The sequence below is a fragment of the Aeromicrobium sp. Root472D3 genome, from assembly GCF_001426485.1.
GTDB lineage: Bacteria > Actinomycetota > Actinomycetes > Propionibacteriales > Nocardioidaceae > Aeromicrobium.
In genome coordinates, this window is sequence record NZ_LMET01000002.1 from 280,548 (window position 1) to 333,140 (window position 52,593).

Genomic DNA, 52,593 nt, shown 5'->3' on the forward strand with positions numbered 1-52,593 from the left:
GGCGCTCGGCCTGGGCATCGTGGCCGATCCGTCGGACGACCCCGCGGCTCCCGCGGGCTGGCGTCGCATGACCGGCCGGGTGGGCCTGGTCGACCTCGACGGGCCCGTGCCCGCCGGCACCGAGCTGATCGGCATGCGGGTCTTCGCGGGGTACGCCGGCTGGGGTCCGGGGCAGCTGGCCGACGAGCTCGACGAGGGCGCGTGGATGGTCGTCGACGCACGTGACAAGGACCTCATCTCGCCCCAGCCCGAGCTGCTGTGGCGCGAGGTGCTGCGACGCCAGGAGGGCGACGTCCGGTTCTGGGCGACATTCCCGGACGACCCGTCGACCAACTAGGTCATCGACTAGGACGTGCCGGTCGAGGTCGTTAGACTCCTCGCGTGGCTTTCTTCCAGCGTGGTTCGCAGACGGCTCTCGACGAGCGCACCGACGAGCGCGTCGACCAGCGCACCGAGGAGGGCGATCACGAGAAGTTCTCGCACTACGTCCCCAAGGCCGAGCTGACCGAGGCGATGGTCATGGGCACCCCGGTGATCGCGCTGTGCGGCAAGGTCTGGACGCCGAGTCGCGACCCGCAGCGCTTCCCGGTCTGCCCCGAGTGCAAGGACATCTGGGAGAGCATGGACAAGGGCGACGAGGGGGACGGCTCGGGTGACGCGTAGCCAGCACCTCCGGGTCTGGCAGCGAGAGGCGTTCGACCTCTACCAGCGCACGCAACCGAGCGACTTCCTGACCGTCGCGACGCCCGGCGCCGGCAAGACGACGTTCGCGCTGACGATCGCGGCCGACCTGCTCGCGCGCGGCATCGTCGAGCGCATCGTGATCGTCACGCCGACCGACCACCTCAAGACGCAGTGGGCCCTGGCTGCCGCGGGCATCGGCATCATGATCGACCCCGCGCTCCCGAGCCGCGGCGTGCTCGGGTCCGGGTTCCAGGGCTTCGCGGTGACGTACGCGGGCATCGCGGTCAACCCCAACGCGTACCGCAACCGCATCGAGCACCGCTCGACGATGGTCATCATGGACGAGGTGCACCACGCCGGCGACGCGCTCACGTGGGGCGACGGCGTGCAGGAGGCCTGCGAGCCCGCGGTGCGGCGCCTCGCGCTGACGGGCACGCCGTTCCGCTCCGACGACAACCCCATCCCGTTCGTGACCTACGCGCCGCAGACCGACGGCTCGAAGGTCAGCGTCGCCGACTACTCGTACGGCTACGGCCACGCGCTCAAGGACGGCGTCGTGCGTCCCGTGCTGTTCATGGCCTACTCGGGGCAGATGCACTGGCGCACCCGGGCCGGCGACGAGGTCGCGGCCCGTCTGGGCGAGCCCCTCGACCGCGCCGCGACGGCCCAGGCGCTGCGCACGGCCCTCGACCCGAACGGGTCGTGGATCCCCGAGGTGCTCAGTGCGGCCCACACCCGCCTGCTCGAGGTGCGTCGCCACGTGCCCGACGCGGGTGGCCTGGTCATCGCCAGCGACCAGGACAGCGCGCGGGCCTACGCCGCGGTGCTGGCCGAGATCACGGGCGCGACCCCGACCGTCGTGCTGTCCGACGAGGCCGGCAGCAGCGCCAAGATCTCGGAGTTCTCGGCCGGCATGGACCCGTGGATGGTCGCGGTGCGCATGGTCAGCGAGGGCGTCGACGTGCCGCGCCTGTCGGTCGGTGTCTACGCCACCACGACCTCGACCCCGCTGTACTTCGCGCAGGCCGTCGGGCGCTTCGTGCGGGCGCGCCGCAAGGGCGAGACCGCGTCGATCTTCGTCCCGAGCGTGCCGCGCCTGCTGGCCCTCGCGTCCGACCTCGAGACGCAGCGCGACCACGTCGTGGGCCGGCCCGTCAAGGACGAGGACGACCTGTTCGCCGCCGAGGCCGAGCTGATCGCCAAGGCCCAGGAGGACCACGGGGCGTCCGACGACCTGCTGGGGGAGTACCGCGCCCTGGCCAGCGACGCCGACTTCGACCGCCTGGTCTACGACGGTGGCGAGTTCGGCTACGACTCGCTGTCGGACGACGAGGGCGAGCTCGACTTCCTCGGCATCCCGGGCCTGCTCGATCCCGCGCAGGTCGCCGAGCTGCTGCGCACGTCCCGGGCCAAGCGTGCGCAGGCCAAGGCCGCCGAGCCGTCGGCGCCGGCCGCCGACGTCGCCTTCGAGAAGCGCGGTGAGCTGCGGCGCGAGCTGCAGGCGCTGGTCGGCGCGTGGCACCACCGCACGGGGGCGCCGCACGGCGTGACCCACAGCCGTCTGCGGGCCCAGTGCGGCGGACCCGCCGCGGCACAGGCCTCGACCGAGCAGCTGCAGGCGCGCATCGACGCGCTGCGCACCTGGGCACTCAAGGCGTCGGGCTAGGCTCTCGGGGTGACTTCGTCGATGGCCCTGCGCACCCGTCTGTTCGGACGGCTCCTGAAGATCTCCGAGAAGGGCATCGAGGACGTCGTCGACCTTCCGGCGCACCGGGCCAAGCGCGCGAAGCTGCAGCGCACCGCGATCGGCGGGCTGATCTTCGGACGACCCGATCCGGCCGCGACGGTCGACGAGCTCGTGATCGGCACGGGCCAGCGTGCCCTGGTGCACCGGCCCGAGGACGCGATCGGCCCGCTGCCGTGCGTCGTGAACTTCCACGGCGGCGGCTGGGTGCAGGGCAACCCCGAGCAGTCCGCGTGGCTCGCGAGCCGCATCGCGGTGCGGGGCCGCGCCGTCGTGGTGTCGCCGGCGTACCGTCTGGCCCCCGAGCACGAGTTCCCGGCCGGCGTCGACGACGCCCGCGACAGTCTCGCGTGGGTCGTCGAGCACGCCGAGGAGCTCGGCGTCGACCCCCAGCGCATCGCGGTGATGGGCGACAGTGCCGGTGGCAACCTGGCGGCGGTCGTCTCGCTGATGGCGCGCGACGCGGGCGGTCCGCCCATCCGCGCGCAGGTGCTGATCTACCCCGGCGTCGAGATGTACGACCGCTGGCCGTCGGAGGACCGCAACGCCGACGCCCCCGTGCTGACGTCGGCCAACATGCGGGCGTTCGCGCGGCTGTACCTCGGCGAGCAGCACGGCACGGAGGACTTCCGGGCCTCGCCGATCCGGGCGTCGTCGCACGCCGACCTGCCCAAGGCGTTCATCCTGACGGCCGAGGCCGACCCGCTGCTCGACAACGGCAGTCGCTACCGCGACGCGCTGGTCGAGGCGGGGGTCCCGGTGCGCTACGTCGAGTACGACGGGGCGATCCACGGCTTCATGAGCCTGCCGGGCGTCGTGCCGGTCGCCCGCCGCGCGCTCGACGACATCGTCGACTTCCTGCGCGAGGTGCTGTAGCCCGATCCCGGCGAATCTGCGCCAGACCATTGTGACAGCGATGCTGTCACGGTACGGTCCGTGCATGAGGCGAGACCACTGGCAGCAGCAGATCGCACGGCTCGATCCCGAGACCGACTACGAGCAGATCGCGCGCATCACCGCGATGCACGAGTTCCCGTGGGACTCCCAGCAGGCGCTGAGCTTCGCGCTGTTCCGCACCTACGCCGTGCCGACGGTCGGCCGGCTGCTGTACGACACGGGCGAGTTCACCGGGTCGGTGCAGAAGCGGCACGACGACACCGCGATCCTGCTCGAGACCATCGCCGAGCGGGGCCTGGAGTCGCGCGACGGGCGCGCCGGCGTGCGCCGCATGAACCAGATGCACGGCAGCTACGACATCTCCAACGACGACATGCGCTACGTGCTCGCGACCTTCGTCGTGACGCCGGTGCGGTGGATCGAGCGCTACGGGTGGCGCGACGGCACGGAGGCCGAGAAGACCGCCGCGGTGCGCTACTACCAGCGGCTCGGCCGGCTGATGGGCATCACCGACCTCCCGGTCGACTACCAGGGATTCTCCGACCTGATGGACGCCTACGAGCGGGAGACGTACGTGTTCGAGCCCAAGGCCCGGGCCGTCGCCGACTCGACGCTCGACCTGTTCGTGACGTTCTACCCGCGACCGCTGCGCCGTGTCATGCGCCGGTTCGCGATCGCCCTGCTCGACGACCACCTGCGCGAGACGTTCCGCTACCCGCGGCCCTCGCGCGCGATGTCGACGCTGGCGCACGGGTCGCTGGTGGCGCGCGGCCGGCTGCTGCGCTTCTTCCCGGCCCGCCGCCGGCCGTCCCTGCTGCGCGACACGCACCGCGTGCGCTCGTACCCGGGCGGCTTCATGATCGAGCACCTCGGCACGTTCCCGGCGACGATGCCGCGCGACGACGCCGAACCCGGACGCGTCTGACGGAACCGGGTTGCGGTCCGCCCGGCGCGGCGCACGATGGAGGGAGTCCCGACCCCAGGAGCCCCCGTGAAGCGCATCACCCCCGTCCTCGCCCTCACCGCCGCGATCGCCCTGTCCGCGGGTGGTGCGCCGGCCCAGGCCGCCCCGTCCGACCGGTCGTCCTCGCCCAACCGCATCGAGCTCCCGAACGGCTGGTTGCCCGAGGGCATCACGACCGACGGCAAGAACCTGTTCTCCGGCTCGCGCTCCGACGGGGCGATCCAGAAGATCACGGTGCGCACGGGTCAGCGCCGGACGTTCGCGGGCGCACCGGGCCGCATCGCGGTGGGCCTCGACCACGACAGCCGGCGTGACGTCCTCTGGGTGGCCGGCGGAGCGGGCAAGGAGCTGCGCGCCCAGGACGCCGACACCGGCAAGGTGCTGCGCACGTACCGCTTCCCGAGCGCCGGCAACCGCTTCGTCAACGACGTCACGGTCACGCCCACCGCGGTCTACGCGACCGACTCGCTCAGCCGCGAGCTGCTGGTCGTGCCGCTCTCGACCCGCACGAAGAAGCTGCCCGCCGCCTGGCGCGCCACGACCCGGTCGCTGAACGGCGACCTGAGGCTGGCCGAGGGCAACAACCTCAACGGCATCGTCAGCACCCGCGGCACGCTCGTCGCCGTCCAGAGCAACACCGGCCGCCTGTTCACGATCGATCCCCGGTCGGGCCGCACCACCAGGGTCCGCACGGGGGGCACGACGTTCGTCAACGGCGACGGTCTCGAGCCCGGCCCCGGCGGGACCCTGTACGTCGTCCAGAACCGCGACAACCGCATCCGCGTCCTGTCGCTCGGGACGAAGGCGCGGTCGGCGAAGGTCGTCGACACGATCGGCCGCCGCGACTTCGCATCGGACGTCGACGTGCCCTCGACCGTCGCGCTGCTGAAGGGCTCGCTGTACGCCGTCAACGCCCGCTTCGGCACCCCCGCGCCCGAGACGGCCGCCTACTGGATCACCCGCGCCCCGGCGCGCTGACCCGCCCGGTCGGGGCGAGGCGGGGAAGGTTCCGGCCGCGGAGGGCGTTGAACCCGGTGTGAGGCTCTCCGTGCTCGATCTCGTCCCCGTCCGCTCCGACCAGACGACCCGCGACGCCGTCGCGTCGACGATCTCGCTCGCGCAGGTCGCCGACCGGGCCGGCTTCACCCGTTTCTGGGTGGCCGAGCACCACAACATGCCCGCCGTCGCGGCGACCTCGCCGCCGGTGCTGATCGGCATCCTCGGCGCGCGCACCGATCGCATCCGGCTCGGCTCGGGCGGCGTGATGCTGCCCAACCACGCGCCGCTCGCGGTCGCCGAGCAGTTCGCGCTGCTGGAGGCCGCGACCCCCGGACGCGTCGACCTCGGCATCGGCCGCGCACCCGGCTCCGACCCCGTCACGTCGATGGCGCTGCGGGGTGCCGCGGGCCGCGACGACACCGACGTCGAGAACTTCCCGCAGTACCTCGACGACGTCGTCGCGCTGATGGGCACCGAGGGCGTGCGGGTCGCGATGCCGCGCCAGCAGTACGTGCTGAAGGCCACCCCGGCGGCCGCGTCGGAGCCCCGCATGTGGCTGCTCGGCTCGTCGATGTACTCGGCGCACCTCGCCGCGGCCAAGGGGCTGCCGTACGTGTTCGCGCACCACTTCTCGGGCCACGGCACCGCCGAGGCGCTCGCGGTGTACCGATCGGAGTTCCGGCCCAGCGACGTGGCGTCCGAGCCCGTCACGTTCCTGACCGTCAACGTCGCGGTGGCCGACACCGACGAGGAGGCGCGGGCGCTGGCGCTGCCGAACATGCAGATGATGTCGCAGCTGCGCACGGGTCAGCCGCTCACGGCGCTGGCGATGGTCGAGGACGCGCAGGCCGTGCCGACGCACCCGCAGCTGCAGTCGATCATCGACGACGGCTACGCGCGCGCCGTCGTCGGAACGCCGGCCGACGCCGCCGACCAGCTGCGTCGTCTGGCCGACCGGTTCGGCGTCGACGAGGTCATGGTCAACCCGGTCGCCTCGGCGCACCGCGGCACCGACCCGTCGGCGGCCCCGGGCCGCGAGCGCACGCTCGAGCTGCTCGCCAAGGAGCTGCTGTAGGAGCTGCTGTGGGGATTGTCCCGCGCGTCGACGCCCGTTCACCTGACGGTGGACGGGCGTTGCCCTGCGCGGGGCAGGGTCGGTGCCATGACCGAGATCATCGCGGCGCCCGCGCACCGGCGCTCCCGCCCGTCCCGTGCCTCGCTGCTGCTCCGTTCGATCGGCGGTCCGGCGGTCGTGGGCGTCGCCGTGGGGGCCCTCGCCACGGTGCTGGCGCCCACCGTGCGTGATGCGCAGGCGTCCTAGAACCAGAAGCTCAGGAACGGCTCGACCGGTGAGCGGAACAGCTCGTCGAGCCGCTCGGCGTCGCCCGAGACGCCTCCCGCGGCCTGCAGCGTCCGTGCCGACACGCCGCCCAGCAGCAACGACCCCACGGCGTTGACGCCGACGGTCGCGTCGGGCGCCCCGTCCGTCGCGCTGACGGCCGCGCGACCGTCGTCGTCGACCTCGACGGCGTAGGTGCCGGTCGCGAACCCCAGGTCGTCGGTCACCCGGACGACGACGCGTCCGCTCGTCGCGTACGTGCGGGCCGACAGGGCAGCGGGCACGTCGAGCACCCTCACCCAGAGGTGGTCGACCTCGTCGACGTGCACGGCGCGGAAGTCGTCGATCAGCCAGCGCAACGGCTCGTCGACCGGACGGAGGTGCGCCGTGACGGTCGAGACGAGGTCCATCTCGAGCACGAACCGCCACAGGGCGGCGTACGCGTCGGGGGTCGCCGCGACGAGGGTGTGCAGCCGGAGCGTGTGATCGGTGAAGTCGGCCTCGTTCTCGACGAGCTGGTAGACCGCGAAGCCCTGCGGGACGCCGTCGCCGTCGTCGTGGCGCACCAGGCGCAGGTTCTTGGCGTTGTCGTCGCCGATGCCGAGCCCGATCCGCCGCAGCCAGAGGTTGCCGTCGGCCGGGTGGGACACCTCGCCGGCCCGCAGGGCGCGGACGCGCTCGACGACCGCGTGGCCGTCGTGCCGCAGCTGGTCGGGGGTCACGTGGTGGATGCGTCCCGTCGTCGGCGGACCCGTCCAGCGCACCCGGCGCGTCGAGATCGTGAGGTCGCGGGCGAACGCCGCGGGTGAGAAGCCGAAGCGCGAGTAGATCGTCGACTCCGAGACCGTCAGCATCGCGATCGGCAGGCCCAGCGCGGACGCCGTGCGCAGCTCGGCCTCGAGCAGCTGGCGTGCGATGCCGCGACGGCGGTGGGTCTGCGAGACCGTCACGCCGCTGATCGCCCACGACGACACGGCGTGCCCGCCCGGGAGGGTCAGCTCGGCGGGCCAGCAGTGCGTCGAGGCGACGGGTTCGGCGGGCACGGCGGACGTCTCGTCGTAGACGCCGACCAGCCGGTCGTCGAGCACGTGGGCGCGCCGTGCCTCGGTCTGGTCGGCGGGTGCCGCGGGGCCGAGGAAGCCGCGCGTGACGGCGTCCGACCACGCGGTGTGATCGGCCGCGTCGGCGGTGTCGACGAGGCGCATCGTGAGGTGCTGCCGGGCGAGGTGCGCCGCGGACGTCTCGTCGATCGGCAGGGCGAGGTGCGGGGAGGTCACGCTGTCAACCTACGACGTGTCAGTCGGCCACCACCACGCCAGCCTCGGCCCACTCCTGGTGCACCGAGGAGAGGGTGTCGGGCGAGACCGCCGCGGTCAGCGAGGCGAGCACGCGCACGTCGAGCCCCTCGCGCGCCGCGTCGAGCGCGGTGGCCCGCACGCAGTGGTCGGTCGCGATGCCGCACACGTCGACGGCGTCGACCCCGGCGTCCCTCAACCAGTCGGCCAGCCGCGTGCCCGACGCGGACGACCCCTCGAAGCCCGAGTACGCGGCCTCGTACTCGCCCTTCAGGAAGGTCTCGTCGAACAGGCCGGGCTCGAGCGGTGCGTGCAGCTGCTCGCCCTCGGTGCCGACGACGCAGTGGCGGGGCCACGAGTCGACGAAGTCGGGTGTGTCGGAGAAGTGCGCGCCGGGGTCGATGTGGTGGTCGCGGGTCGCGACCACGGTCTCGTAGGCGCCCGAGGCGATCAGGGCGGCGACGTCGGTCGCGACCCGCGCCCCGCCCTCGACGGCGAGCGAGCCGCCCTCGCAGAAGTCGTTCTGCACGTCGACGACGATCAGTGCGGTGGTCATGGTGCCTCCCGGGTCAGTCGGTGGTCTCGTAGATCGTGTCGAGGACGGGATCGCCCTTCGACAGCTGTCGGGCGGCGGCGGGCAGCTCGGCCAGGGCCGTGCGCAGGCGCGTGCGGGCGGCGTCGAGCGTGTCGTGGTGGACGCGCTCGCCGTCGCGCACCAGCTCGACCAGCAGCGGACGGTCGTCGCCATCCCGGTCGGGCACGTCGCCGATGCCGATGACCTCGGCCTGGGCGCGGCCCGTCGCGTCGAGGCGGCGCAGGGCGTGCTTGCGACCCCCGACCGAGACCTTGTCCTGGCTCTTCTTCGCGACCGGCACCATGGCGCCGTCGTCACCGGCGCGCGAGACGAGCTTGTAGACGAAGCCGCTGGTCGGCACCCCCGAGCCCGTGACGAGCGACGTGCCGACGCCGTAGCCGTCGACCGGGGCGACTGCGAGGGCGGCGATCGCGTGCTCGTCGAGGTCGCTCGTGACGGTGATGCGCGTCGACGTCGCGCCCAGCCCGTCGAGCTGCTGCCGCACCGCGCGCGCGAGCGACACCAGGTCGCCCGAGTCGAGCCGGACGCCGCCGAGCTCGTGCCCCGCGAGCCCCACCGCGGTGCGGATCGCCTCGGGGATGTCGTAGGTGTCGACGAGCAGCGTCGTGCCCGGCCCGAGGGACGCGATCTGGGCCTCGAAGGCGTCGCGCTCGGTGTCGTGGAGCAGCGTGAACGAGTGCGCGCTGGTGCCGGTCGTCGGGATGCCGTGGGTGCGGCCCGCCTCGAGGTTGGACGTCGCGGCGAACCCCGCGATGTAGGCCGCTCGGGCGGCGGCGACGGCCGACGCCTCGTGCGTGCGGCGCGACCCCATCTCGATGCACGGACGGTCGCCGGCCGCGGTGATCATGCGCGAGGCGGCCGTCGCGATGGCGGAGTCGTGGTTGAGCACCGACAGCAGGAGCGTCTCGAGCACGACGCACTCGGCGAACGTCCCCTCCACGACCATGACGGGCGACTGCGGGAAGTACACCTCGCCGTCGGGGTAGCCCCAGATCGAGCCGCCGAAGCGGTAGTCCGCGAGCCACGCCAAGGTCGCGGCGTCGACGACGTCCGCCTCGCGCAGCCACGTCAGCTCGGCGTCGCCGAAGCGGAAGTCGGCCAACGCGTCGAGGGCCCGGCCGACACCGGCGACGACGCCGTAGCGGCGTCCGCCCGACAGGCGGCGGGCGAACAGCTCGAACACCGAGTGGCGGTCCGCGGTGCCGTTGCGCAGCGTCGACTGCAGCATCGTGAGCTCGTAGCGGTCGGTCAGCAGCGCGGTGCTCCGGGTGGCGGTCACCCGGTCAGCCTAGGTCAGGGCCGGGGGAGGGGGCGCGGCCGTTGGCCACGGCGGGTGCCTGCGTCACAATGGTGGGGTGAGCACCCCGACCCCCGTCGAGATCGCCGAGCCCGACGTCTCCAGCGTCGTCGAGCTCGAGGACCCGTGGGTCACGATCGTCTGGAACGACCCCGTCAACCTGATGTCGTACGTCGCCTACGTGTTCCGCAACTACTTCGGCTACACCGACGAGAAGGCGCACGAGCTGATGCTCGAGGTGCACAACGACGGGAGGACCGTCGTCTCCAGCGGTCGTCGCGAGCAGATGGAGCGGCACGTGCAGGCGATGCACGAGTACGGCCTGTGGGCGACCCTCGAGCGGCAGGACGCCTGATGAAGCCCTTCAAGAAGAGGCGTCGCGGCGGCATCTCCGCGACGTTCGAGATCGGCGAGGCGCACCTGCTGGCGAACCTGGCCGGGCAGGTCGTCGAGCTGCTGCGCGACCGCAACGGTGCCGAGGAGTCGGACGCCGACCCGCTCGCCGCGCAGCTCGGCATGGGCGGCCCGTCGCTGCCGCCGGAGGACCCGGTCCTGCAACGGCTGCTGCCCGACGCGTACCGCGACGACCCCGACGACGCGGGCGAGTTCCGCCGGTTCACCGAGCGCTCGCTGACGTCCGCCAAGGTGCTGAACGCCGAGACCCTGATCGGCTCCCTGGTCGACGGCGGCCTCACGTTCGGCGAGCTGCCCGACGAGCTCACGGGCGACGAGGGCGACCGGGTCGAGGTCGAGCTCGACGCCGACGAGGTGCAGGCGTGGCTGCGGGCGCTGACCGACGTCCGGCTGTCGCTGGCGGTGCGGCTCGGCATCGAGACCGACGACGACGCGTTCCACGTGGCGCAGTCCGAGGACGCGGCGATCGCGGCGATGTCCGACATCTTCGACTGGCTGGGCTACGTCCAGGAGACGCTGGTCTCCGCGCTCGACTGACCGGCGCGTCTTGCGTGCTGGCCGGTCCCGGGCGGGCGGCGCCCCAGCCGATAAACTCGGCGGGTGCTGACCATCGACCGGGCCACGCATGACGCGATCGTCGCGCATGCCCGCCGCGACCACCCCGACGAGGCCTGTGGCGTCGTCGCCGGGCCCATCGGCTCCGACGTCCCCGCCCGCCTGATCCCGATGCTGAACGCCGCGATGTCGCCGACGTTCTACGAGTTCGACTCCGGCGACCTGCTGCGGCTCTACCGCGAGATGGACGACAACGACGAGGAACCCGTCGTGATCTACCACTCGCACACGTCGACCGAGGCCTATCCGTCGCGCACCGACGTCAACCTCGCGGGGGAGCCCGGCGCCCACTACGTCCTGGTCTCGACGCGCGACGGTGCCCACGAGAGCGGTCCGGTCGACTTCCGGTCGTACCGGATCGTGGACGGCGAGGTCACCGAGGAAGAAGTCCGGGTCGTCGACGGTTATGACCACGGAGAAGTCACCCAACAGAAGGCAGAACACTGATGGCCATCGAGGTCCGCATCCCCACCATCCTGCGCACGTACACCGACGGTGAGCGCGTCGTCGAGGGCTCCGGGTCGACCGTCACCGAGGTGATCGACCAGCTCGAGAACGATCACGCGGGCATCAAGGAGCGACTGATCGAGAACGGCGAGGCCCGCCGCTTCGTCAACATCTACGTCAACGACGAGGACATCCGCTTCACCGGCAACCTCGGCACCCCCGTCGCCGACGGCGACACCGTCGTGATCCTGCCGGCGGTCGCCGGTGGGTCCGCAGGGGTCTGATCCGCACCGCATGCGCTTCGACTCGCTGATCGACTCCGTCGGCCGCACGCCGCTGGTCGGGCTCCCGACGCTGTCGCCGTCCCCGGACGTCCGGCTGTGGGCCAAGCTCGAGGACCAGAACCCCACCGGGTCGATCAAGGACCGTGCGGCGTTGAGCATGATCCTGCGCGCCGAGAAGGAGGGTCGCCTGCACCCCGGTGCGACGATCCTCGAGCCGACGAGCGGCAACACCGGCATCTCGCTGGCGATGGTCGCGCGGCAGCGCGGCTACCGGATCATCTGCGTCATGCCCGAGAACACGTCGATCGAGCGCACGCAGCTGCTGACGATGTGGGGCGCCGAGATCATCCCGTCGCCCGCGGCGGGCGGCTCGAACGAGGCGGTGCGGGTCGCCAAGGGTCTCGCGGCCGAGCACCCCGACTGGGTCATGCTCTACCAGTACGGCAACCCCGCCAACGCCGACGCGCACTACGAGGGCACCGGCCCCGAGATCCTCGGCGACCTGCCCGAGGTGACGCACTTCGTCGCGGGGCTCGGCACGACCGGCACGCTGATGGGCGCCGGTCGGTTCTTCCGCGAGCACAAGCCCGAGGTGCGCATCGTCGCGGCCGAGCCTCGCTACGGCGAGCTCGTGTACGGGCTGCGCAACCTCGACGAGGGCTTCATCCCCGAGCTGTACGACGCGTCGATGATCGACGCACGGTTCTCGGTGGGCCCGCGCGACGCCGTCCGCCGGGTGCGCGAGCTGGTCGAGTCCGAGGGCATCTTCGCGGGCATCTCGACCGGCGCGATCCTGCACGCCGCGCTCGCGCAGGCGGCCAAGTGCGTCAAGGCCGGCGAGAAGGCCGACATCGTCTTCATCGTCTGCGACGGCGGCTGGAAGTACCTGTCGACCGGGGCCTACGAGGGCACCCTCGACGAGGCCGAGGACAAGCTCGACGGCCAGCTCTGGGCGTGAACCCGGTGGCGGCCGCCGTCGACCTGCCTCAACCCGCGTAGTACGTGGCGCGGTCGGTGCGCCCGATGGCGGCCTGCACGTCGGCCGACGGCGTCCAACCCGACGTCTGCCGGACGAGGCGCGCCACGCCGTCGTGGTCGACGTCCAGGAAGCGGGTGTCCACCCGCAGCAGGCCGTCGCGCTCACGGAAGCCCAGGAGCTCGGCGCCGGGCACGTCCACGGTGCAGACGATCGTCCGCGCACCCGCGCCGGCCGCGCTGTGCATCACCTCGGCGACCGTCAGCAGGGCGAAGGTCTCGGGCATCCCGTCCTCGATCTCCAGGTGGTCGAGCGAGGCCGTTGCGTCGCCCACCCACCGCGCTGCTGCGTGTCCGCACACCGGCAGCACGTGGCGGTGCTGAAGACGGACGTGGTGCCACGTGGCGAGGGTGCCGTCGGCACGCCAGCTCTCGATGGTCGGCGGAGGCACCGCCGGGTCTGACAGGTCGGCGACCTCGCGCCACGCGCTGTCCGGCGCCGTTCCCAGGAGATGTCCGCTGGTGAAGCGGGGGTCGGGTGGCTCGGCCTCGGTCACCTCGACGGCGTCACCGACCCGCGACCTGCGTGAGGACAGGAGGGGAAGCGTCGCTCCCCACGCCAGTGGGGCGCCGACCTCGTCGGCCCACTGATCGAGCGTCGCCTCCTCGTGAGGGACGTGCCCGCCCATGACGGACACCTCGTCCGGCAGCACCGCGTACCGGATGGGGTGGGGGTAGGAGCTCCACCGCATGGTCGCGACGACCTGCGCTCCCCGGGCCTCGACCTGCTCGACCTCGACCGCGAGGAACTCCCGAACGTGCGGCGGCTCGAGAACGGGACCGCGCGGCACCGCCGCGGCGTAGTCCTCCACGGTCGGTGTCATGGACCGATGATCGCACCGTCGGGTCTATCGGCGGAGATGGCCGGGGTGGCGTCCGGGCAGGACGGATGATGGCGTGGACGTGCAGGTGTGGCCGGTGGGAGTGGTCCACATCGTGATCGCGCCGTCACCGGTGACCTGCCAGCCGGGCTGGTGGTCGATGATGTGGTCGTCGTCGCAGGTGCTCACGCGCCCCAGTCGGCGGGCTTGGTGTCCTTGCCGTCGAGCCACAGCTCGTCCTTCTCGTCCCGGTGCGGTCCGGACGTGCCCACGTGCTTGGCGTCGATCTGCGCGCCCTTCTTGATGACGTGCACCAGCGCCATGCCGTGACCGCGTCCCAGGTCGTAGTCGGTCTTGAGCCACTCGAGGATCGCACCGGCCTTCACGGCCGGGTCGTCGAAGCCACGGGCCGTCGCCTCGTCGACGAGCTGGCGGGGGGTGAGGCCGGTCCTGGTCTCGATGGCGTCGAGGTAGGCCTGGAACGACATGCGCGCCTCCGGGGACGGTGTGATGGGGTCGACCACTCATTCCTACCGTGCCCGGGTGCCCGTCGACTACCCTCGGGGCGTGAGTCAGATCGTGGTCTTCTCCGGAAGCGCGCACCGCCCCCTTGCCGAGAAGATCTGCTCCGAGCTCGGGCAGCCGCTGTCGGCGTCCGACACGATGCGGTTCAGCAACGACTGCCTCCAGGTGCAGCTGCTGGCCAACTGCCGCAAGAAGGACGTCTTCATCATCCAGCCGCTGGTGCCTCCGACGCAGGACCACCTGATGGAGCTGCTGCTGATGATCGACGCGGCGCGCGGGGCCAGCGCGGCGTCCGTCACCGCGGTCATCCCGCACTACGCCTACGCTCGCTCCGACAAGAAGGACGCCTCGCGCATCTCGATCGGCGGTCGTCTCGTGGCCGACATGCTGACGACCGCGGGCGCCGACCGGGTCGTGACGATGACGCTGCACGCGCCGCAGGTGCACGGCTTCTTCAGCGTCCCCGTCGACCACCTCACCGCGATCGGCGAGATCGCCGACCACTACCGCAGCCGCGACCTCACCGACACCGTCGTGGTCTCGCCCGACCTCGGCAACGCCAAGACCGCCTCGTTGTTCGCCCGGCTGCTCGGCGTGCCGGTCGCGGCCGGCAGCAAGCAGCGCCAGGCCGACGACCGCGTCGTGATCGACGCGATCGTGGGCGACGTCGCGGGCAAGAAGGCGATCGTCCTCGACGACGAGATCGCGACCGGCGGGTCGATCGTCGAGCTCATGAACAAGCTGCGCGAGGAGGGCTGCGTCGAGGCCTCGGTCGCCTGCACGCACGGCCTGTTCACCGGCAACGCCGTCGAGCGCCTGCGCGGCCACCCCTCGATCACCGAGGTCGTCACGACCGACACCGTCCCGCCACCGGCCGACTGGCCCGAGCTGCAGGTGAGGTCGGTCGCCGGCCTGTTCGCCGAGGCGATCGCCCGCATCCACGCGGGGGAGTCCGTCTCGTCGCTGTTCGACGGCGTCGACCCGGCCCACGCGCCCCCGCAGCCCAAGCTGCCGCTCTGACGGCTGCGGGTCCCGGGTCCGACGTCCCGGGTCCGCCGGACGGAGTGTGATGTCGGCCGGTTCGCTGTCGCCGGACGCGCCGGGGGACGTAGGGTCGTGGCTTGTGGACGCACCCATCGGAATCTTCGACTCGGGCTTCGGTGGCCTGACGGTCGCACGGGCCGTGCTCGACCAGCTTCCGCACGAGCCGGTGCTCTACCTCGGCGACACGGCCCGCCAGCCGTACGGTCCCAAGCCGATCTCCGAGGTGCGCGAGTACGCCCTCGAGTGCCTCGACCACCTCGTCGCCCAGGGCGTCAAGGCCCTCGTGATCGCGTGCAACTCGGCCAGCGCCGCGGTGCTGCGCGACGCCCGCGAGCGGTACGACGTCCCGGTCGTCGAGGTCATCGTGCCTGCCACGCGTCGCGCCGTCAGCGCGACCCGCAACGGCGTCGTCGGCGTGATCTGCACCGAGGCGACCGCGACGTCGCGTGCTTACGACGACGCCTTCGCCGCCAACCCCGGCATCACGCTGCACACGCAGGCCTGCCCCGCCTTCGTCGACCTCGTCGAGCAGGGCGTCACGAGCGGCCCCGAGCTGCTGGCGGCCGCCGAGGAGTACCTGCGACCCCTCATCGGGCTCGGGGTCGACACGCTGGTGCTCGGGTGCACCCACTACCCGTTGCTGACCGGCGTACTCTCCTACGTCATGGGTGACGCCGTCACGCTCGTCTCGAGCGCCGAGGAGACGGCCAAGGACGTCTACGGCCTGCTCGTGCGCGACGACCTCGAGCGCGACCGCACGCTGCCGGCGCCGCACCACCGCTTCCTGACCACGGGGCGCCCCGACGACTTCGCGCGCCTCGGGCGCCGGTTCCTCGGCCCCGAGATCGCCGCGGCCGAGCAGTTCTCGTGGGTGGGGGTGGCATGAAGCTGACCGTCATCGGCTGCGCCGGATCGTTCGCGGGCCCCGACTCGCCCGCCAGCTGCTACCTCGTCGAGGCGCCGTTCGAGGGTCGCACGTACCGCCTGCTCGTCGACCTCGGCAGCGGTGCGTTCGGCCCGCTGCAGCGCCACAGCACGATCCGCGACATCGACGCGATCGCGCTGTCGCACCTGCACGCCGACCACTGCTTCGACATGTCGGGCTTCTACGTCGTGAGCCGCTACCACCCCGAGGGCGCCTTCGACCAGATCCCCGTCCACGCCCCCGACGGTGCGGGCGACTTCCTCGTCGCGGCCTACGGCGTCGAGGAGCGTCAGGGCATGCAGCAGCAGTTCGCGTTCAACCCCTGGCAGGACGGCGGCACGGTGCAGCTCGGGCCGTTCACCGTGACGTCGGTGCTGGTCAACCACCCCGTGCCGGCCTTCGCCCTGCGGATCGCGACGGACGACCACGCGATCGCCTACTCGGGAGACACCGGACCCACCGATGCGCTGCTCGAGATCGTCGAGGGCGTCGACCTGTTCCTGTGCGAGGCGTCGTTCGTCGAGTCGGGCGACAACCCGCCCAACCTGCACCTGACGGGCGCCGAGGCCGGGCACTACGCGACGGTCTGCTCGGTGCAGCGGCTGCTCGTGACGCACATCCCCACGTGGACCGATCGCGACGAGGTCGAGGCCGACGTCCGCACGACGTGGTCCGGCCCGTACGACATCGTCACCGCCGGGGCGACGTACCAGCTCTGAGGGCCGTTAGGCTCGAGGCATGACCCGTGAAGACGGCCGCGCCGCCGACGAGCTCCGCCCCGTGACCATCACCCGCAACTGGCTCGACCACGCCCAGGGCTCGTGCCTGATCGAGTTCGGCAGGACCAAGGTGCTGTGCGCCGCGAGCGCCAGCGAGGGCGTGCCGCGCTGGCGCAAGGGCTCGGGCCTAGGCTGGGTCACGGCCGAGTACGCGATGCTGCCGCAGGCCACGCACGACCGGTCCGCCCGCGAGTCGGTCAAGGGTCGCATCGGCGGTCGCACCCACGAGATCTCCCGCCTCGTCGGCCGGTCGCTGCGCATGGCGATCGACGACAAGGCGCTCGGCGAGAACACCATCACGATCGACTGCGACGTCCTGCAGGCCGACGGCGGCACCCGCACCGCCGCCATCACGGGTGCGTACGTCGCGCTGGTCGACGCGGTCGAGCACCTGCGCGCCAAGGGCGCGCTGGCGGGCGAGCCGCTGGTCGAGTCGGTCGCCGCGATCAGCGTCGGCATCATCGACGGCGTGCCGCTGCTCGACCTGCCGTACGTCGAGGACGTGCGCGCCGAGACCGACATGAACGTCGTCATGACGGGTTCCGGCAAGTTCGTCGAGGTGCAGGGCACCGCCGAGGGTGCGCCGTTCGACAAGGCCGAGCTCGACGCCCTGCTCGAGCTCGCCGCGAAGGGCTGCGTCGACCTGACCCGTCTCCAGACGGAGGCGCTCGGACGATGACGGCCCGCGTCGTCCTGGCGTCCAACAACGCCAAGAAGCTCGCCGAGCTGCGTCGCATCCTCGAACCGCTCGTGCCGGGGGTCGAGGTGCTGGGCCTGGCCGACTTCCCGGCCTACGACGAACCCGCCGAGACCGAGCCGACCTTCGAGGGCAACGCCCTGATCAAGGCGCGCGCGTGCCTGGCCGTCACGGGTCTGCCGTCGCTGGCCGACGACTCGGGCCTGTGCGTCGACGCGCTCAACGGGATGCCCGGCGTGCTGTCGGCGCGCTGGTCGGGCGTGCCGAAGGCCGACGGGGGCGACGCGGCGAACAACCGGCTGCTGCTGAGCCAGCTGTCGGAGGTCCCGGCCGAGCGCCGTACCGCCCAGTTCCGCTGCGTCATGGCGCTGTGCACGCCAGATGGTCGCGAGCTCGTGCAGGAAGGCGTCATGGCCGGTCGCGTGCTCGAGGCCGAGCACGGCGGCGGAGGGTTCGGCTACGACCCGCTCTTCGCGGCCGAAGGGTACGACGTCTCGACCGCGGAGCTGCCGCCCGGCGAGAAGGACCGCATCAGCCACCGCGGCACCGCGCTGACGGCGATGGCCCCCGCGATCGTCGCCGCCCTGGTCTGACGACGAGGACGGCTAGCGCGGCAGCGCGGGCTTCTCGAGCGCCCGGATGACGCGGCGCGCGATGGCCAGGCTCCCGTCGCGGTTGGGATGGATGCCGTCGATGACGCGATCGGCCGTCAGGGCGCCGTGGGTGCTGACGAACTGCAGCCCGTGCGCCCGCGCCTCGTCGGCGATGACGCGCGTGACGCGGACGCCGTCGGCGCGGTCGAGCGGTCCCCACGGCGGCCCGAGCACGACGATGCGGGTCGAGCGCGGCAGGTACGTCGTCAGCACGTCGAGGTACGTGTCGACGGCGTGCCGCACCTCGGCGTCGGTCGACGGGACGAAGCCGCCGTCGACGCACCGGGCCCAGTCGTTGCGCCCGCCCTCGACGATCAGGATCGACGGCGCGGGGCCCGTGTAGGCGTCCGGCCGGTCGATGAACCGGTTGCCGGTGCAGCGCTGGCCCGGACGCAGGTAGCCCGAGCCCGACTGCGCGTACGTCCGCACGGAGGCGTCGAAGCGGCGTCCGGTGACGCTCCACCACGCCTGGTCGGCGCTGCCCGGGTCGTCGTCGTAGCGGGCCGAGATCGAGTCGCCCACCACGACGATGCCGTCGGGGGCGATCGCCGACACGGCCTGCGACTGGCCGCCCTGGGCGCCCTGCCACGCGACGAACGGGCCGACGAGCAGGGCGACGACGAGCGCGAGGGCGGCGGATCTGCGCGCAGACCTGCGTCGTGTCGTCATGGTGCATCCTTCGTTCCCGAGAGCAGCACTGTACGTCCGCCGCGCGCCCCCGGCCGAGCGAATCTCGCATGTCCGTCGAGTTGTCACCGAAAATGGTTCTTCCGGGCCATGCGAGCGCCTACTCGGGCAGGGCGAACCCCTGCTGCCGCCAGGCCTCGTACACCGCGACGGACGCGGTGTTGGCCAGGTTCATCGAGCGTCGGCCGGGCAGCATCGGCAGTCGGACGAGAGCCGTGAGGCGCGGGTCGTCCAGTACCTCCTGCGGCAGCCCCGTGGGCTCGGCACCGAACATCAGGACGTCACCGGGTTCGTAGCCGACGTCGGTGTAGACCTCGTCGCCCTTCGCGGTGAACGCGAAGACGCGGCACGGCGCGAGGGCCGTCAGGGCCGCGTCGAGGTCGGCGTGGACCGTCATGACGGCGAGGTCGTGGTAGTCGAGGCCGGCGCGCTTGAGCTTGGACTCCGACAGGTCGAAGCCGAGCGGCTCGACCAGGTGCAGCTCGGCCCCCGTGACGGCGGCGAGCCGGATCGCGGCGCCGGTGTTGCCGGCGATGCGCGGCTCGTGGAACAGGATGCGGAACATTCAGCGGTGCCTTCCGGCCGGGGGTGACGGTGAGCGGGGGGTCAGGACGACGTGGACGACGAGCCCCGCGATCAGCGCCCAGAACGCCGATCCGATGCCCAGCACCGTGACGCCGGACGCGGCGACGAGGAACGTGACGACGGCTGCCTCGCGGCCCGTCCGCTCGGACACGGCCCCCTCGAACGCGGCGGCGAGGGTGCCGAGCAGCGCCAGGCCCGCGACGGTCGCGATGACGCCGGCGGGTGCGACCGCCACGAGCGCCGCGAGGGCCGCCGAGGCGATCGCGAGGACGACGTACGTCCAGCCGCCCGACTGGGCGGCGATCCACCGACGTCGGGGGTCGGGGCCGGCCGGCGGGCCACCGGCGAGCGCCGCGCTGATGGCCGCGAGGTTGACCGAGTGGCCGCCGGCCCCGGCGCCCAGCATCGTCGCGACACCGGCCGTGACGAGCGAGCCGCGCCACGGGAGGTCGTAGCCGAGCGACTTCATGATCGCGAAGCCCGGCACGTTCTGCGACGCCATCGTGACGACGTACAGCGGCAGCGCGATGCCGATCATGGCGGCCCAGCTCCACTCGGGCGCCGTCAGCGTCAGCCGGGGCACCAGGTCGGATCCGGCGATCGTCGTGCCCGTGCGGACCATGTCGACGCCGATCACGACGCCCGCCGCCACGAACGCGGCCGGAGCGGCCCAGCGCGGCGCGAACCGCACACCGGCCAGCCAGACGACCACGACGGGCAGGATCGTCCACGGGTCGTCGGTCAGCGCCCGGACGGGTGCCAGGCACAGCTCGAGCAGCACGCCCGCGAGCATCGCCTGCGCGATCGGCGCGGGGATGAGTCCGATGAGGCGGCCGAGGGCGGGCCACAGGCCCGTCAGGACGTACGCGGCGCCCGCCGCGAGGAAGGCGCCGACCGCGACGGCCCAGCCCCCGTCGAGGGGCGCCGTGCCGGCGAGCAGCGCGGCGCCGGGCGTCGACCACGCGAGCACCAGCGGGATGCGGTGACGGCGGCTCAGCCAGAGCATGCCGACGGCCTGCGTCAGGCACAGCGCGAAGAGTCCCGAGGCCGCCTGGGCGGGGCTCGCGCCGACGGCGCGCAAACCGGTCAGGACGACCGCGAAGGTGCTGGTGTAGCCGACCAGGACCGCGATGACGCCGGCGCTGACGGGTTGCTGCAGACCGCCACGACCGTGGCCGGCGGCCGCCTCCTGCTCCATGGCCATTCACCCTAGGGCACGGTTCGCCCTAGACTCACCGACCATGGCCTCTCCCCAGCGCGTCCACGTCGTCCACACGTTCACGTCCGATCCCGCCACGGTGTTCGAGAAGCTCTCCGAGCACGAGAACCTCGGCCCGGTCTTCGGCGCGAAGATCAAGCGCGTCCGCGACGGCGACACCACGCGCAACGGCGTCGGCTCGACCCGCAGCCTGAAGATCGGCCCGCTGCCGGCGTTCCACGAGACCACGACGGTCGCCGAGCCGAACCGCCTGATCGAGTACCGGATCACGCAGGGAAGCCCCCTCAAGGGTCACTGGGGGCGCCAGATCCTGACGCCGACGCCTGACGGCGGCACGCAGCTCGACTACACGATCGGCTTCGACGCCGCGGTGCCCGGCATGGCGGCCGTCGTCGGCACGATCCTGCAGAAGGCGATCGGCAAGGGCATCGGCCGGCTCACCCCGTAGGCGGCCCGGGGGCACGCCGCCGCGCACCCGCCGGGTGCCAGAATCAGGCGTGCGCCCGATCCTGTTCGTCCTCGCGGCGGCGGTCTGCTTCGGCACGACCGGCACGGCCCAGGCCTACGGTCCCGGCGCCGCCTCGAGCAGTGCCGTCGGCCTGACGCGCATCGTCGTCGGCGGGCTGCTGCTCGGTGCCGTGGCGTGGTGGCCCGCACGACGGTCGCGGGTCGTCCCGCCGACCCTCGCACGTCCCCAGCTCGCCGCGGTGCTGGTCGGCGGTGCCGCGGTGCTGGCGTACCAGCCGACGTTCTTCGCGGGCGCGCGGCTCAACGGTGTCGCGGTCGGCGCGGTCGTGACGCTCGGCGCCGCTCCCGTGCTGACCGGCGTGCTCGAGTGGGTGCTGACGCGGCAGGTGCCCACCCGCGCGTGGTTCGTGGGCACCTCGTGCGCGGTGGCGGGCGTCGCGCTGATCGGCGGGCTGGTCGACGGCGCCGGCCGGGCCGTGAGCGCGGCAGGGCTCGCCGGATCGCTCGGGGCCGCGTTGTCGTACGCGGTCTATACGCTCGCGGCGAAACGGCTGCTGACGGACGGGTGGAGCGCCACCGCCGCGATCGGCAGCGTGTTCGCGACGGCCGCCGTGATGGCCGCACCGTTCCTGCTGCTGGTCGACCTGTCGTGGACGACGAGCACGTCGGGGGTCGCGATGATCGCCTGGCTCGCGATCGTGACGGTCGTGATCGCGTACGTGCTGTTCGCCGCGGGGCTGCGGTCGCTGTCGGCGTCGTCGGTGTCGACGCTGACGCTGGTCGAGCCGCTGACCGCGTGCGTGCTGGGCCTGGCGCTGCTCGGCGAGCAGCTGTCCGCGGCGGGCTGGGCGGGGCTCGCGGCGCTGCTCGCCGGCGTCACGCTGCTCGCCGTCAGGCGTTGAGCCGCCGCCAGACGTGCGCCGTGGCCGACTCCACGTCACCGGGGTGCGTCTGCTGGAAGTTCCGGCCGCCGCGCGCGAACGTCTGCTGCACGGCGGCCGGTGTCACGGCGGCGTCGACCGGCTCGTCGACCCAGTCGCAGTCGCGGACGTTCACGAGGTCGACCGCCGCCCCCTCGTCGTCGCGTCGCCAGGGCCCCGTGATGCGTCCGAGGAACGTGCGACCGTCCGGGTGCCGGGTCCAGACGAAGGCCCCCGCGGGCACCGCGACGAACCGCTCGAGCCGACGCTCGGACCGCTCGTCGGTGGCCTCGCCGACGCCGACGAGACCGTTGCGCAGGGCGTGCTCGACGGCCGCGGCGTGGTCGACGTCGTCGCGCCGCGAGCGCAGGGGAGCGCGGTACACCGGGTCGGGCACGTGACGGCTCAGCTCAGGATGCCGCCGAGGATGCCGCCGCCGACGGCGGCACCCGCGACCGCCCCGCCGTTGCCGCCGCCACCCTGCGGGTAGGCGGGCCCCTCGGACGGCTGCACGACGACGAAGCCCGGGCCCTGGAAGGCGTACTGGAACGCCTCGCCTGATCCGCCGCGCAGCGACGACCGCATCGACATGCTGTTGTGCAGCTGCGGCGTCAGGTTGGCCGACCAGCACACCGCGGCGTTGATGTCGACGTACGTCGGCTGCTGCGAGCAGTCGAGGATCATGGGGTCGCCGTCGGCGACCAGCGCGACCTGGCCCGTGCCCGACACGATCGTGTTGAACAGCCCGCCCGCTGCGACGCCGACGCCCTTGACCCGGCGGATGTCGTGGTCGAGCGACGCGTCGAACGCCAGCAGGTTGCGTCCGTTGATCGAGATGCCGTCACCCTCGAGGGTCAGGACGAACACGTTCTTGGCGGTGTCGGCGAAGAACACCTCGCCCTGCCCGGCCACCGTCATGAGCGGGTTGTCCTCGCTCGTGACGACCTTCTTCATGAGCTTGCCGAGGCTGCCGGCCGACTTGTGCTCGAACGTGACCTGGCCCTGGTAGGCGACCATGACGCCCTTGGTCGCGAGCACGGGCGCGCCCAGCGTGACCTTGAGCATCCGTGGGTTCTGCAGCGTGAACCGCTCCGAGGTCTGCACCTCGTGGTGGGCCTGGGCGAAGAGCTCTGACTTCATGGCGTGCCTTTCGTGGGTCGTGACATGACAACGAACGACGGTTCCGGCGAGTGCCGATGACAGGACTTGAACCTGCACGCTCGAAAGCACAGAGACCTAAACCCTGCGTGTCTACCAGTTCCACCACATCGGCTTGCGCGACCGATCCTAGTCGGACGCGGGCGCTCAGGACTCGAGGCCGAGGTCCTTGCGCAGCTTGGCGACGTGGCCCGTGGCCTTGACGTTGTACTGAGCGAGCCGCACCGTGCCGTCCTCGACGACGAACGTCGACCGGATGACGCCCTGCACGACCTTGCCGTAGAGCTTCTTCTCGCCGAACGCGCCCCACGCCGTGAGGACCTCCTTCTCGGGGTCCGACAGCAGCGTGATGGTCAGGCCGTCGTTCTCGCGGAAGCGTGCCAGCTTCTCCGGCTTGTCGGGCGAGATGCCCAGGACGGTGTAGCCCTCGGACTGCAGGCGGTCGAGCGAGTCGCTGAAGTCGCAGGCCTGCTTGGTGCACCCCGGGGTCATCGCGGCGGGGTAGAAGTAGACGATGACCTTGCCCTCCTGCTGCGACAGCGTGACCGGCTGACCGGCGTCGTCGGTGAGGGTGAAGTCGGGTGCGGTGTCGCCTGCCTGCAGTCGGGTCGTCATGCGGACTATCCTGACGTACGTGTGCGGGTCGCCGGCCCGCACCTCCGTGAACGACCGAGTGAGCGAGGCACGACGTGGCGAACGCCAAACCCGATGATCTGGTCGACGAGATCGATGTGATCCGCGACCGTCTGGCGGACACCGTCGACGCCCTGATCGACCGGTCCAACCCCAAGAACGTCGCCCGCCGCAGCCTGGCCGACCTCAAGGCGCACTTCGTCGACGAGACCGGCTCCCCCCCCCCCCCCNAGACGATCGCGCCGCTCGTCGGTGGCGCGCTCGCCGTCGTCGCGGGCATCGTCGTGCTGCGCCGGTTCCTGCGCTGATCATGCCCGGCACGAGGGCGTCCGCCGCATCGTGAGCCCGTCGCGCGACGTCCCGCTGCGGCGCATCCGTCTGCGCCGTCCGACGCTGAGCCTCGACGACCGCCTGCGGCTGGTGCGCAAGCGGTGGCGGCTGCTGCTGCGGCTCAGCGTCTCGACGGCGCTCGCCTTCTTCATCTCGACGCACCTGCTGGGGCACTCGCAGGCCTTCTTCGCGCCGATCTCGGCGGTCATCGTCATCGTGGCCGGAGCCGGCGTGCGGGCGCGGACGCTGTTCGAGCTGGTGCTCGGCGTGGCCCTCGGCGTCCTGGTCGGCGAGCTGCTGATCCTCACGATCGGCCGCGGCACGTGGCAGATCGCGCTGGTCGTCGTCCTGACCGTCGTCATCAGCACGCTGGTGGGCATCAAGGGCCTCGCGCTGACGCAGGCGGCCAACTCGTCGGTGCTGCTCGCGGCGGTCGTGCCGGCCGCGAACGCCGGCAATCCCGCGGTCACGCGCTTCCTCGACGCGTTCATCGGCGGCTGCTGCGGCCTGGCGCTGATCCTGCTGGTGCCGCGCAACCCCGTCCGCGACATCGACGTCGAGACGCAGGAGCTGCTGCGACGTCTCTCGGCCGTCCTCTCACGGTGCGCCGAGGCGATGCGCCTGGCCGACGCCGACCTCGCCGAGAAGGCCTTGGCCGAGGCGCGCGCGATGCAGCCCGACCTGCAGGCCCTCGAGTCGACGGCGGTCAACGTCACCGAGATCGCCAAGATGTCGCCGATGCGCTGGAAGCAGCGCGATCACCTCGACCTCTACGTCGGCGCCGTCAGGGACCTCGACAACGCGATCCGCGACGCCCGGGTGCTGGCGCGGCGCACCGCGGCGATGCTGCGGCACGGGGAGTCCGCGCCGGCCGACATGCACCGGGCGATCGACTGCCTCGCCCGCGCCGTCGAGATCTTCGCCGACGACCTGTCGGAGCACGACGACTTCGCCGAGGCGCGCGAGCAGCTCGTCGAGGCGGCCCGGATCGCGGTCACGGCGCTGCCCGCCGCGATGACGATGAACTCGGCCGCGATCGCGGCGCAGGTGCGGTCGCTGGCCGCCGACCTGCTGTACGCCAGCGGCGCGACGCGCGACGAGATCGACCTCAGCCTCGACTTCGACTGAGCCGAGGGGGCCCGGTCGGCGGAGGTGGACACCCTCCGCCGGCGTGCGCTACGTTGCTGGAGCTGCTCCCGACCGGGGGCCTGACGACGGAAGAGGTGGACCCATGGATCAGATCATCACCCCGATGACGACCGTGACGTCCTTCCACGTCGTCTCGTCCTTCGCCGGTCACACCTCCGGAGCACCGCACCTGAAGTAGCCCACGTCTGTTGGCACTTCTGCCGCTCCGGATCGTCGATCCGGGGCGGTTCTTCGTCGTTCCCGGGGCGTTCGCCCCAGGATCGAGCTGTCCTCGACCCACCCACCCGAACCTTCTGAAAGGAGGCGCGCCATGAACACCACGCTCGACCACGTCATGCCCGCTCAGCACATCCACGAATGCCCGTCCACGGACGAACACGACGGAGAGGGGGTGAAGGCAGTGGCACTCTTCGAGTCCCGCAAGGGCCGTGAGACGCGCGCCTGGGACGAGCTGTCCGAGATCGATCGAGCTGTGCTCCTGGAGTCGGTGCGTCAGCGCCGCAGGCTCCAGCAGCAGAAGCAGACGATCTACACCCAGGTCCACGGGATCCGCGGCAACCGCTGACCCGTCAGCGACGTCGTCCCCGGCGAGCCGTCAGGCACCCGCCGGGGACGACGCCGCCAGACGTCAGCGTGCGGCGATGGCGTCGGCGAAGGCCAGGATGCGTCGCGCGTCGCGCACGTGCAGCTCCTCGACCATCCGGCCGTTGAACGTCACGACGCCCTGTCCGGCCGCCTGGGCCTGCTCGAAGGTCTCGATCATCGACTGCGCGTGCTCGATGTCGGCCTCGGACGGCGCGAACGCCGCATTGGCCGGCTCGACCTGGCCCGGGTGGATCAGGGTCTTGCCGTCGAAGCCCATCTCGCGTCCCTGCCGTGCCTCGGCGTCGAATCCCTCGAGGTTCTTCACGTCGTTGTAGACGCCGTCGATGATGACCTTGCCGGCGGCGCGCGCCGCGAGCAGCGACAGCGACAGGGCCGTCAGCACCAGCGGGTTGCGCCCGGGGACGTGCAGGCCGAACGTCTCGTTGACGACGTCGTTGGTGCCCATCACGATGACGGTCAGACGCTCGTGGGCGCCGCAGATCTCCTCGGCGTGCAGCAGGGCGACGGGCGTCTCGATCATGGCCCAGAGCTGGGTCCTCTCGGGAGCGCCGGCCGCCTCGAGCGCCGCCACGAGCTGCAGCACCTCGGCGGCGGAGTTGACCTTGGGCACCAGGACGGCGTCGGGCCCGGCCGCGGCGGCCGCGGCGACGTCGTCGTCGTGCCACTGCGTGCCGATGCCGTTGACGCGGATCGCGAGCTCGCGGTGGCCGTACTCACCCGACTGCACAGCGGCGCACACCCGGTCGCGCGCCTCGGGCTTGGCGTCGGGCGACACGGCGTCCTCGAGGTCGAGGATCAGGGCGTCGGCATCGATGCCCTTGGCCTTCTCGAGCGCGCGCTCGTTGGCTCCCGGCATGTAGAGGACGGAGCGCCGGGGGCGCAGGACGGTGGCGGTGTCGGTCATGTCGGTCCTCAGAGGTCGTAGGCGGCGGCCAGCTCGGGGTCGCGCTCGGCGAGCGCACGGGCCAGGTCGAGCATCACGATGCACTGCTTGCAGGAGGCGTCGTCCTCCATCTTGCCGTTGATCATGACGGCTCCCGAGCCGTCGCCCATGGCCTCGACGACCTCCTTGGCGTGCGCGACGTCGGCGGGATCGGGGGAGAAGACCTTCTTGGCGATGTCGATCTGCACGGGGTGCAGGCTCCACGCGCCGACGCAGCCGAGCAGGAACGCGTTGCGGAACTGGTCCTCGCACGCCACGACGTCCTTGATGTCGCCGAACGGTCCGTAGAACGGAAGGATGTCGTTGCCGGCGCACGCGTCGACCATGCGCGCGATCGTGTAGTGCCACAGGTCCTGCTGGTACGTCGTGCGTCCCTGGGTCAGGTCGTCGCCCGTGGGGTCCTCGCGCACGAGGTAGCCCGGGTGGCCGCCGCCGACGCGGGTCGTCTTCATGCGGCGGGACGCGGCCAGGTCGGCGGGGCCGAGCGAGATGCCCTGCATGCGGGGGCTCGCGGCCGCGATCTCCTCGACGTTCGTCATGCCCTCGGCGGTCTCGAGGATCGCGTGCACGAGGATCGGCCGGGNCTCGACCTTCGGCACCATGACGACGTCGAGCTTGTCGCCGATCTCGGTCACGAGCGTGATGAGGTCGTCGAGCGCCCACGGGGAGTCGAGGCTGTTGATGCGCGTCCAGAGCTGCGTGTCGCCGAACTCGGTCTTCCGGGCGATGTCGACCAGGCCCTGACGCGCGGCCTCCTTGTTCTCGGTCTTGATCGCGTCCTCGAGGTTGCCGAGGATGATGTCGACCTTCTTCGCGATGTCGGGGACCTTGTCGGCCATCTTCGGGTTGCTCGGGTCGAAGAAGTGGATCATGCGGCTCGGGCGGAACGGGATGTCCGCGAGCGGGGTCGGCGCGCCGACGGCGAGGGGGCGGAGGAATGCTCGGGGATTGCGCACGCGGGTCAACTCTCTGTCGAGGCAGGTGGGCGTCGAGTCGTGGCGTCGGGGAGTGCCGGACGTCAAAACTACCGGCCAGTATGCCGACGCCGTCGCCGATCGGCACCGTGGGGCCCGTGAGGTCGGCGCTGGCGGTCGTCCGCGCGGTGCACGGGTGCACACTGTGAGCGTGGAACCAGCACCGCGCACCGGGGACTCGCCGACCAGGGGCAGTCTCCGTGTCTACCTCGGTGCCTCGCCGGGCGTCGGCAAGACGTACGCGATGCTCGACGAGGGACGGCGGCGGGCGGCCCGCGGCACCGACGTCGTGATCGGCCTGGTCGAGACGCACGGCCGCGAGCGCACGATCGAGCAGGTCGGCGACCTCGAGGTGGTGCCGCGCCGCGTGCTCGACCACCGCGGCTCGGCGCAGACGGAGCTCGACGTCGCGGCGGTGATCGCCCGGGCCCCCGAGGTCGCGCTGGTCGACGAGCTGGCCCACACCAATGCCGACGGGGCGGGCAACGCCAAGCGGTGGCAGGACGTCGAGCAGCTGCTCGAGGCCGGCATCTGCGTCATCACGACCGTCAACATCCAGCACCTCGAGTCGCTCAACGACGTCGTCGAGGCCATCACCGGCATCCGGCAGCGCGAGACGGTGCCCGACACGTTCGTGCGGCGGGCCGACGCGATCGAGCTCGTCGACATGAGCCCGCAGTCGCTGCGTCGCCGCATGGCGCACGGCAACGTCTACGCGGCCGACAAGGTCGACGCCGCGCTGTCGCAGTTCTTCCGCGAGGGCAACCTGACGGCGCTGCGCGAGCTGGCGCTGCTCTGGCTGGCCGATCGCGTCGACGAGGGCCTGGGACGCTACCGCGAGCAGCACGACATCGACTCGACGTGGGCCGCCCGCGAGCGCATCGTGGTCGCGGTCACCGGCGGCCCGGAGTCGGAGGTGCTGATGCGGCGGGCGGCGCGCATCGCGTCGAGGACCGGCGGAGGGCAGTGGGCCGCCCTGTACGTGACGCGCGGCGACGGGCTCGTCCAGATGGATCCCGCCCGCCTGCACCGCCTGCACGCCATGACGACCGACATGGGCGGCACCTTCCACTCCGTCGTCGGCGACGACACCGCCACCGCGATCCTCGACTTCGCCAAGGGCGAGAACGCGACGCAGGTGCTGATCGGCGCGAGCCGGCGCGGACGCCTCTCGACGCTCGCGAACCCGGGCGTCGGCGAGATCGTGATCGCCGAGTCGGGAGACATCGACGTCCACATCGTGACGCACGACGAGGCCCGCCGGAAGCGCGGGACCGTGCGCACCTCGCCCGATCTCGGCTGGCGCCGGCGCGCCGGTGGGTACGCGATCGGTGCGCTCGGCCCGTTCGCGCTGACCGCGCTGCTGCTCGCGACACCCGACGTCCACGGGCTGCCGACCGAGGCGATGCTGTTCATGGCGCTCGTGGTGGGCTCGGCGATCGTCGGAGGACGGTGGCCGGCGATCGTCTGCTCGTTCGTCAGCGGCTTCGCGCTCAACTTCTTCTTCACGCCACCGCTGCGCACCGTCACGATCGCGAGCGGCGAGAACGCGTTCGCGGTCGTGCTGTTCGTCGTGGTCGGCGTCGCGGTGTCGTCGGTCGTCGGCCTGGCGGCCCGGCGCTCGGCCCAGGCCGAGAAGGCCAGCGCCGAGGCCGACGCCCTGACGGTGCTGTCGCACAGCCTGCTGCACGCGGGCGACTTCGGCACGCTGCTGGCCGGTGCCTGCGAGCTGTTCGGCATGAAGGGGGCAGCGATCGTCGGTGCCGACGGCGAGGTGCGGCACGCCCACGGCGAGACGGTCGACGCCGGGACGGCCGACGTCGTCATGCCGATCGACGACGACTCGAGCCTCGTGCTCGTGGGACGGTCGCTGCCGGCCGCCGACCAGCGTCTGCTCAAGGCGTACGCGGCGCACGCATCGGTGCTGGAGGAGCGTCGCCGGGCCGCCAAGGAGAGCAGCGAGCGGCGGGTGCTGGCCGAGACCGACCGCACGCGCACCGCCCTGCTGGCGGCGGTGTCGCACGACCTGCGGTCGCCCCTGTCGGCGGTCAAGGCGGCGGTCAGCAGCCTGCGCAACACCGACATCGAGTGGTCGGCCGACGACGAGGCCGCGCTGCTCGAGACCGTCGAGGAGGGGGCCGACCGGCTCGACGAGCTGGTCTCGAACCTGCTCGACATGAGCCGCATCCAGATGGGAGCGGTCAAGGCGCACGTCGACGAGGTCGAGCTCGACGCCGTCGTCCACGCGGCCGTCGCGCCGCTGGCGGGACGCTCGCGCGTCGACGTGACGGTCGACCCCGAGGCCGCGCTGGTCGCGGCGGACGCGGGGCTGCTCGAGCGGGTCCTGGCGAACGTCGTCGGCAACGCCGTGGCCTACACGCCGGACGGCACCCGGGTCGCGGTGGAGGCGACGCCGGCCGCCGGCCGACGCGTCGTCGTCCGCGTCGTCGACCGGGGTCCCGGGGTGCCGGCCGCGCAGAGGGACGGCCTGTTCGAGCCGTTCCAGCGGCTGGGCGACGTGCCGCGCGGCGAGGGTGTCGGCCTGGGCCTGGCCGTGGCCCGCGGGCTCACCGAGGCGATGGGCGGTACGTTGACGGCCGAGGACACGCCCGGCAGCGGGCTGACGTTCGTCCTCGACCTGCCCGCGGCGGGCGGCGGACGATGAGGAGGGGCGGACGATGACGTTCGTGCTGGCCGTCGACGACGACCCCGCGATCCTGCGCACGCTGTCGATCAACCTGCGCGCCCGCGGCTACGACGTCGAGACCGCCGGCGACGGACGCTCGGCGCTGCAGGTCGTCGACGAGCGGATGCCCGATGCGGTGATCCTCGACCTCGGTCTGCCCGATCTCGACGGCGTCGCGGTGCTGAAGCGGCTGCGGACGTTCACGCAGGTGCCCGTCGTGGTGCTGTCGGCCCGTCACGAGTCCGACGACAAGGTCGAGGCGCTCGACGAGGGCGCCGACGACTACGTCACCAAGCCGTTCGACATGGAGGAGCTGCTCGCCCGCGTCCGCTCGGCCATCCGCAGGTCCGGGGCGGGGGAGGCGGCGCTCGTCGTCACGGCCGGCGACGTGCGTCTCGACGTCACCGAGCGCCGTGCGACCCGTGCCGGCGACGAGGTGCGGCTCACGCCGACCGAGTGGCACGTCGTCGAGGTGCTGGCCCGGCGACAGGGCCGGCTCGTCCGCCAGGCCGATCTGCTGCACGAGGTGTGGGGCCCCGGCTACGACCGCGAGACCAACTACCTGCGGGTCTACCTCGCGCAGATCCGCCGCAAGCTCGAGTCCGATCCGTCCCGCCCCACGATGTTCCTCACCGATCCCGGCATCGGCTACCGACTGGTGACCTCCGGCGTCTGATCCCCCGACGGGCCGTCACAGGTCGTCGGCGCGCACGACACGCCGCAGGGCCGAGAGCAGCTCGACCTCCGGTCGGCGGGCGACCAGGTCCTCGACCCGGTCGAGCACGTCGTTCACGTGCTGGCTGTGGCCGCCACCACCGAGACGGCGATCCCTGCCCGCCGGTGCAGGTCGAGGGCGGACGTCTCGGCCGCCGAGACCGGGAACGTCCGCCGCAGGTCGGCGATCAGGGGACGGACGACCGACCGCTTCTGCTTGAGGGAGTGCACGTCGCCCAGCAACAGGTCGAACGAGATCCACCCGACCCACGTGCCGTCGCGTCCGCCGCTCATGCGTCGGCGGGGTAGCCCTTCGCCAGCAGCTCGACGAGCGTCGGACGCGTGGGCGTCCAGCCGAGCTCGCTCCTGGCGCGCTCGCCCGTCGCCTGCTGGTCGAGCAGGAGCGCCTCGCCGAACGCACCGAGCCGCTCGAGCGTCGCGTCGTCCGACTCCGGCTCGACCGTCGGGGCCAGCGCCTCGCCGAGCTCGCGGACCGTGGGGTTGTCCCCGGACGCCGCGATGTACGCCCTGCCGCCCGGTGCGCCGGTCAGGACCCGCACGTAGAGATCGGCCAAGTCGTCGACGTGGACCGTCGTCCAGTGCTGCTCGCCGCTGCCGATGAGGGTCAGGGTGCCGCCGTCGACGCCGCCGGCCAGCATCGCGGGGATGCCGGCTCCGCGGCCGTAGACGATGCCCGGCTGCACGACCGACCCCTTAACGTCCGAGGTGAGGACGCGCTGCTCGCCGGCCGGCCGCCAGGACGTGATCGCGGGGGCGTGGGGCTCCTGGGTCTCGACGATCGCGTCGCCCGAGCCGTACGTCCAGATGCCACCGGTGTGCACGAACGGCTTGTCGGTGCCGCCGAAGGCGTCGAGAGCAGCGGTGATCACTGAGTCGTTGAGCTCGGCGTCGCGCTCGTCCCCGCCGGCGGCGGTGTGCACGAGGCCGTCGTGCGTGCGCAGCTCGGAGGCGAGCCACGGGGCGTCGAACAGGTCGCCGATGACGCCGGTCGCGCCGAGGTCGCTGGCCTTGAGCGACGACTGCTGGCTGCGGACGACCGCCGTGACCTGGTGTCCCTGGGCGACGAGAGCCGCCGTGACGGCCGATCCGATGAGTCCGGTGGAGCCGGTGAGCAAGATCTTCATGCCTGCGTCAACCGGGACCATACCGACGGTATTCCGCGTCAGTCGAAGATCTCCGACAGCCAGTGCTCCTTCTTCTTCTTGCGGTACGGCTGCTGGTCGTAGCCGCCGCGCCGGTCGTCGTACCGGGGGGACTCGTCACGGCGGGGTGCGTCGTACCGCGGCTCGGCGTACTGCTGCTGGGGCACGGGGGAGGGCGCGGCGGGCGCGGCGGGGACGTCCGCGGCGGCCCGCTCGAGGATCTTGTCGAGCTCGCCGCGGTCGAGCCACACCCCCCGACACTCCGGGCAGTAGTCGATCTCGATGCCGGCCCGCTCGCTCATCACGAGGGTGGCGCTGTCGGTAGGGCACTTCATACCTGACCAACTCGCGTCGTGCGGTGAGAGTTCCCCCGGATCAGTGGCCGGGGTGGCGACGGGTGATCTGGACGAGCTTCTCGACCGCCGACACCGTCAGCACGGTGCCGGTCGACACGATCAGCATCCAGCCGACCCCGTCGACCAGGACGTGCGTCCACCGCGGCGCCCCGGGTCGGTAGAGCACGGCGGCCACGACCGTCAGGACGACGAGTCCGACCGCGAGCACCACGAGCGCCTCGCGGGCCCGTGACTCCGGTGACCGTCGGCTCGCCATGTGACCCACGTTACGTCCAGCCGGGCGGCCTCGCCAGCGCGCTCGAGGAGCCCGACGTCACGAGCAGGGGACGCACCGGCGGGCCACGGGCCGTGCCTCGAGCCGTCCGTCGGGGATCGTCGCCCCGCACCGCTCGCACACCCCGTACGTCCCGGCGCGCACGCGTTCGAGGGCCGCGTCGATCTCCACGAGCCGTCCGCGCACCTGCTCGACCATCGTGCTGACCTGCGAGCGCTCGAACGCGATCGTGGAGCCCTCGGGGTCGTGCTCGTCGTCGGCGTTGGAGTCGGCGGACGCCTCGACGATGCCGTCGAAGTCGCGCGTCAACGACGCCAGCAGTCGCTGGGACGCGACGCGCTCGGCCTCGAGCGCGGTCGTCGCGGCACCGGTGTCCATCGCGTGCACCTCGTCCGGAAGGAGACTGCCCTGAGAAGAGACTGCTCTGAAAAGAGCAAAGGCCCCGTTCGGCGAGGAACGGGGCCTTCACAGTGCGGCATCAGGGACTCGAACCCCGAACCCGCTGATTAAGAGTCAGCTGCTCTGCCAATTGAGCTAATGCCGCCGAGTGGCTGAGCCACGAAGCGAGAGAAACGTTAGCAGGGGGTCAGGTGGTTCTCGAAACCAGGCCTCCCTCGAGCACCGCGTGGGCCGCGTTGTGCCCTGCAATTCCGCTGACTGCGCCTCCGCGGCGGGCTCCGCTGCCGCACAACAGCACCCGCGGGTCGGACGTCTCGACGCCCCAGCGGGCCGCCGCCGAGCGGGGCCGCTCGTCCTCCTCGAGCCACGGCCACTGCAGGTCGCCGTGGAAGATGTGCCCGCCCGGCATGCCCAGGGCGGCCTCGATCTGCGCGGGCGTCTTGTGCTCGACGCCGAGCACCAGCGGCTCGAACGGCTCGGCGAGGTGCTCCTCGAGCGCGTCGACGACCTGGCGGTACGCGCGCTCGGCCGCGGCCGCGTCCGGCAGCACCTCGTACGGCGTGTGCAGGCCGAAGTACGTCAGGGTCTGCGCGTCGCTCGCCGCGAGCTCCGGGCCGAGGATCGAGCGGTCGGTCAGCGTGTGGCAGTACAGCTCGCCGGCGGCGCGGTCGGGCAGCTCGCCGTCCGACGCCTGACGCCACGCGGTCTCGAGCTCGCTCATCGACTCCCCGAGGTGGAACGTGCCGGCGAACGCGATCGCGGGGTCGACGCCCGACCGCAGACGGGGCAGCCGGGAGACGAGCAGGTTGACCTTGAACTGCGAGCCGGACGGCTTGGGCGGCGCGGGTCGTCCCATCAGCCCGGCCAGCACGTACGGCGCGACGCAGCTCAGCACGACGTCGGCGTCGACCGAGAAGCCGTCGCCGGCGACGACCACGCCGTCGTCCGACGCGGTGACCGACGTGACGCTGGCGCCGGTGACGATCGTCGCCCCGGCCTCGCGGGCGACGCGTTCGAGCTCGCCCGTCACGGCACCCATGCCGCCCACGGGAACCCGCCACTCGCCGGTCCCGTTGCCGATCAGGTGGTAGAGGAAGCAGCGGTTCTGGACGAGCGAGGGGTCGTGCAGCGACGCGAACGTGCCGATCAGCGCATCGGTCCCGACGACGCCCCGGACGAGGTCGTGCGAGAACCGCCGCTCGATCGCGGCGCCGAGGGGCTCGTCGACGACGTCGGTCCACACGGCCATGTCGCTGAGGTCGCGCAGGTTGCCGATGTGGGGGAGCGGCTCGAGCAGCGTCGTCGCGACGACGCCGGCGAGGTCGGCGACCTCGGCGTAGAACCGTCGCCACGCGTCGAGGTGGTCGTCGGAGCCGGTGAGGGCGCGGAACGAGTCGCGGGTCGCCGGCCCCTCGGTGGTCTCGACGAGCAGTCCGGAGTCGCCGTACGGGGTGTACGACGCCGTGTCGCGCGAGCGCAGCTCGAGGCGCAGACCCAGCTCGTCGATCAGTTGCTGGGGCATCAGGCTGACGAGGTACGAGTAGCGCGACAGGCGTGCGTCGAGGCCCTCGAACGTCTGGGCGCTGATCGCCGCGCCGCCGACGTGCGGCAGGCGCTCGAGGACGACGACGTCGCGGCCGGCGCGGGCCAGGTAGGTGGCGGCGACGAGGGCGTTGTGGCCGCCACCGACGATCACGACGTCGGCACGGGCGGGCGGGGTCTGCGTCATGGCGCCCAGCCTAGGGTCGGGCGGTCCGCCGCGTCCGTACGTGTGGGCACCGATGCGGCTCCGGGTCAGGGAATGCTTGACGGTAGTTGAATGTTGAATTAGGTTGAGACGCCTACCGAGGAGAACCCGATGCCTGCTGTCACCGCTGCCGACTGGACCGTCCTGCCGCGCGTCATCGCGACGCCGACCCAGACCGAGGACCGCGCGCCGGTCAGCGTCACGACCGCGCCGATCGGCTACGAGGGGGAGGGCTTCCCCGTGCACCGCGCCTTCGCCGGTGTCGACGCCCGCCAGCTCGACCCCTTCATCCACATGGACCAGATGGGCGAGGTCGAGTACCAGCCCGGCGAGCCCAAGGGCACCCCGTGGCACCCGCACCGCGGCTTCGAGACCGTGACGTACATGATCGACGGCGTCATGGACCACCAGGACACCCACGGCGGCGGCGGTTCCATCACCGACGGCGACACCCAGTGGATGACCGCCGGGTCGGGCCTGCTGCACATCGAGACACCGCCCGAGTGGCTCGTCGTCAAGGGCGGCGTGTTCCACGGCCTGCAGCTGTGGGTCAACCTGCCGAAGGCCTCGAAGTGGCTGCCGCCCCACTACCAGGACATCCGCGGCACCGACGTCGGCCTCGCGTCGACCCCCGATGCCGGTGCCCTGCTGCGCGTCATCGCTGGCGAGGTCGACGGCGTCGAGGGCCCGGGCTCGACCCACACGCCGATGGCGATGGTCCACGCGACGGTGCTGCCCGGCGCCGAGATGACGGTGCCGTGGCGCACCGACTTCAACGCGCTGGTCTACGTCATGGGCGGCACGGGTCACGTCGGGCGCGAGCGACGTCCGCTGCGCGCGGGCCAGCTCGCGGTGCTCGGCCACGGCGAGACCATCACGGTCGGTGCCGACCGTCGGCAGGCCGGCAAGGACCCCGCGATGGAGGTCGTGCTGCTCGGCGGCCTGCCGATCCGCGAGCCGATCGCCTGGGCCGGCCCGTTCGTCATGAACACCAAGGCCGAGGTCGCCCAGGCGTTCTCGGACTTCCAGAAGGGACGGCTCGGCACGATCCCGACGGTCCCGCACGCCGACGTCCACGGCGAGCTGCTGCCGGAGTAGCGGCCCGCACCGGGCCGATCAGCCCTGGCAGAACATCTGGTCGTACGGCCCCGTCGTCGTCCGCTGCTCGGTGACCTTGCCGTTGACCGTGATGGTGCACGTGACCGGGATGCCGGCCGGACCGGCGATCGAGAACAGCTGCGCGTAGTCGGGAGGCCCGTAGCCGATCGTCGTCATCGACCACGACGTCCCGGGGTTCTCGACGGTGCCGGTCGAGCTGTCGAGGCTCGTCGGCACGATGTAGCCGACGTAGGCGATCGGGGCCGCCGAGGTCATGCTCAGCGTGATGCGCATCTTCGGCAGCCCCTTGACACCGCCCTCGCCGCCGAGCCCCGTCAGGGTGGCGCCCGCGCCGGGGAAGCCCGGGACGCCGGTCAGACCGCTCGTCGGCGAGCTGGCCCGATCGGTGTCGGCGGCGTCGGACGGCGCGACGTACTCGGGGGTGTCGACCGAGGGGACGGCGAGCGTCGTCTCGGCGCGTGGATCGGCCTCCGAGCCGCCGAGCAGGAGGGTCGACAGGGCGAAGCCCATCACCACCACGCCCGAGACGGCCGCCACCGCCGCCGCCGTCCGCGTCCTGTCACGTCTCGTCCGACCCATGGTCACTTCAACGAACGACGGGGCGGTTGGTTAGTCGTCGAGGTGCTCCGAGGCGGGGCTGTGATCGGCGGACACGCCCTGCGCGGCGGCCTCGGACACGCTCTGGCCGAGCCACGACGTGACGGTCCACCCCTCGGCCGTCGAGCCGTCCACCACGACGACGCCGGTGTTGGTGACGTAGTGGTCGGTGACGAAGTCGAGGTCGATGTTGTCGGCGCGCACGGCGCACCACGCGCGGATGATCGCGCCGTGGCTGACGAGCGCGACGTTCTCGGCACCCGATGCCTCGACCTCGGCCACGACCTCGTCGAACCGCTCGACGACCTCGCGCCCGGTCTGCGCGCCCGGCATGCGCAGGTCGAGGTCGCCGCCGCACCACGCGAACAGCGTCGACACGTACTGGTGCACCGACGCGTCGTCGCTGAGCCCCTCGACGTCGCCGGCCGCGATCTCGCGCAGGCCGGCGCGCTCGACCGGGTCGAGACCGCGGGCGGCCAGGAGCGGCGCCGCGGTCAGGTGCGTGCGCACCATCGTCGAGACGTAGAGCGCGTCGATCGGCTGGTCCGCGAGCGCCCCGACGAGCTGCTCGGCCTGCTCGGAGCCGAGGGACGTCAGGGCCGGCCCGGGCACGGTGGACTCGAGGATGCCGTCGACGTTGGCGGGGGTCTGCCCGTGGCGGACGAGGATCAGGCGCATGACCGAAGCCTACGGAGGGGCCGGCGCGCTACGGATAGGGTCTGCCCATGGCGAAGTATGTCGGCGCGATCGACCAGGGCACGACCAGCACGCGGTTCATGGTCTTCGACCACGACGGCAACGAGGTCGCCCGGCACCAGCTCGAGCACGAGCAGATCATGCCGGAGGCCGGGTGGGTCGAGCACGACCCGCACGAGATCTGGGAGGCGACGCAGGACGTCGTCCAGGCCGCGATGGGCCGGGCCGGCATCGAGGCCGACGGGCTCGCGGCGATCGGCATCACCAACCAGCGCGAGACCACCGTCGTGTGGGACCGCCGCACCGGCGAGCCCTACTACAACGCGATCGTGTGGCAGGACACGCGCACCGACAAGATCGCCGCCGCGCTCAACCGCGGTGACGCGGGCGCGCTGATCTGCGAGCGCGCGGGCCTGCCGCCCGCGCCGTACTTCGCCGGCGGCAAGCTGCAGTGGATCCTCGAGAACGTCGACGGGGTGCGCGCCGACGCCGACGCCGGCCACGCGATCTTCGGCACGATCGACACGTGGCTGATCTGGTGGCTCACGGGAGGCCCCGACGGCGGTCTGCACCTGACCGACGTCACGAACGCGAGCCGGACGATGCTGATGGACCTCGAGACCCTCGCCTGGGACGACGAGCTGCTCGCGATCTTCGACGTCCCCCGCGCGATGCTGCCCGAGATCAGGTCGTCGTCGGAGGTGTACGGCCACACGACGGACGACGGGCCGTTCTCGGGCGCCGTCGCGATCGCCGGAGACCTCGGCGACCAGCACGCGGCCCTCGTCGGCCAGGTCTGCTTCGAGCCCGGCCAGCTCAAGAACACGTACGGCACGGGCAACTTCCTGGTGCTCAACACCGGCACCGAGATCGTCCGCTCGACGCACGGCCTGCTCACGACCGTCGCCTACCAGCTCGGCGACGCGCCCGCGGTCTACGCGCTCGAGGGCTCGATCGCGGTGACGGGCTCGGCGATCCAGTGGCTGCGCGACCAGCTCGGCATCATCAAGGCCGCGGGCGACTCCGAGGCGCTCGCCGCGAGCGTCGACGACAACGGTGGCGTCAGCTTCGTCCCGGCCTTCTCGGGCCTGTTCGCGCCCTACTGGCGCTCGGACGCCCGCGGCGTCATCGTGGGCCTCTCGCGCTACAACACCGGTGCCCACGTGGCGCGCGCCGCGCTCGAGGCCATCTGCTACCAGAGCCGCGACGTCGTCGACGCGATGATCGCGGACGCCGACCTCGACCTGCAGATCCTGCGCGTCGACGGCGGGGTGACGGCCAACGAGCTGTGCATGCAGATCCAGGCCGACGTGCTCGGCGTGCCCGTCAGCCGTCCCGTGGTGGCCGAGACGACGGCCCTCGGCTCGGCGTACGCGGCCGGTCTGGCGGTGGGCTTCTGGTCGACGACCGACGAGCTGGTCGCCAACTGGAACGAGTCGCGGCGGTGGGAGCCGACGTCGACCCGGGACGACCGCGACGCGGGCCACGCGCAGTGGAAGAAGGCCGTCGAGCGCACGATGGGATGGGTCGACCTCGACTAGCGCCGCCGCGGGCAGGCGTCTGCTGGGTCACATCGGGTCGCGGGCATTAGCCGCGCTGTGACAGGACTGATTGACTGTCGGCATGCGTCCCGTCGCCCTGTCGCCCGAGAACCGCCACGCCGCGCTCGACGCGATGGCGTCCACACCGCTCGACATCCTCGTGATCGGCGGCGGCGTCGTCGGTGGCGGTGCCGCCCTCGACGCCGCGACCCGTGGCCTGACCGTCGGCCTGGTCGAGGCCCGCGACTTCGCGTCCGGCACCTCGAGCCGGTCGAGCAAGCTGATGCACGGCGGCCTGCGCTACCTCGAGATGCTCGACTTCCGGCTCGTGGCCGAGGCGCTCAAGGAGCGCGGCCTGAGCCTGCAGAAGCTCGCGCCCCACCTCGTCCACGAGGTCGGCTTCATCTACCCGCTGACGCACCGCGTGTGGGAGCGGTTCTACGCCGGCTCCGGCGTCGCGCTGTACGACGCCATGAGCAAGGCGTCGGGATACGGCCAGGACGTCCCGCTGCACCGCCACCTGACGCGCCGCGGTGCCCGACGGATCATGCCCGCGCTCAAGAAGGACGCGCTCGTCGGCGCCCTGCACTACTACGACGGCCAGGTCGACGACGCCCGCCACACGATGTTCCTGTCGCGCACCGCCGCGGCCTACGGGGCCCACGTCGCGAGCCGCACGCGGGTCGTCGACCTCGTCCGTGACGGCGACCGGGTCGTCGGCGCGCGCGTCAAGGACCTCGAGTCGGGTGCCGAGTTCGACATCCTCGCCAAGCAGGTCGTCAACGCCAGCGGCGTGTGGACCGACGAGACGCAGTCGTTCGCGGGGGAGCGCGGCCAGTTCCACGTCCGGGCCAGCAAGGGCGTCCACCTCGTCGTCCCGCGTGACCGCATCCGCGGCGAGTCGGGGCTGATCCTGCGCACCGAGAAGTCCGTGCTGTTCGTGATCCCGTGGGGACGCCACTGGATCATCGGCACGACCGACACCGACTGGTCGCTGTCGAAGGACCACCCTGCCGCGAGCCGCAGCGACATCGACTACCTGCTCGACCACGTCAACGCCGTGCTGGTCGAGCCCCTGACGCACGCCGACGTCGAGGGCGTCTACGCCGGGCTGCGTCCGCTCCTGGCCGGCGAGGACGAGGCCACCAGCAAGCTGTCGCGCGAGCACGCGGTCGGCACGAGCGTCAAGGGCCTGGTCGTGATCGCGGGTGGCAAGTACACGACGTACCGCGTCATGGCCAAGGACGCCGTCGACGCCGCGGTGCACGGCATGTCCGCGGTGTCCGACCGCGGCGTGCCGCCGTCGGTGACCGAGGACGTCCCACTGCTCGGCGCCGACGGGTACGGCGCGATGTGGAACCAGCGCCACCAGATCGCCCGCGGCAGCGGTCTCGGCGTCGGACGCGTCGAGCACCTGCTGCACCGCTACGGATCGCTGATCTCCGAGGTGCTCGACCTGATCGAGGCGCGCCCCGACCTCGCGGCCCCGCTGACCGGCGCCGACGACTACCTGCGGGCCGAGATCGTCTACGCCGCCAGCCACGAGGGCGCTCGGCACCTCGACGACGCGATCGCCCGGCGCACCCGCATCTCGATCGAGACGTTCGACCGCGGCGTCGACGTCGCAGCCGAGGTCGCCGACCTGATGGGCGGTGTGCTCGGGTGGACCGCCGAGCAGCGCGACAACGAGGTCGACCACTACCTCAAGCGGGTCGAGGCCGAGCGCGAGAGCCAGACCATGCCGGACGACGAGACCGCCGACGCCGCCCGCATGGGCGCCGACGACGTCGTGCCGGTGTCGACGCGAGAAGGGCAGGGCACGGCATGAGCGCCGACGACGAGACCATGACGAACGGCACCGCCGTCACCGACGAGGAGGTCGTCGCCGACTACGACGTCCGCTCGCCGGCGTCGCGCACCCTGCTGACGGTCGTCGGGACGGTCCTGGCGGTGACGGTCGTCGCCGGCCTCGTGCTGGGCTTCTCGATCCTCAAGCGCAGCACCACGACGTCCACGAGCGACATCGAGATCGGCCGGTCGGCGCAGATCGTCGTGGACGCGGGCTCGTCCGACCTGCGGATCGTCCAGGGCACGGCGGACGTCGTCCGGGTCTCGGCGCGCATCACGAGCGGCCTGCGCAGGACGGACTTCGAGATCGGCCGGCGCGGCGACCAGATCAAGATCGTCTCGGGCTGCCAGACCTGGCTCAACCCGGGCTGCGGCGTCGACACGACGCTCGAGATCCCGAAGGGCTTCCCGGTCGTCGTCCGCACGACCTCCGGCGACGTCTCGGTGCGCGACGTCACCGAGGGCGTCCTGACGATCCAGAGCGGCAGCGGCGACGTCCGGGCCTCCGGTCTCGAGCTCGACGAGCTCGCGGTGCAGACCGGCACGGGCGACATCACGGCGTCGTTCGCCTCGCAGCCGTTCGCCGTTAAGGCGACGTCCCGCGAGGGCGACATCACCGCGACCCTTGCCGGTGGCAAGCGCACGTACGACGTGACGGCCACCTCCGAGTCGGGCGACGTGTCGTCGTCGATCGACTCCGACGAGGACGGCGACGGCTTCATCCGCGCCACGACCGACTCGGGCGACATCGCGCTGTCGCGCCGCTGACGTCGACGGAGCGCAGGGACGACAAGACCCCCGGACCGATGAGGTCCGGGGGTCTTGCGCATCAGGGTGAGTGACGGGACTCGAACCCGCGACCACCGCCACCACAAGGCGGTGCTCTACCAACTGAGCTACACCCACCACGCGTGCCGGGCATGCGCCCGACACGGCGAGAAGAAGTCTAACGCAAGCCTCGGCGTGCTCAGGACCGGCCCGTCACCGAGCCCGACACCTCGGCCGCGATGGCCTTCGCCGAGTCGGAGTCGATGCCCGGATCGGGCGTGAAGACGGCCCGTCGGTAGTAGCGCAGCTCCTCGATCGACTCCTGGATGTCGACCAGCGCGCGGTGCTCGCCGCCCTTGGCCGGTGCCGCGAAGTAGGCCCGCGGGAACCACTGGCGCGACAGCTCCTTGATCGACGAGACGTCGATGACGCGGTAGTGCAGCCAGCCCTCGAGCTCGACCATGTCGCGCGCCAGGAACGAGCGGTCGGTGCCGATCGTGTTGCCGGCCATGGGCGCCTTGCGCGGCTCGCTGACGAACTCGCGGACGTACGCGAGCACCTGCTCCTCGGCGTCGCGCAGGCTCAGCCCCGCCTCGAGCTCGGTGATGAGGCCCGACGTCGTGTGCATCTGCGTCACGAAGTCGTTCATCTGGTCGAGCGCGGCCTGTGGGGGCTTGATGACGAGGTCGATGCCGTCGCCCAGGACGTTGAGGTCGTAGTCGGTCACGAGGGCCGCCACCTCCACGAGGGCGTCCGCCTCGAGGTCGAGCCCGGTCATCTCGCAGTCGATCCACACCAGCTTGTCATTCACGCCTCGCACACTAGTCCAGCCGGCACGGCGGTGACGGGACGCCTGTGATCGGGCCGGTACGCTCGGCAGGAACCTTCGCCGCAGGTGCAGCGTTGGTCAGGTGGTGACCACCCGAACCAGGAGACAGCAGTGAGCAACGACCGACAGAACCGAGCAGCGCGCGCAGAGCAGATGCGCAAGGAGCGCGAGAAGGCCGATCGCAAGCAGCGCAACCTGATCTCCGTGGCGATCGTCGTCGTGGTCGTCGCCCTGATCGCCGTCGGCGGCTACGGCATCAAGAAGGCCAGCGACGACAACGCCATCGACACCGCCCTGAACACCCCGGCGAACGTCAACTCCGACTACGGCATCCTCTACGACCAGCAGGCCGCCACCGGCACGGCGCCGGCTGCCGACGCGGCCGAGCCGGTCAAGGTCGTCCTGTACGAGGACTTCCTGTGCCCGGGCTGCGGCGCCCTCGAGCAGACCGCCGGCTCGTTCCTGAGCAGCGCGGTCGAGAGCGGCGAGATCGCGATCGAGTACCGCCCCTACTCGTTCCTCCTGCAGCAGAGCACCAACGAGTACTCGCAGCGTGCGTGGAACGCGGCGGCCTGCGTCAACGACAAGGGTGGCGCCAAGGCGTTCAAGGCCTTCCACGACATCCTGTTCGCCAACCAGCCCGAGGAGGGCACGGCCGGCCCCGAGGACGACGAGCTGATCGACTTCGCGAAGCAGGCGGGCGTCACGGGCATCGACGCGTGCATCAACAAGCAGACGTACGGCAAGTGGATCGAGGACGCCCGCGAGAAGGGCCAGGACGACGGCGTGTCCGGCACCCCGACGATCCGCATCGACGGCAAGGACGTCAGCGGCGCGAACAACACGATCGCGACCGTCGCCGACCTGCAGGCGGCGATCGACGCCGCCAAGAAGAGCTAGGCGCCCAGCGCGTACCCACCGGCAGCCGCCGCGACGCTCACGGTCAGCATGACCACGGAGTTGACGGCGGCTGCCGCGTGTCTGCGGTCGAGCAGCAGGTGCGCGGTCTCGACGCTCGCGGTGCTGAACGTCGTGTAGCCCCCGAGGAAGCCGGTCCCGAGGATCGTGCGCCACGTGTCGTCGGCGCCCACGCCCACCAGCAGGCCGAGCGCGAACGATCCGGTCACGTTGATCAGCAGCGTCGACCACGGCAGCCGGGTCGACACGCGGGGTCGGACCCACAGGTCGAGCAGGTAGCGCGTGCCGGCGCCGAGCCCCCCGGCCAGGGCCAGCCACAGGGGCGTCATCGCGCCACCGCCCGGCCCGTGGCGACGCCGGCCAGCGCCGCGACCACGCCCAGCACGACGCTGCCGATCGCGTAGCCGGCACCGAGGGCGACGTGGCCGTCGCGCATGAGGGTCTCGGTCTCGACGGCCAGCGCGCTGTACGTCGTGTAGCCGCCGAGGAAGCCGGTGCCCAGCAGCAGGCGGGCCCGACGTCGTCCGCCCGAGTCGTCGCCGCGCAAGGTCAGCACGGCCAGCAGGGCACCCAGGACGAACGAGCCCGTCACGTTGACGGCGAGCGTCCCGACCGGCAGGTCGTGCCCGGGGTTGAGCCACTCGCTGACGCCGTACCGTGTCAGCGACCCCGCCGCGCCACCGGCGACGACCAGCCAGAACAGCTTCATGAGCCCATCAGACCACGCCCCGTGGAGGGTCGGTCATCGGGCGCCGAGGCCGTGCAGGAGGGTCGCCGCGATGACGACCATGACGACGGCGATGACCGCGTCGAGCACCCGCCACGCCGATGGCCTGGCGAAGACCGGCTGCAGCAGGCGTGCGCCGAAGCCGAGCGCCGTGAACCACACGATGCTGCCGAGGACGGCACCGGCGCCGAACCACCAGCGCTCGTCGCCGTGGGTGCCGGCCACCGAACCCAGCAGGACCACGGTGTCGAGGTAGACGTGCGGGTTGAGCCACGTCAGCGCCACCGCGGTGCTCACGACGGGCCACAGCGCTGCGGCTCCGGAGCCGTCCGCGCGGGCGTCGATCGCGCCCGGTCGCCACGCGCGGCGGGCCGCGAGCCCCGCGTACGTCAGCAGGAAGGCCGCGCCCGCGACGCGCAGGACGTCCACGAGCCACGGTGCCAGGTCGAGCAGCGAGCCGAGTCCGGCGATGCCGGCGACGATCAGCACGGCGTCCGACACGACGCACACCGCCACTACCGGCAGGACGTGCTGGCGCAGCAGTCCCTGGCGCAGGACGAAGGCGTTCTGCGCTCCGATCGCGACGATCAGCGAGAGGCCGAAGCCGAGCCCGGAGGCGACCGCGAGCGCGGCGTCGTGCGTCATGACTCGACGGTAGGAGTACCGCGGGGTGAAGTCCAACGAATGATTCTCACGGTGCATTAGCATCGCTTCACATGGACCTGTCGCAGCTGACCGCGCTGGCCGCCGTCGTCGACGAGGGGTCGTTCGACGCCGCAGCGGCAGCGCTGCACCTCACGCCGTCGGCCGTCAGCCAGCGCATCAAGGCGCTCGAGCAGTCGGCCGGCCAGGTGCTGGTGCGACGCACCCGCCCCACCGCGGTGACCGGCCCGGGGGAGGCCTACCTGCGCCTGGCGCGGCAGATCGACGCGCTCGTGCGGGAGGCCGCGGTCGAGACCCGAGCCGACGGCGACGGTCGGGACGTCACGCCCGTCACCGTCCCGATCGCGCTCAGCGCCGACTCGATGGCGACGTGGGTGCTGCCGGCGCTCGCGACGGTGGGCCCGGGCGTCTGCTTCGACCTGCACCGCGACGACCAGTCGCGCACCGCCGACCTGCTCAGGGCCGGGACGGTCATGGCGGCGATCACGTCGGTCGACGAGCCGGTGCAGGGGTGCCGCTCCGAACGGCTCGGGGTGACGCGCTACCGGCCGATGGCCACGCCCGGGTTCGTCGAGCGGTGGTTCGCCGACGGCGTGACGGTCGACGCGCTCGCGGTCGCGCCGATGGTCGTCTTCGACCGCAACGACGACCTGCAGGAGCGGTACCTGCAGCGTCGGACCTCCCGACGGCTCACCCCGCCGCGCCACTACGTGCCGGCCTCGGCCGACTTCGCCGAGGCCGTCGTGCTGGGGTTGGGGTGGGCCGTCCTGCCGCACGAGCAGTCGGACGAGCCCGAGCGACGGGGCGGGCTCGTCGAGCTCGACCCGGGGCAGCACGTCGACGTCGAGCTGCACTGGCAGCAGTGGACGCTGCAGACCCCCGCCCTCGAGGCGGTGGCCGCCGCGGTGCGTGCCGCGGCGGCCGACCACCTGCTCTGAGGGCGGCGCGGGGCGGGCGGGGTGGTGTGCGTCAGCCCTGGCGGCCCTTCATGCGGGGGTTCTGCTTGTTGATCACGAACGTGCGGCCGCGGCGGCGCACGACCTGCGCGCCGGGCTGCTCCTTGAGCGACTTGAGCGAGTTGCGGACCTTCATGGGTTCCTCCTGGCGGTGGCGGTGGTGGTGGTCGGGTCGACGAGTCCGCGCCGGACGGCGCGGACCAGGCGGCGGGGGACGCGGTGCGTCGTGCCGTCGACCGTGACGGGCACGAGGGCGACGGGCGTCGCCTTCCAGCTCGAGCGACGGTGACGGGTGTTGCTGCGCGACATCTTGCGCTTCGGGACGGCCATGATTCTCCTCGGTGATCGGGACGGACGGGGGGGAGGGGGTGGGGATCAGGCGGGCTGGCGGGTGGGCCCCAGCCACGGCTCGAAGCCGTCCTCACGGCTCTCCCAGATCGCGCCGCGCTCGGCGAGCTCGGCGTCGGTCAGCAGGCAGGCCGTGAACGTCGCGACGAGCTCGTCGCGGTCGTCGTCGATGCCGGTGACGAGCAGCCGCGTGTGGGGCTCGGTCGAGCCGTGCTGGCACGGGCCGACGCTGAGCTGGCCGCCGGCGCCGTCCCACTCGCACACCTGGTCGTGACGGGTCGGCAGCCAGAAGCAGCCGCGCGACCGTCGCGCCCCGCCCCCGAGGGCCTCGAGGTTGGCCATCAGCCGCTCGGGGTGGAACGGCCGGTCGGACGTCAGCTCGACGGTCCACGCCCCGCCCGACTCGACCAGGCCGACGGGTGCGGCGTGGCTCGGGTCGACCCACGCCTCGGCGTCCTCGTGCGGGCGCCTGCCGCCGACGATCGCGGCGGTGTCGAGCGCGAGGTGGTCGATGACGTCCCGGGCGTCCGGGCGCATCAGCATCTCGAGCAGGTGGCGATCGGTGCCGTCGACGTCCCCGACCACGACGACGGCGTCGGCGTACTCGACCTGCGCGGCCTGCACCTCGGCCACGCCGCGGGTGTCGTCGACCGACGTGTGCAGCCGACGCTCGCGCAGCAGGTCGTCGCCGAGCACGTCGTCGCGGGCGGTCGGGCCTGACACGACGGCCAGGACCGACGAGACGTGGAGCTTGGCCGACAGCACCTGGTCGTGCATCAGGATCGCGCACACCTGCTCGGCGCCCGACGCGACCGGCAGGTGGGCGATGATCGAGCCCCACCGTCCGTCGTCGGCCAGCCGCTCGAGGGTCGGCATGACGTCCTCGCGCAGTGCGCACCCGACGCAGGCGTGGTCGAGGTCGACGTGCACGTGCTCGACGACGCCGTCGACGTCGCTGACGAGCCGGGTCAGCCGCTGGGCCTGGACGTCGATCGTGTGCCGCACCGTCACGGCCCGCGGGGCGTCCCACTGCAGCGCCATCATGGCCGAGGCCATCGCGTCGGCGTCGAGGCCCGTCAGCAGCACCAGCGGGGTCGTCGTCATGCGCCCGTCCCGTAGCGACGGTTGAACTTCTCGACGCGACCCTCGGTGTCGAGCACCCGGCCCCGGCCCGTCCAGAAGGGGTGGCTGGCGGTCGACACGTCGACGTCGACGACGGGGTACGTCCTGCCGTCGACCTCGACGGTCTCGCCGCCCTCGACGAGACCGCCGGCCAGCGTCGACGACGAGACGAACACGAGGTCGCCCGACCTGTCCCGGAACGCGACGGGGGCGGAGGCGGGGTGGATGCCCTTCTTCACGAGCTGCTCCTGTGGGTAGACTTAATGATAATGATTGTCATTCTATACCAGCACGCAAGAGAGGACCACGACATGTCACGGGTTTGCCAGGTCACCGGGGCAGAGGTGGGGTTCGGGCGCCACGTCTCGCACTCGCACCGCCGCACCAACCGGCGCTTCGACGTCAACATCCAGAAGAAGAGGTACTGGGTGCCGAGCCTCGGCCGGCACGTCACGCTGCGGCTCAGCGCGCGCGGCATCAAGACCGTCGACGTCCGGGGCATCGACGCCGTCGTCGCCGACGTCCGCGCCCGGGGAGGGGTGCTCTGATGGCGTCCAAGGGCAGCGACGTCCGTCCGATCGTGAAGCTGCGATCGACCGCGGGCACGGGATTCACGTACGTGACCCGCAAGAACCGCCGCAACGACCCCGACCGGCTCGTGCTGCGCAAGTTCGATCCCGTCGTGCGGCGCCACGTCGACTTCAGGGAGGAGCGCTGATGGCCAAGCGCAGCAAGATCGTCGCTAACGACCGCCGCCGCGAGCTCGTCGAGCGGCTCGCCGCCCGCCGGGACGAGCTGCGGGCCGCGTCCAAGGACGTCCGCCGGCCGATCGGGGAGCGCACGGCGGCCGGACGGGCCCTCGCGGCGATGCCGCGCGACTCCTCGCCCGTCCGGGTGCGCAACCGCGACCAGGTCGACGGACGTCCGCGCGGTCACGTCGGCGTCGCGGGCCTGTCGCGCATCCGCTTCCGCGAGGCCGCGCACCGCGGCGAGCTGCCCGGCATCACCACGTCCAGCTGGTGACGCACGGCCCCTGGAGGTGGATCCGCAACCGTCTCGGCGTCGAGACCGTTGCGGATCCACCTCCGCGGCCACCGGGACGGAGGTGGGGGAGCGCGCCCGGCAGGACTCGAACCTGCGACCTAGAGATTAGAAGGCTCTTGCTCTATCCAGCTGAGCTACGGGCGCCCGTGGCACCAGCGTATCGGCGCGCGTCGGAGCGGTGGCGGGGCCGCCACGATCCCCTACGATGTGGCGGGTGACAGAAGCCACGGCCGCCCCGTTCCGGCCCGCGTCGACCCCGGCCCGCCAGCCGATCCGGCAGAAGGGGCGCACGGCGCTGATCGTCCTGTTCGCGCTCGTCGCGATCGCCGGTGTCGTCGGCGGTGTCGTGCTGTCGCTCAGCGCCGGCGACTCCGAGGGCGCGGGCCTGTCGATCTTCTACGCCATGATCCCGCTGCCGTTCCTGTGGTTCTGCTTCTGGTGGCTCGACCGGTACGAGCCCGAGCCGTTGCGCTACAAGCTCGCCGCCTTCGTCTGGGGAGGCGTCGTCGCGGTGGCGATCGCGCTGGCCCTCGAGGTGTGGGCGCAGAACGCCTTCGACCTCAGCGACAAGGCGGCGGCTTCCTTCGCCGCACCGCTGGCCGAGGAGCCGGCCAAGTGCCTGTTCCTGCTGCTGACGTTCGTGCGGTCGCGGCGGGTCATCGACGGCGTCCTCGACGGCCTGATCTACGCCGGCATCGTCGGCATCGGCTTCGCGTTCGTCGAGAACATCGGCTACTACGCCAGCAGCTACATCGGCTCGCCCGACATCGCCCTGGCCGGCTCCGAGGGCGCCACCACGACGTTCGTCGTCCGCGGCATCTTCAGCCCCTTCGCCCACCCGCTGTTCACCGCCGCCTTCGGCATCGCGATCGGGCTGGCGGTCGGCCGGCGCTCGAAGATCGTCCGCGTGCTGATCTGCACGGTCGGCCTGGCCCTCAGCATCGCGCTGCACGGGCTGTGGAACGGCTCGCTGAGCTACGGGCCGTCCAACGGCCTGGGCTTCGTCCTGGCGTACCTCGCGATGGCGGCGCTGCTCGTCGTCCTCGCGACGATCGCGATCATCGTGCGGGTGCGGCAGGTGCGGGTGCTCGAGCGCTCGCTGTCGTACGTGGCCGACCGCGGCTGGATCCACCCCGCCGAGATCCCCTACCTGTCGCGGTTCGGCTACCGCAAGGCCGCGCGACGCTACGCCCGTGGCAACCATGGCAAGCAGGCCGCCAAGGTCGTGACGCGCTACCAGCGTCTCGCGACCGAGATGGCCTTCCTGCACGACTCCCTCATGAGCGGCCACACCAGGCCCCAGGGCGTCGAGCGGACGTACGCGTTGCTCGACTCGATGTACGCCCTGCGGCCCGACCTGCGGCTGCCCCCGGCGCTGCACCGCTACGCACGTCACTCCTGACCCCCGCGTCACAGGTGCGGTGGACGCGGGGAGTCCCCAAGTCGACTAATCTGTGCGTACCACCCACCCGCTGAACCCCACCCGCTGAACCACCGCGTCGACGAGAGGAGCTCATCGTGCCTGGCGACCACGCTCCGGCCGAGCTCCTCGCGGCCATGAGCTCGCTCCTGCTGAGCGTCCGCGACGCCCCGCTCGACCTGCAGGCCGAGGGCGTCGAGCGTGCCCGTCGCACCCGGTCCGACGTCGTCGACCAGCTGTCCGACTACATCCTGCCGCGCCTCGTGCAGCTCGACGCACCGCTGCTCGCCGTGGTGGGCGGCTCGACCGGCGCCGGCAAGTCGACGCTGGTCAACTCGCTGGTGGGCGAGCGGGTCACCGAGTCGGGCGTCCTGCGCCCCACGACGCGCTCGCCCGTGCTGGTGCACCACCCCGACGACGCCGAGTGGTTCCAGCCCGACCGCATCCTGCCCGACCTGCCCCGCACGACCGAGCAGGGCAACGGCTCGTACGCCCTGCGGCTCGCCTCGACCGACCGCATCCCGCAGGGTCTGGCGATCCTCGACGCGCCCGACGTCGACTCGATCGACAAGGGCAACCGCGAGCTCGCCACACAGCTGCTCGCCGCGGCCGACCTCTGGCTGTTCGTGACGTCGGCGGCCCGCTACGCCGACCAGGTGCCGTGGGACTACCTGCGCCACGCGGCCGAGCGCAGCACGTCGGTGGCCGTCGTCCTCGACCGCACGAGCGACGACGCCCTGATCGAGGTGCGCGGCCACCTCGCCCGCATGATGACGTCGCGCGGCCTGTCCGACTCGCCCCTGTTCACGGTGCCCGAGTCGAACCTCGACACCGACGGACTGCTGCCGCGGGTGTCGGTGCTGCCCATGATCGACTGGCTGGCCGAGCTCGCGGCCGACCCCGTCGCCCGGCAGATGGTCGTGCACCGCACCCTCGACGGCGCGGTCCGCCACCTCGTCCTGCGCACGCACGACGTCGGCGACGCGATGGACGCGCAGATCGAGGTCGCCGAGACGCTCTTCGGCACCGCCGACGACGCCTACCGTGCGACGGTCGAGCGCGTCGCCCGTCAGACCTCCGACGGCACCCTGATGCGCGGCGACCTGCTCGCCACGTGGCAGGAGTTCGTCGGCACCGGCGAGCTGCTCTCGTCCGTCGAGGAGAAGGTCAGCCGCATCCGCGACCGCTTCGTGGGCGGCATGACCGGACGTCGCACCCGGTCCACCGAGGTCGTCGAGGCGATCGAGACCGGCGTCCGGATGCTGCTGACCGAGCAGTCCGAGGCGACCGCCGAGACGGTCTCGCGTGCCTGGAACGCCACGCCGGCCGGACGTCGCCTGCTCGACGCCGCCGACGGGTCCGGGCTCGACCGTGCGTCGCGCGACGTCCGCGTGCGGGCCGAGCGGCTGGTGCACGACTGGCGCCAGGGCGTCGTCGAGCTCGTGCGCGTCGAGGGTGCCGACAAGCGCATGACCGCCAAGTTCCTGGCCTTCGGCGTCAACGGCATCGCGGTCGCCGTGATGGTCGCGATGCTCGCGCGCGACGTCGACTCCCCGACGTCCGGGGGCGGCTCCGGCGCGGTGCTGGGCCGGCGCCTGCTCGACGCGATCTTCGGCGCACCGGTCGTCGACCGGCTGCTCGACGCGGCCCACGCCGACCTCGTCTCGCGGGCGACGACCCTGCTCGAGTCCGATCTGGCGCGCTACCACGCGCTGCTCGAGGCACCCGATAGTCTCAGGGGCCACCAGACCGCGCTGCGGGACGCGGCCCGTCAGGCCGAGTACTCACGGCACGCCGACTTCCTGGACGGAGGGACGACGTCATGACGACTCCGGTGCCGTCCGGCGCCCCGGTCTTCTCGGGCAGTGGCAGCGACGTGTCCCGCCGCCTGGACGGCCTGACGAACGCCGTCACCGCGGCACGCGGCCGGATCGACGACGAGATCCTCGCACCCGCCGAGATGCTGTCCGAGCGCGCCACCGAGCGGCTGACGCTGTCGGGCGAGCACACGATCGTCGCGCTCGCGGGCGCGACCGGGTCGGGCAAGTCGTCCCTGTTCAACTCGTTGACGGACCTCGAGCTCGCCGGCGTCGGCGTCCGCCGCCCCACGACGTCGTGGGCGCTGGCCTGCGCCTGGGGTCCCGACGGCGCCCAGGGGCTGCTCGAGTGGATGGGCATCCCCGCCCGTCACCAGGTCTCGCGCATGAGCATGCTCGACCGGTCGGCGGAGGACACCAAGCTCGACGGCCTCGTGCTGCTCGACCTGCCCGACCACGACTCGACCGAGGTGTCGCACCACGTCGAGATGGACCGGCTGGTCACCCACGCCGATCTGCTCGTGTGGGTGCTCGACCCCCAGAAGTACGCCGATGCCGCGATCCACGACCGCTACATCCGGCCCATGGCCTCGTACAGCGACGTGACGCTCGTCGTGCTGAACCAGATCGACCGCATCCCGTTCGAGCAGCGCGACCGTGCGCTGGCCGACGTCCGCCGCATCCTGGCCGACGAGGGACTGCCCGACGTGCCCGTGATCGGCGTGTCCGCGACCCGGGGTGACGGGGTCGACGACCTCAAGCGCGAGCTGGCGGCGCGCATCCGCGCCAAGTCGTCCGCGAAGGCGCGCCTGACGTCCGACATCGCCGCGGCCGCCGCCGTCATCGAGCAGGTCGGCGGATCGTCCGAGGCCCCCGGCATCTCCGAGGCGGCCCGCCGCACGCTCGACGACGCGCTGGTCGACAGCGCCGGCGTCCCGCAGATCGTCGAGGCGATCGAGTCGTCCACCCGGCGACGTGCCGCCCTGGCAACCGGCTGGCCCGTGCTGCGCTGGCTCGGGCGCGAGGGAGACGAGTCGTCCGACGAGCTCGCCCTCGGCGGTGTCCTGTCGCCGGCGTCGCTGGCCAGGTCGACCGCGCCCGAGGCGGCGCGGGTGC

At 72.0% G+C, this 52,593-nt stretch carries 66 protein-coding genes, 4 tRNA genes and 1 pseudogene (2 of these 71 running past the window's edge); 37 read left to right on the top strand and 34 right to left on the bottom strand.

Going from position 1 to position 52,593, the window contains the following annotated elements:
* The 8 genes from ASD10_RS16100 to ASD10_RS18940 all read left to right on the top strand — a co-directional run.
* Window positions 1–337, top strand: partial view of a YqgE/AlgH family protein gene (locus tag ASD10_RS16100; protein WP_157432697.1) — the 3' portion only. The gene continues 224 nt to the left of window position 1, outside the view; only the last 337 of its 561 coding nucleotides appear in the window; the start codon falls outside the window, past its left edge; it ends in the stop codon at window positions 335–337.
* A 44-nt stretch (window positions 338–381) separates the two neighbouring features.
* Window positions 382–663 (top strand): DUF3039 domain-containing protein, encoded by a 282-nt coding sequence (locus ASD10_RS16105; protein ID WP_056611261.1) that lies wholly within the window; start codon window positions 382–384, stop codon window positions 661–663.
* Window positions 653–2,350 carry a DEAD/DEAH box helicase gene (locus ASD10_RS16110; RefSeq protein ID WP_056611264.1) on the top strand — a complete coding sequence of 566 codons (1,698 nt, stop codon included), beginning with the start codon at window positions 653–655 and terminating at the stop codon, window positions 2,348–2,350. The genes ASD10_RS16105 and ASD10_RS16110 overlap by 11 nt, the downstream gene beginning before the upstream one ends.
* 9 nt (window positions 2,351–2,359) lie before the next feature.
* Window positions 2,360–3,304, top strand: coding sequence for an alpha/beta hydrolase (locus ASD10_RS16115; RefSeq protein WP_056611267.1), 945 nt, complete (start codon window positions 2,360–2,362; stop codon window positions 3,302–3,304).
* A 64-nt stretch (window positions 3,305–3,368) separates the two neighbouring features.
* Window positions 3,369–4,250, top strand: coding sequence for an oxygenase MpaB family protein (locus ASD10_RS16120; protein ID WP_056611794.1), 882 nt, complete (start codon window positions 3,369–3,371; stop codon window positions 4,248–4,250).
* 66 nt (window positions 4,251–4,316) lie between these two features.
* The gene (locus ASD10_RS16125; RefSeq protein ID WP_056611270.1) at window positions 4,317–5,267 is read left to right on the top strand and encodes a hypothetical protein; all 951 of its coding nucleotides are present in this window, start codon (window positions 4,317–4,319) and stop codon (window positions 5,265–5,267) included.
* Between the two features lie 70 nt (window positions 5,268–5,337).
* Complete coding sequence (locus ASD10_RS16130) at window positions 5,338–6,363, top strand: LLM class flavin-dependent oxidoreductase (protein WP_235502067.1); 1,026 nt, start codon at window positions 5,338–5,340, stop codon at window positions 6,361–6,363.
* Between the two features lie 87 nt (window positions 6,364–6,450).
* Complete coding sequence (locus tag ASD10_RS18940) at window positions 6,451–6,609, top strand: hypothetical protein (RefSeq protein ID WP_157432699.1); 159 nt, start codon at window positions 6,451–6,453, stop codon at window positions 6,607–6,609.
* Here ASD10_RS18940 and ASD10_RS16135 read toward each other — a convergent pair.
* The 3 genes from ASD10_RS16135 to ASD10_RS16145 are packed head-to-tail and all read right to left on the bottom strand — an operon-like array spanning window position 6,606 to window position 9,796.
* Window positions 6,606–7,904, bottom strand: a complete 1,299-nt coding sequence (locus ASD10_RS16135) for a GNAT family N-acetyltransferase (protein WP_200938342.1) — start codon at window positions 7,902–7,904, stop codon at window positions 6,606–6,608. The genes ASD10_RS18940 and ASD10_RS16135 overlap by 4 nt on opposite strands.
* 19 nt (window positions 7,905–7,923) lie before the next feature.
* A complete protein-coding gene (locus tag ASD10_RS16140; protein ID WP_056611274.1) occupies window positions 7,924–8,478 on the bottom strand; it encodes an isochorismatase family protein in 555 nt (184 codons plus the stop codon).
* Window positions 8,479–8,491: 13 nt separating this feature from the next.
* The gene (locus ASD10_RS16145; RefSeq protein ID WP_082556351.1) at window positions 8,492–9,796 is read right to left on the bottom strand and encodes a nicotinate phosphoribosyltransferase; all 1,305 of its coding nucleotides are present in this window, start codon (window positions 9,794–9,796) and stop codon (window positions 8,492–8,494) included.
* 76 nt (window positions 9,797–9,872) lie between these two features.
* On the opposite strand from ASD10_RS16145, the gene clpS reads away from it, so the two are divergent.
* The 5 genes from clpS (at window position 9,873) to ASD10_RS16170 (ending at window position 12,532) form a co-directional block, all read left to right on the top strand.
* Window positions 9,873–10,169: an ATP-dependent Clp protease adapter ClpS gene (gene clpS, locus ASD10_RS16150; protein ID WP_056611277.1), complete on the top strand. Its 297-nt coding sequence runs from the start codon at window positions 9,873–9,875 to the stop codon at window positions 10,167–10,169.
* Complete coding sequence (locus tag ASD10_RS16155) at window positions 10,169–10,765, top strand: DUF2017 domain-containing protein (RefSeq protein ID WP_056611279.1); 597 nt, start codon at window positions 10,169–10,171, stop codon at window positions 10,763–10,765. Before clpS ends, ASD10_RS16155 begins: the two co-directional genes overlap by 1 nt.
* Window positions 10,766–10,828: 63 nt before the next feature.
* Window positions 10,829–11,290, top strand: a complete 462-nt coding sequence (locus ASD10_RS16160) for a Mov34/MPN/PAD-1 family protein (protein WP_056611282.1) — start codon at window positions 10,829–10,831, stop codon at window positions 11,288–11,290.
* A complete protein-coding gene (locus tag ASD10_RS16165; RefSeq protein WP_056611284.1) occupies window positions 11,290–11,574 on the top strand; it encodes a MoaD/ThiS family protein in 285 nt (94 codons plus the stop codon). The genes ASD10_RS16160 and ASD10_RS16165 overlap by 1 nt, the downstream gene beginning before the upstream one ends.
* A gap of 10 nt (window positions 11,575–11,584) precedes the next feature.
* Window positions 11,585–12,532, top strand: coding sequence for a PLP-dependent cysteine synthase family protein (locus ASD10_RS16170; RefSeq protein ID WP_056611287.1), 948 nt, complete (start codon window positions 11,585–11,587; stop codon window positions 12,530–12,532).
* Between the two features lie 28 nt (window positions 12,533–12,560).
* On the opposite strand, the gene ASD10_RS16175 is transcribed toward ASD10_RS16170, so the two are convergent.
* The gene (locus ASD10_RS16175) at window positions 12,561–13,433 is read right to left on the bottom strand and encodes a hypothetical protein (protein ID WP_157432700.1); all 873 of its coding nucleotides are present in this window, start codon (window positions 13,431–13,433) and stop codon (window positions 12,561–12,563) included.
* Between the two features lie 182 nt (window positions 13,434–13,615).
* Window positions 13,616–13,918: a DUF4287 domain-containing protein gene (locus tag ASD10_RS16180; RefSeq protein ID WP_056611803.1), complete on the bottom strand. Its 303-nt coding sequence runs from the start codon at window positions 13,916–13,918 to the stop codon at window positions 13,616–13,618.
* Window positions 13,919–13,997: 79 nt separating this feature from the next.
* Between ASD10_RS16180 and ASD10_RS16185 the strand changes: the two genes are divergently transcribed.
* From ASD10_RS16185 to rdgB, 5 genes are read left to right on the top strand one after another with little or no spacing between them, the layout of a single operon-like run.
* Window positions 13,998–14,975 carry a ribose-phosphate pyrophosphokinase gene (locus tag ASD10_RS16185; protein ID WP_056611806.1) on the top strand — a complete coding sequence of 326 codons (978 nt, stop codon included), beginning with the start codon at window positions 13,998–14,000 and terminating at the stop codon, window positions 14,973–14,975.
* A gap of 49 nt (window positions 14,976–15,024) precedes the next feature.
* Window positions 15,025–15,885, top strand: a complete 861-nt coding sequence (murI, locus tag ASD10_RS16190; RefSeq protein ID WP_056611291.1) for a glutamate racemase — start codon at window positions 15,025–15,027, stop codon at window positions 15,883–15,885.
* On the top strand, window positions 15,882–16,643 hold the full coding sequence (locus ASD10_RS16195) for an MBL fold metallo-hydrolase (RefSeq protein ID WP_056611296.1): 762 nt from the start codon (window positions 15,882–15,884) through the stop codon (window positions 16,641–16,643). The genes murI and ASD10_RS16195 overlap by 4 nt, the downstream gene beginning before the upstream one ends.
* A 19-nt stretch (window positions 16,644–16,662) precedes the next feature.
* Window positions 16,663–17,382 (top strand): ribonuclease PH, encoded by a 720-nt coding sequence (gene rph / locus ASD10_RS16200; protein WP_056611298.1) that lies wholly within the window; start codon window positions 16,663–16,665, stop codon window positions 17,380–17,382.
* Window positions 17,379–17,993 carry an RdgB/HAM1 family non-canonical purine NTP pyrophosphatase gene (rdgB, locus tag ASD10_RS16205; protein ID WP_056611301.1) on the top strand — a complete coding sequence of 205 codons (615 nt, stop codon included), beginning with the start codon at window positions 17,379–17,381 and terminating at the stop codon, window positions 17,991–17,993. Before rph ends, rdgB begins: the two co-directional genes overlap by 4 nt.
* Window positions 17,994–18,005: 12 nt before the next feature.
* On the opposite strand, the gene ASD10_RS16210 is transcribed toward rdgB, so the two are convergent.
* The 3 genes from ASD10_RS16210 to ASD10_RS16220 form a co-directional block, all read right to left on the bottom strand.
* Window positions 18,006–18,722, bottom strand: coding sequence for an SGNH/GDSL hydrolase family protein (locus ASD10_RS16210; protein ID WP_056611304.1), 717 nt, complete (start codon window positions 18,720–18,722; stop codon window positions 18,006–18,008).
* 118 nt (window positions 18,723–18,840) lie between these two features.
* Window positions 18,841–19,305, bottom strand: coding sequence for a tRNA (cytidine(34)-2'-O)-methyltransferase (locus tag ASD10_RS16215; RefSeq protein WP_056611309.1), 465 nt, complete (start codon window positions 19,303–19,305; stop codon window positions 18,841–18,843).
* The gene (locus ASD10_RS16220) at window positions 19,306–20,523 is read right to left on the bottom strand and encodes a benzoate/H(+) symporter BenE family transporter (protein ID WP_056611809.1); all 1,218 of its coding nucleotides are present in this window, start codon (window positions 20,521–20,523) and stop codon (window positions 19,306–19,308) included.
* 43 nt (window positions 20,524–20,566) lie between these two features.
* Between ASD10_RS16220 and ASD10_RS16225 the strand changes: the two genes are divergently transcribed.
* Window positions 20,567–20,992 (top strand): SRPBCC family protein, encoded by a 426-nt coding sequence (locus ASD10_RS16225; RefSeq protein WP_056611313.1) that lies wholly within the window; start codon window positions 20,567–20,569, stop codon window positions 20,990–20,992.
* Between the two features lie 49 nt (window positions 20,993–21,041).
* Complete coding sequence (locus ASD10_RS16230; RefSeq protein WP_056611316.1) at window positions 21,042–21,914, top strand: DMT family transporter; 873 nt, start codon at window positions 21,042–21,044, stop codon at window positions 21,912–21,914.
* Here ASD10_RS16230 and ASD10_RS16235 read toward each other — a convergent pair.
* The 4 genes from ASD10_RS16235 to bcp all read right to left on the bottom strand — a co-directional run bounded on the left by ASD10_RS16235 (window position 21,904) and on the right by bcp (window position 23,705).
* The gene (locus ASD10_RS16235) at window positions 21,904–22,329 is read right to left on the bottom strand and encodes a hypothetical protein (RefSeq protein WP_056611319.1); all 426 of its coding nucleotides are present in this window, start codon (window positions 22,327–22,329) and stop codon (window positions 21,904–21,906) included. The genes ASD10_RS16230 and ASD10_RS16235 overlap by 11 nt on opposite strands.
* Window positions 22,330–22,337: 8 nt before the next feature.
* Window positions 22,338–23,072: an AIM24 family protein gene (locus ASD10_RS16240; protein WP_056611322.1), complete on the bottom strand. Its 735-nt coding sequence runs from the start codon at window positions 23,070–23,072 to the stop codon at window positions 22,338–22,340.
* 51 nt (window positions 23,073–23,123) lie between these two features.
* Window positions 23,124–23,205, bottom strand: a tRNA-Leu gene (locus ASD10_RS16245).
* A 32-nt stretch (window positions 23,206–23,237) separates the two neighbouring features.
* The gene (bcp, locus tag ASD10_RS16250; RefSeq protein ID WP_056611324.1) at window positions 23,238–23,705 is read right to left on the bottom strand and encodes a thioredoxin-dependent thiol peroxidase; all 468 of its coding nucleotides are present in this window, start codon (window positions 23,703–23,705) and stop codon (window positions 23,238–23,240) included.
* A 74-nt stretch (window positions 23,706–23,779) separates the two neighbouring features.
* On the opposite strand from bcp, the gene ASD10_RS19635 reads away from it, so the two are divergent.
* From ASD10_RS19635 to ASD10_RS16265, 3 genes are all read left to right on the top strand, one after another.
* Window positions 23,780–23,953 (top strand): DUF3618 domain-containing protein (locus ASD10_RS19635; RefSeq protein WP_369797596.1); only part of this gene is annotated, 174 nt, incomplete at its 3' end.
* 190 nt (window positions 23,954–24,143) lie between these two features.
* The gene (locus ASD10_RS19640) at window positions 24,144–25,181 is read left to right on the top strand and encodes an aromatic acid exporter family protein (protein ID WP_369797597.1); all 1,038 of its coding nucleotides are present in this window, start codon (window positions 24,144–24,146) and stop codon (window positions 25,179–25,181) included.
* A gap of 331 nt (window positions 25,182–25,512) precedes the next feature.
* Window positions 25,513–25,767, top strand: coding sequence for a hypothetical protein (locus ASD10_RS16265; protein ID WP_056611334.1), 255 nt, complete (start codon window positions 25,513–25,515; stop codon window positions 25,765–25,767).
* Between the two features lie 63 nt (window positions 25,768–25,830).
* On the opposite strand, the gene ASD10_RS16270 is transcribed toward ASD10_RS16265, so the two are convergent.
* The 3 genes and pseudogenes from ASD10_RS16270 to ASD10_RS19400 all read right to left on the bottom strand — a co-directional run.
* Window positions 25,831–26,712, bottom strand: coding sequence for a CoA ester lyase (locus ASD10_RS16270; protein WP_157432701.1), 882 nt, complete (start codon window positions 26,710–26,712; stop codon window positions 25,831–25,833).
* 8 nt (window positions 26,713–26,720) lie between these two features.
* The coding region (locus ASD10_RS19395; protein WP_235502075.1) for a CoA ester lyase at window positions 26,721–27,334 on the bottom strand (614 nt) is incomplete at its 5' end.
* A gap of 1 nt (window position 27,335) precedes the next feature.
* Window positions 27,336–27,623: pseudogene (locus ASD10_RS19400) on the bottom strand (aldolase/citrate lyase family protein); the annotation flags it as partial.
* 253 nt (window positions 27,624–27,876) lie between these two features.
* Here ASD10_RS19400 and ASD10_RS16280 point away from each other — a divergent pair.
* Window positions 27,877–30,390, top strand: a complete 2,514-nt coding sequence (locus tag ASD10_RS16280) for an ATP-binding protein (RefSeq protein ID WP_056611340.1) — start codon at window positions 27,877–27,879, stop codon at window positions 30,388–30,390.
* Window positions 30,391–30,403: 13 nt separating this feature from the next.
* Window positions 30,404–31,087, top strand: coding sequence for a response regulator (locus tag ASD10_RS16285; protein ID WP_056611343.1), 684 nt, complete (start codon window positions 30,404–30,406; stop codon window positions 31,085–31,087).
* 113 nt (window positions 31,088–31,200) lie between these two features.
* Here ASD10_RS16285 and ASD10_RS16290 read toward each other — a convergent pair whose 3' ends face one another.
* The 7 genes from ASD10_RS16290 to ASD10_RS16320 all read right to left on the bottom strand — a co-directional run bounded on the left by ASD10_RS16290 (window position 31,201) and on the right by ASD10_RS16320 (window position 35,046).
* Window positions 31,201–31,419 carry a DUF503 domain-containing protein gene (locus tag ASD10_RS16290; RefSeq protein ID WP_235502084.1) on the bottom strand — a complete coding sequence of 73 codons (219 nt, stop codon included), beginning with the start codon at window positions 31,417–31,419 and terminating at the stop codon, window positions 31,201–31,203.
* Complete coding sequence (locus tag ASD10_RS16295) at window positions 31,416–32,270, bottom strand: NAD-dependent epimerase/dehydratase family protein (protein ID WP_056611346.1); 855 nt, start codon at window positions 32,268–32,270, stop codon at window positions 31,416–31,418. Before ASD10_RS16295 ends, ASD10_RS16290 begins: the two co-directional genes overlap by 4 nt.
* Before the next feature lie 38 nt (window positions 32,271–32,308).
* On the bottom strand, window positions 32,309–32,623 hold the full coding sequence (locus ASD10_RS16300; RefSeq protein ID WP_056611349.1) for a zf-TFIIB domain-containing protein: 315 nt from the start codon (window positions 32,621–32,623) through the stop codon (window positions 32,309–32,311).
* 40 nt (window positions 32,624–32,663) lie between these two features.
* Window positions 32,664–32,900, bottom strand: a complete 237-nt coding sequence (locus ASD10_RS16305) for a hypothetical protein (RefSeq protein WP_056611352.1) — start codon at window positions 32,898–32,900, stop codon at window positions 32,664–32,666.
* A 57-nt stretch (window positions 32,901–32,957) separates the two neighbouring features.
* Window positions 32,958–33,296 carry a TraR/DksA C4-type zinc finger protein gene (locus tag ASD10_RS16310; RefSeq protein WP_056611355.1) on the bottom strand — a complete coding sequence of 113 codons (339 nt, stop codon included), beginning with the start codon at window positions 33,294–33,296 and terminating at the stop codon, window positions 32,958–32,960.
* Window positions 33,297–33,389: 93 nt separating this feature from the next.
* Window positions 33,390–33,462, bottom strand: a tRNA-Lys gene (locus ASD10_RS16315).
* 42 nt (window positions 33,463–33,504) lie between these two features.
* Window positions 33,505–35,046, bottom strand: coding sequence for an NAD(P)/FAD-dependent oxidoreductase (locus tag ASD10_RS16320; RefSeq protein WP_056611358.1), 1,542 nt, complete (start codon window positions 35,044–35,046; stop codon window positions 33,505–33,507).
* 129 nt (window positions 35,047–35,175) lie between these two features.
* On the opposite strand from ASD10_RS16320, the gene ASD10_RS16325 reads away from it, so the two are divergent.
* Window positions 35,176–36,162 carry a pirin family protein gene (locus tag ASD10_RS16325; RefSeq protein ID WP_056611360.1) on the top strand — a complete coding sequence of 329 codons (987 nt, stop codon included), beginning with the start codon at window positions 35,176–35,178 and terminating at the stop codon, window positions 36,160–36,162.
* A gap of 18 nt (window positions 36,163–36,180) precedes the next feature.
* On the opposite strand, the gene ASD10_RS16330 is transcribed toward ASD10_RS16325, so the two are convergent.
* Window positions 36,181–36,720 (bottom strand): hypothetical protein, encoded by a 540-nt coding sequence (locus ASD10_RS16330; RefSeq protein WP_056611362.1) that lies wholly within the window; start codon window positions 36,718–36,720, stop codon window positions 36,181–36,183.
* Window positions 36,721–36,792: 72 nt separating this feature from the next.
* Window positions 36,793–37,458, bottom strand: a complete 666-nt coding sequence (locus ASD10_RS16335; protein ID WP_056611365.1) for a histidine phosphatase family protein — start codon at window positions 37,456–37,458, stop codon at window positions 36,793–36,795.
* Window positions 37,459–37,505: 47 nt separating this feature from the next.
* Here ASD10_RS16335 and glpK point away from each other — a divergent pair, with 47 nt between their 5' ends.
* From glpK to ASD10_RS16350, 3 genes are all read left to right on the top strand, one after another.
* Window positions 37,506–39,017 carry a glycerol kinase GlpK gene (glpK, locus tag ASD10_RS16340; protein ID WP_056611368.1) on the top strand — a complete coding sequence of 504 codons (1,512 nt, stop codon included), beginning with the start codon at window positions 37,506–37,508 and terminating at the stop codon, window positions 39,015–39,017.
* A gap of 82 nt (window positions 39,018–39,099) precedes the next feature.
* The gene (locus tag ASD10_RS16345) at window positions 39,100–40,845 is read left to right on the top strand and encodes a glycerol-3-phosphate dehydrogenase/oxidase (protein WP_056611371.1); all 1,746 of its coding nucleotides are present in this window, start codon (window positions 39,100–39,102) and stop codon (window positions 40,843–40,845) included.
* Window positions 40,842–41,633: a DUF4097 family beta strand repeat-containing protein gene (locus ASD10_RS16350; RefSeq protein WP_056611374.1), complete on the top strand. Its 792-nt coding sequence runs from the start codon at window positions 40,842–40,844 to the stop codon at window positions 41,631–41,633. Before ASD10_RS16345 ends, ASD10_RS16350 begins: the two co-directional genes overlap by 4 nt.
* Window positions 41,634–41,698: 65 nt before the next feature.
* Here ASD10_RS16350 and ASD10_RS16355 read toward each other — a convergent pair.
* Window positions 41,699–41,771: transfer RNA gene (locus tag ASD10_RS16355), tRNA-His, on the bottom strand.
* Window positions 41,772–41,832: 61 nt separating this feature from the next.
* Complete coding sequence (gene orn, locus ASD10_RS16360) at window positions 41,833–42,444, bottom strand: oligoribonuclease (protein WP_056611377.1); 612 nt, start codon at window positions 42,442–42,444, stop codon at window positions 41,833–41,835.
* 129 nt (window positions 42,445–42,573) lie between these two features.
* On the opposite strand from orn, the gene ASD10_RS16365 reads away from it, so the two are divergent.
* On the top strand, window positions 42,574–43,362 hold the full coding sequence (locus ASD10_RS16365) for a DsbA family protein (protein ID WP_157432702.1): 789 nt from the start codon (window positions 42,574–42,576) through the stop codon (window positions 43,360–43,362).
* On the opposite strand, the gene ASD10_RS16370 is transcribed toward ASD10_RS16365, so the two are convergent.
* Genes ASD10_RS16370 through ASD10_RS16380 form a run of 3 tightly spaced genes read right to left on the bottom strand, consistent with a single transcriptional unit; the run spans window position 43,359 to window position 44,752 of the window.
* Window positions 43,359–43,709, bottom strand: coding sequence for a CrcB family protein (locus tag ASD10_RS16370; RefSeq protein WP_056611384.1), 351 nt, complete (start codon window positions 43,707–43,709; stop codon window positions 43,359–43,361). The genes ASD10_RS16365 and ASD10_RS16370 overlap by 4 nt on opposite strands.
* Entirely contained in the window at window positions 43,706–44,089 is a 384-nt protein-coding gene (locus ASD10_RS16375; RefSeq protein ID WP_056611387.1) for a CrcB family protein, read from the bottom strand. The genes ASD10_RS16370 and ASD10_RS16375 overlap by 4 nt, the downstream gene beginning before the upstream one ends.
* A gap of 33 nt (window positions 44,090–44,122) precedes the next feature.
* Window positions 44,123–44,752, bottom strand: coding sequence for a LysE/ArgO family amino acid transporter (locus tag ASD10_RS16380; protein WP_056611389.1), 630 nt, complete (start codon window positions 44,750–44,752; stop codon window positions 44,123–44,125).
* Window positions 44,753–44,823: 71 nt separating this feature from the next.
* Here ASD10_RS16380 and ASD10_RS16385 point away from each other — a divergent pair, with 71 nt between their 5' ends.
* On the top strand, window positions 44,824–45,708 hold the full coding sequence (locus ASD10_RS16385; protein WP_056611394.1) for a LysR family transcriptional regulator ArgP: 885 nt from the start codon (window positions 44,824–44,826) through the stop codon (window positions 45,706–45,708).
* Between the two features lie 31 nt (window positions 45,709–45,739).
* On the opposite strand, the gene ykgO is transcribed toward ASD10_RS16385, so the two are convergent.
* From ykgO to ASD10_RS16405, 4 genes are read right to left on the bottom strand one after another with little or no spacing between them, the layout of a single operon-like run.
* Window positions 45,740–45,862, bottom strand: a complete 123-nt coding sequence (ykgO, locus tag ASD10_RS16390; RefSeq protein ID WP_056611397.1) for a type B 50S ribosomal protein L36 — start codon at window positions 45,860–45,862, stop codon at window positions 45,740–45,742.
* Window positions 45,859–46,056 carry a 50S ribosomal protein L32 gene (gene rpmF / locus ASD10_RS16395; protein WP_056611400.1) on the bottom strand — a complete coding sequence of 66 codons (198 nt, stop codon included), beginning with the start codon at window positions 46,054–46,056 and terminating at the stop codon, window positions 45,859–45,861. The genes ykgO and rpmF overlap by 4 nt, the downstream gene beginning before the upstream one ends.
* Before the next feature lie 45 nt (window positions 46,057–46,101).
* Window positions 46,102–47,178 (bottom strand): GTP-binding protein, encoded by a 1,077-nt coding sequence (locus tag ASD10_RS16400; protein WP_056611403.1) that lies wholly within the window; start codon window positions 47,176–47,178, stop codon window positions 46,102–46,104.
* Window positions 47,175–47,435, bottom strand: coding sequence for a type B 50S ribosomal protein L31 (locus ASD10_RS16405; RefSeq protein ID WP_056611406.1), 261 nt, complete (start codon window positions 47,433–47,435; stop codon window positions 47,175–47,177). Before ASD10_RS16405 ends, ASD10_RS16400 begins: the two co-directional genes overlap by 4 nt.
* 72 nt (window positions 47,436–47,507) lie before the next feature.
* Here ASD10_RS16405 and rpmB point away from each other — a divergent pair, with 72 nt between their 5' ends.
* From rpmB to rpsN, 3 genes are read left to right on the top strand one after another with little or no spacing between them, the layout of a single operon-like run.
* A complete protein-coding gene (gene rpmB / locus ASD10_RS16410; protein WP_056611409.1) occupies window positions 47,508–47,744 on the top strand; it encodes a 50S ribosomal protein L28 in 237 nt (78 codons plus the stop codon).
* Window positions 47,744–47,914, top strand: a complete 171-nt coding sequence (gene rpmG, locus ASD10_RS16415; protein ID WP_056611411.1) for a 50S ribosomal protein L33 — start codon at window positions 47,744–47,746, stop codon at window positions 47,912–47,914. Before rpmB ends, rpmG begins: the two co-directional genes overlap by 1 nt.
* The gene (gene rpsN, locus ASD10_RS16420; RefSeq protein WP_056611414.1) at window positions 47,914–48,219 is read left to right on the top strand and encodes a 30S ribosomal protein S14; all 306 of its coding nucleotides are present in this window, start codon (window positions 47,914–47,916) and stop codon (window positions 48,217–48,219) included. The genes rpmG and rpsN overlap by 1 nt, the downstream gene beginning before the upstream one ends.
* Window positions 48,220–48,310: 91 nt before the next feature.
* Here the strand turns inward: rpsN and ASD10_RS16425 are convergent.
* A tRNA-Arg gene (locus tag ASD10_RS16425) sits at window positions 48,311–48,384 on the bottom strand.
* A 70-nt stretch (window positions 48,385–48,454) separates the two neighbouring features.
* Here ASD10_RS16425 and ASD10_RS16430 point away from each other — a divergent pair.
* The 3 genes from ASD10_RS16430 to ASD10_RS16440 all read left to right on the top strand — a co-directional run.
* Window positions 48,455–49,642 (top strand): PrsW family intramembrane metalloprotease, encoded by a 1,188-nt coding sequence (locus tag ASD10_RS16430; protein ID WP_162248872.1) that lies wholly within the window; start codon window positions 48,455–48,457, stop codon window positions 49,640–49,642.
* Between the two features lie 116 nt (window positions 49,643–49,758).
* Entirely contained in the window at window positions 49,759–51,486 is a 1,728-nt protein-coding gene (locus tag ASD10_RS16435) for a dynamin family protein (protein WP_157432703.1), read from the top strand.
* Window positions 51,483–52,593, top strand: the 5' portion of a protein-coding gene (locus ASD10_RS16440; RefSeq protein WP_056611420.1) for a GTPase family protein. Its footprint extends 539 nt past the window's final position; 1,111 of the gene's 1,650 nt are visible here — the first part of the coding sequence; the start codon lies at window positions 51,483–51,485; the stop codon falls past the right edge of the window. Before ASD10_RS16435 ends, ASD10_RS16440 begins: the two co-directional genes overlap by 4 nt.

What these genes read in the sequence shown, in the direction of transcription:
- rdgB (WP_056611301.1), top strand. Translation starts at nt 17,379, where the DNA reads ATGACGGCCCGCGTCGTCCTGGCGTCCAACAACGCCAAGAAGCTCGCC.
- ASD10_RS16210 (WP_056611304.1), bottom strand. Translation starts at nt 18,722, where the DNA reads ATGACGACACGACGCAGGTCTGCGCGCAGATCCGCCGCCCTCGCGCTC.
- ASD10_RS18940 (WP_157432699.1), top strand. Translation starts at nt 6,451, where the DNA reads ATGACCGAGATCATCGCGGCGCCCGCGCACCGGCGCTCCCGCCCGTCC.
- ASD10_RS16305 (WP_056611352.1), bottom strand. Translation starts at nt 32,900, where the DNA reads ATGGCGAGCCGACGGTCACCGGAGTCACGGGCCCGCGAGGCGCTCGTG.
- bcp (WP_056611324.1), bottom strand. Translation starts at nt 23,705, where the DNA reads ATGACGACCCGACTGCAGGCAGGCGACACCGCACCCGACTTCACCCTC.
- ASD10_RS16375 (WP_056611387.1), bottom strand. Translation starts at nt 44,089, where the DNA reads ATGAAGCTGTTCTGGCTGGTCGTCGCCGGTGGCGCGGCGGGGTCGCTG.
- ASD10_RS16270 (WP_157432701.1), bottom strand. Translation starts at nt 26,712, where the DNA reads ATGACCGACACCGCCACCGTCCTGCGCCCCCGGCGCTCCGTCCTCTAC.
- ASD10_RS16295 (WP_056611346.1), bottom strand. Translation starts at nt 32,270, where the DNA reads ATGAAGATCTTGCTCACCGGCTCCACCGGACTCATCGGATCGGCCGTC.
- ASD10_RS16385 (WP_056611394.1), top strand. Translation starts at nt 44,824, where the DNA reads ATGGACCTGTCGCAGCTGACCGCGCTGGCCGCCGTCGTCGACGAGGGG.
- ASD10_RS16140 (WP_056611274.1), bottom strand. Translation starts at nt 8,478, where the DNA reads ATGACCACCGCACTGATCGTCGTCGACGTGCAGAACGACTTCTGCGAG.
- rpmG (WP_056611411.1), top strand. Translation starts at nt 47,744, where the DNA reads ATGGCGTCCAAGGGCAGCGACGTCCGTCCGATCGTGAAGCTGCGATCG.
- ykgO (WP_056611397.1), bottom strand. Translation starts at nt 45,862, where the DNA reads ATGAAGGTCCGCAACTCGCTCAAGTCGCTCAAGGAGCAGCCCGGCGCG.
- ASD10_RS16310 (WP_056611355.1), bottom strand. Translation starts at nt 33,296, where the DNA reads ATGGACACCGGTGCCGCGACGACCGCGCTCGAGGCCGAGCGCGTCGCG.
- ASD10_RS16350 (WP_056611374.1), top strand. Translation starts at nt 40,842, where the DNA reads ATGAGCGCCGACGACGAGACCATGACGAACGGCACCGCCGTCACCGAC.
- ASD10_RS16240 (WP_056611322.1), bottom strand. Translation starts at nt 23,072, where the DNA reads ATGAAGTCAGAGCTCTTCGCCCAGGCCCACCACGAGGTGCAGACCTCG.
- rpsN (WP_056611414.1), top strand. Translation starts at nt 47,914, where the DNA reads ATGGCCAAGCGCAGCAAGATCGTCGCTAACGACCGCCGCCGCGAGCTC.
- ASD10_RS16400 (WP_056611403.1), bottom strand. Translation starts at nt 47,178, where the DNA reads ATGACGACGACCCCGCTGGTGCTGCTGACGGGCCTCGACGCCGACGCG.
- rpmB (WP_056611409.1), top strand. Translation starts at nt 47,508, where the DNA reads ATGTCACGGGTTTGCCAGGTCACCGGGGCAGAGGTGGGGTTCGGGCGC.
- murI (WP_056611291.1), top strand. Translation starts at nt 15,025, where the DNA reads ATGTCGGCCGGTTCGCTGTCGCCGGACGCGCCGGGGGACGTAGGGTCG.
- ASD10_RS16175 (WP_157432700.1), bottom strand. Translation starts at nt 13,433, where the DNA reads ATGACACCGACCGTGGAGGACTACGCCGCGGCGGTGCCGCGCGGTCCC.
- ASD10_RS16290 (WP_235502084.1), bottom strand. Translation starts at nt 31,419, where the DNA reads ATGAGCGGCGGACGCGACGGCACGTGGGTCGGGTGGATCTCGTTCGAC.
- ASD10_RS16220 (WP_056611809.1), bottom strand. Translation starts at nt 20,523, where the DNA reads ATGGAGCAGGAGGCGGCCGCCGGCCACGGTCGTGGCGGTCTGCAGCAA.
- ASD10_RS16300 (WP_056611349.1), bottom strand. Translation starts at nt 32,623, where the DNA reads ATGAAGTGCCCTACCGACAGCGCCACCCTCGTGATGAGCGAGCGGGCC.
- ASD10_RS16265 (WP_056611334.1), top strand. Translation starts at nt 25,513, where the DNA reads ATGAACACCACGCTCGACCACGTCATGCCCGCTCAGCACATCCACGAA.
- glpK (WP_056611368.1), top strand. Translation starts at nt 37,506, where the DNA reads ATGGCGAAGTATGTCGGCGCGATCGACCAGGGCACGACCAGCACGCGG.
- ASD10_RS16370 (WP_056611384.1), bottom strand. Translation starts at nt 43,709, where the DNA reads ATGACGCCCCTGTGGCTGGCCCTGGCCGGGGGGCTCGGCGCCGGCACG.
- ASD10_RS16155 (WP_056611279.1), top strand. Translation starts at nt 10,169, where the DNA reads ATGAAGCCCTTCAAGAAGAGGCGTCGCGGCGGCATCTCCGCGACGTTC.
- ASD10_RS16325 (WP_056611360.1), top strand. Translation starts at nt 35,176, where the DNA reads ATGCCTGCTGTCACCGCTGCCGACTGGACCGTCCTGCCGCGCGTCATC.
- ASD10_RS16345 (WP_056611371.1), top strand. Translation starts at nt 39,100, where the DNA reads ATGCGTCCCGTCGCCCTGTCGCCCGAGAACCGCCACGCCGCGCTCGAC.
- ASD10_RS16180 (WP_056611803.1), bottom strand. Translation starts at nt 13,918, where the DNA reads ATGTCGTTCCAGGCCTACCTCGACGCCATCGAGACCAGGACCGGCCTC.
- rpmF (WP_056611400.1), bottom strand. Translation starts at nt 46,056, where the DNA reads ATGGCCGTCCCGAAGCGCAAGATGTCGCGCAGCAACACCCGTCACCGT.
- rph (WP_056611298.1), top strand. Translation starts at nt 16,663, where the DNA reads ATGACCCGTGAAGACGGCCGCGCCGCCGACGAGCTCCGCCCCGTGACC.
- ASD10_RS16215 (WP_056611309.1), bottom strand. Translation starts at nt 19,305, where the DNA reads ATGTTCCGCATCCTGTTCCACGAGCCGCGCATCGCCGGCAACACCGGC.
- ASD10_RS16195 (WP_056611296.1), top strand. Translation starts at nt 15,882, where the DNA reads ATGAAGCTGACCGTCATCGGCTGCGCCGGATCGTTCGCGGGCCCCGAC.
- ASD10_RS16335 (WP_056611365.1), bottom strand. Translation starts at nt 37,458, where the DNA reads ATGCGCCTGATCCTCGTCCGCCACGGGCAGACCCCCGCCAACGTCGAC.
- ASD10_RS16165 (WP_056611284.1), top strand. Translation starts at nt 11,290, where the DNA reads ATGGCCATCGAGGTCCGCATCCCCACCATCCTGCGCACGTACACCGAC.
- ASD10_RS16225 (WP_056611313.1), top strand. Translation starts at nt 20,567, where the DNA reads ATGGCCTCTCCCCAGCGCGTCCACGTCGTCCACACGTTCACGTCCGAT.
- ASD10_RS16380 (WP_056611389.1), bottom strand. Translation starts at nt 44,752, where the DNA reads ATGACGCACGACGCCGCGCTCGCGGTCGCCTCCGGGCTCGGCTTCGGC.
- ASD10_RS16170 (WP_056611287.1), top strand. Translation starts at nt 11,585, where the DNA reads ATGCGCTTCGACTCGCTGATCGACTCCGTCGGCCGCACGCCGCTGGTC.
- ASD10_RS16285 (WP_056611343.1), top strand. Translation starts at nt 30,404, where the DNA reads ATGACGTTCGTGCTGGCCGTCGACGACGACCCCGCGATCCTGCGCACG.
- ASD10_RS16120 (WP_056611794.1), top strand. Translation starts at nt 3,369, where the DNA reads ATGAGGCGAGACCACTGGCAGCAGCAGATCGCACGGCTCGATCCCGAG.
- ASD10_RS16320 (WP_056611358.1), bottom strand. Translation starts at nt 35,046, where the DNA reads ATGACGCAGACCCCGCCCGCCCGTGCCGACGTCGTGATCGTCGGTGGC.